The organism is Escherichia sp. E2748, assembly GCF_005781125.1.
Lineage (GTDB): Bacteria > Pseudomonadota > Gammaproteobacteria > Enterobacterales > Enterobacteriaceae > Escherichia.
In genome coordinates this window covers 1-57223 of record NZ_VATP01000028.1, presented here as the reverse complement: position 1 = coordinate 57223, position 57223 = coordinate 1, and the positions used below count along the sequence as shown (strand labels likewise).

56 protein-coding genes, 2 tRNA genes, 1 pseudogene and 1 other annotated feature (1 of these 60 cut by a window edge) are annotated in these 57223 nt (G+C 52.1%); of the genes and pseudogenes, 20 read left to right on the top strand and 39 right to left on the bottom strand.

Features of this window, described 5'->3' with window-relative positions; translation table 11 throughout:
* The 4 genes in view from lspA to FEK42_RS19555 are tightly spaced (at most 42 nt apart) and all read right to left on the bottom strand, a layout consistent with a single transcriptional unit that may run on beyond the window.
* Positions 1-205, bottom strand: the start of a protein-coding gene (lspA, locus tag FEK42_RS19570) for a signal peptidase II (protein ID WP_000083385.1). It extends 290 nt beyond the left edge of the window; the window shows 205 of its 495 coding nt (coding positions 1-205); its start codon is at positions 203-205; its stop codon lies off the left edge, out of view.
* On the bottom strand, positions 205-3033 hold the full coding sequence (gene ileS, locus FEK42_RS19565; RefSeq protein ID WP_135491893.1) for an isoleucine--tRNA ligase: 2829 nt from the start codon (positions 3031-3033) through the stop codon (positions 205-207). The genes lspA and ileS overlap by 1 nt, the downstream gene beginning before the upstream one ends.
* A 42-nt stretch (positions 3034-3075) precedes the next feature.
* Positions 3076-4017, bottom strand: a complete 942-nt coding sequence (gene ribF / locus FEK42_RS19560; protein WP_130204831.1) for a bifunctional riboflavin kinase/FAD synthetase — start codon at positions 4015-4017, stop codon at positions 3076-3078.
* A 7-nt stretch (positions 4018-4024) separates the two neighbouring features.
* The gene (locus FEK42_RS19555; protein WP_064525381.1) at positions 4025-4243 is read right to left on the bottom strand and encodes a DUF2575 family protein; all 219 of its coding nucleotides are present in this window, start codon (positions 4241-4243) and stop codon (positions 4025-4027) included.
* 102 nt (positions 4244-4345) lie between these two features.
* On the opposite strand from FEK42_RS19555, the gene rpsT reads away from it, so the two are divergent.
* Positions 4346-4609 carry a 30S ribosomal protein S20 gene (gene rpsT / locus FEK42_RS19550; RefSeq protein ID WP_001274019.1) on the top strand — a complete coding sequence of 88 codons (264 nt, stop codon included), beginning with the start codon at positions 4346-4348 and terminating at the stop codon, positions 4607-4609.
* Between the two features lie 96 nt (positions 4610-4705).
* Here the strand turns inward: rpsT and nhaR are convergent, their stop codons facing one another.
* Both nhaR and nhaA read right to left on the bottom strand, forming a co-directional pair.
* Positions 4706-5611, bottom strand: a complete 906-nt coding sequence (nhaR, locus tag FEK42_RS19545) for a transcriptional activator NhaR (RefSeq protein WP_130204829.1) — start codon at positions 5609-5611, stop codon at positions 4706-4708.
* A 59-nt stretch (positions 5612-5670) separates the two neighbouring features.
* Positions 5671-6837 carry a Na+/H+ antiporter NhaA gene (gene nhaA / locus FEK42_RS19540; RefSeq protein WP_135491892.1) on the bottom strand — a complete coding sequence of 389 codons (1167 nt, stop codon included), beginning with the start codon at positions 6835-6837 and terminating at the stop codon, positions 5671-5673.
* A 584-nt stretch (positions 6838-7421) separates the two neighbouring features.
* Here nhaA and mokC point away from each other — a divergent pair.
* The gene (gene mokC, locus FEK42_RS19535) at positions 7422-7574 is read left to right on the top strand and encodes a type I toxin-antitoxin system toxin MokC (RefSeq protein WP_000809168.1); all 153 of its coding nucleotides are present in this window, start codon (positions 7422-7424) and stop codon (positions 7572-7574) included.
* 106 nt (positions 7575-7680) lie between these two features.
* Here the strand turns inward: mokC and dnaJ are convergent, their stop codons facing one another.
* Both dnaJ and dnaK read right to left on the bottom strand, forming a co-directional pair.
* Entirely contained in the window at positions 7681-8811 is a 1131-nt protein-coding gene (gene dnaJ, locus FEK42_RS19530; protein WP_001118464.1) for a molecular chaperone DnaJ, read from the bottom strand.
* A gap of 88 nt (positions 8812-8899) precedes the next feature.
* On the bottom strand, positions 8900-10816 hold the full coding sequence (gene dnaK, locus FEK42_RS19525; protein WP_000516135.1) for a molecular chaperone DnaK: 1917 nt from the start codon (positions 10814-10816) through the stop codon (positions 8900-8902).
* A gap of 374 nt (positions 10817-11190) precedes the next feature.
* Between dnaK and FEK42_RS19520 the strand changes: the two genes are divergently transcribed.
* The 4 genes and pseudogenes from FEK42_RS19520 to FEK42_RS23225 form a co-directional block, all read left to right on the top strand.
* Positions 11191-11595: a DUF2541 family protein gene (locus FEK42_RS19520; protein ID WP_130259604.1), complete on the top strand. Its 405-nt coding sequence runs from the start codon at positions 11191-11193 to the stop codon at positions 11593-11595.
* 25 nt (positions 11596-11620) lie between these two features.
* On the top strand, positions 11621-12334 hold the full coding sequence (msyB, locus tag FEK42_RS19515) for an acidic protein MsyB (protein WP_130217496.1): 714 nt from the start codon (positions 11621-11623) through the stop codon (positions 12332-12334).
* Positions 12335-12482: 148 nt separating this feature from the next.
* A complete protein-coding gene (gene satP, locus FEK42_RS19510; RefSeq protein WP_064530367.1) occupies positions 12483-13049 on the top strand; it encodes an acetate uptake transporter in 567 nt (188 codons plus the stop codon).
* A gap of 58 nt (positions 13050-13107) precedes the next feature.
* Positions 13108-13206, top strand: a pseudogene (locus tag FEK42_RS23225) (hypothetical protein); the annotation flags it as partial.
* 46 nt (positions 13207-13252) lie between these two features.
* Here FEK42_RS23225 and mog read toward each other — a convergent pair.
* Positions 13253-13840, bottom strand: coding sequence for a molybdopterin adenylyltransferase (gene mog, locus FEK42_RS19505; protein WP_130204821.1), 588 nt, complete (start codon positions 13838-13840; stop codon positions 13253-13255).
* Between the two features lie 114 nt (positions 13841-13954).
* Complete coding sequence (tal, locus tag FEK42_RS19500) at positions 13955-14908, bottom strand: transaldolase (RefSeq protein WP_000130187.1); 954 nt, start codon at positions 14906-14908, stop codon at positions 13955-13957.
* Positions 14909-15187: 279 nt separating this feature from the next.
* Here tal and FEK42_RS19495 point away from each other — a divergent pair, with 279 nt between their 5' ends.
* Entirely contained in the window at positions 15188-16618 is a 1431-nt protein-coding gene (locus FEK42_RS19495) for a sodium:alanine symporter family protein (RefSeq protein WP_135491891.1), read from the top strand.
* Positions 16619-16687: 69 nt separating this feature from the next.
* The gene (yaaA, locus tag FEK42_RS19490; protein WP_135491890.1) at positions 16688-17464 is read left to right on the top strand and encodes a peroxide stress protein YaaA; all 777 of its coding nucleotides are present in this window, start codon (positions 16688-16690) and stop codon (positions 17462-17464) included.
* 38 nt (positions 17465-17502) lie between these two features.
* On the opposite strand, the gene FEK42_RS19485 is transcribed toward yaaA, so the two are convergent.
* The 7 genes from FEK42_RS19485 to yjjY form a co-directional block, all read right to left on the bottom strand.
* Positions 17503-17817, bottom strand: coding sequence for a DUF2502 domain-containing protein (locus FEK42_RS19485; protein ID WP_130217502.1), 315 nt, complete (start codon positions 17815-17817; stop codon positions 17503-17505).
* 205 nt (positions 17818-18022) lie between these two features.
* Positions 18023-19309, bottom strand: coding sequence for a threonine synthase (gene thrC, locus FEK42_RS19480; RefSeq protein WP_135491889.1), 1287 nt, complete (start codon positions 19307-19309; stop codon positions 18023-18025).
* Positions 19310-20242, bottom strand: a complete 933-nt coding sequence (gene thrB, locus FEK42_RS19475; RefSeq protein ID WP_135491888.1) for a homoserine kinase — start codon at positions 20240-20242, stop codon at positions 19310-19312.
* 1 nt (position 20243) lies between these two features.
* Positions 20244-22706 (bottom strand): bifunctional aspartate kinase/homoserine dehydrogenase I, encoded by a 2463-nt coding sequence (thrA, locus tag FEK42_RS19470; RefSeq protein WP_130204809.1) that lies wholly within the window; start codon positions 22704-22706, stop codon positions 20244-20246.
* Positions 22707-22731: 25 nt separating this feature from the next.
* Positions 22732-22851 (bottom strand) — a sequence feature (Thr leader region).
* Positions 22787-22852, bottom strand: coding sequence for a thr operon leader peptide (gene thrL / locus FEK42_RS19465; RefSeq protein WP_001386572.1), 66 nt, complete (start codon positions 22850-22852; stop codon positions 22787-22789). (Overlaps the previous feature by 65 nt.)
* Before the next feature lie 213 nt (positions 22853-23065).
* Positions 23066-23752, bottom strand: coding sequence for a tRNA/rRNA methyltransferase (locus tag FEK42_RS19460; RefSeq protein WP_130204806.1), 687 nt, complete (start codon positions 23750-23752; stop codon positions 23066-23068).
* 399 nt (positions 23753-24151) lie between these two features.
* Complete coding sequence (yjjY, locus tag FEK42_RS19455; protein WP_057696375.1) at positions 24152-24292, bottom strand: protein YjjY; 141 nt, start codon at positions 24290-24292, stop codon at positions 24152-24154.
* A 95-nt stretch (positions 24293-24387) separates the two neighbouring features.
* Between yjjY and arcA the strand changes: the two genes are divergently transcribed.
* Positions 24388-25104, top strand: coding sequence for a two-component system response regulator ArcA (gene arcA, locus FEK42_RS19450; RefSeq protein ID WP_001194358.1), 717 nt, complete (start codon positions 24388-24390; stop codon positions 25102-25104).
* Positions 25105-25152: 48 nt separating this feature from the next.
* On the opposite strand, the gene creD is transcribed toward arcA, so the two are convergent.
* Genes creD through creA form a run of 4 tightly spaced genes read right to left on the bottom strand, consistent with a single transcriptional unit; the run spans position 25153 to position 29162 of the window.
* Positions 25153-26505 (bottom strand): cell envelope integrity protein CreD, encoded by a 1353-nt coding sequence (gene creD, locus FEK42_RS19445; RefSeq protein ID WP_130204804.1) that lies wholly within the window; start codon positions 26503-26505, stop codon positions 25153-25155.
* A 57-nt stretch (positions 26506-26562) separates the two neighbouring features.
* Positions 26563-27987, bottom strand: coding sequence for a two-component system sensor histidine kinase CreC (gene creC, locus FEK42_RS19440; RefSeq protein WP_138211931.1), 1425 nt, complete (start codon positions 27985-27987; stop codon positions 26563-26565).
* Positions 27987-28676 (bottom strand): two-component system response regulator CreB, encoded by a 690-nt coding sequence (gene creB, locus FEK42_RS19435; RefSeq protein WP_130259595.1) that lies wholly within the window; start codon positions 28674-28676, stop codon positions 27987-27989. The genes creC and creB overlap by 1 nt, the downstream gene beginning before the upstream one ends.
* A 12-nt stretch (positions 28677-28688) precedes the next feature.
* The gene (creA, locus tag FEK42_RS19430; RefSeq protein ID WP_000875488.1) at positions 28689-29162 is read right to left on the bottom strand and encodes a protein CreA; all 474 of its coding nucleotides are present in this window, start codon (positions 29160-29162) and stop codon (positions 28689-28691) included.
* A gap of 210 nt (positions 29163-29372) precedes the next feature.
* Between creA and robA the strand changes: the two genes are divergently transcribed.
* Entirely contained in the window at positions 29373-30242 is an 870-nt protein-coding gene (robA, locus tag FEK42_RS19425; RefSeq protein WP_130204798.1) for an MDR efflux pump AcrAB transcriptional activator RobA, read from the top strand.
* Here robA and gpmB read toward each other — a convergent pair.
* A complete protein-coding gene (gene gpmB / locus FEK42_RS19420; RefSeq protein ID WP_135491886.1) occupies positions 30239-30886 on the bottom strand; it encodes a 2,3-diphosphoglycerate-dependent phosphoglycerate mutase GpmB in 648 nt (215 codons plus the stop codon). The two genes, robA and gpmB, sit on opposite strands and share 4 nt — an antisense overlap.
* A 50-nt stretch (positions 30887-30936) precedes the next feature.
* Between gpmB and yjjX the strand changes: the two genes are divergently transcribed.
* Positions 30937-31458 (top strand): inosine/xanthosine triphosphatase, encoded by a 522-nt coding sequence (gene yjjX, locus FEK42_RS19415; protein WP_130204796.1) that lies wholly within the window; start codon positions 30937-30939, stop codon positions 31456-31458.
* Between the two features lie 84 nt (positions 31459-31542).
* On the opposite strand, the gene trpR is transcribed toward yjjX, so the two are convergent.
* Entirely contained in the window at positions 31543-31869 is a 327-nt protein-coding gene (gene trpR / locus FEK42_RS19410; RefSeq protein ID WP_064530383.1) for a trp operon repressor, read from the bottom strand.
* An 89-nt stretch (positions 31870-31958) separates the two neighbouring features.
* On the bottom strand, positions 31959-33896 hold the full coding sequence (sltY, locus tag FEK42_RS19405) for a murein transglycosylase (protein ID WP_138211930.1): 1938 nt from the start codon (positions 33894-33896) through the stop codon (positions 31959-31961).
* A 335-nt stretch (positions 33897-34231) separates the two neighbouring features.
* On the opposite strand from sltY, the gene ettA reads away from it, so the two are divergent.
* A complete protein-coding gene (gene ettA, locus FEK42_RS19400; protein WP_000046754.1) occupies positions 34232-35899 on the top strand; it encodes an energy-dependent translational throttle protein EttA in 1668 nt (555 codons plus the stop codon).
* 236 nt (positions 35900-36135) lie between these two features.
* On the opposite strand, the gene nadR is transcribed toward ettA, so the two are convergent.
* From nadR to serB, 3 genes are read right to left on the bottom strand one after another with little or no spacing between them, the layout of a single operon-like run.
* On the bottom strand, positions 36136-37368 hold the full coding sequence (gene nadR / locus FEK42_RS19395; RefSeq protein ID WP_000093812.1) for a multifunctional transcriptional regulator/nicotinamide-nucleotide adenylyltransferase/ribosylnicotinamide kinase NadR: 1233 nt from the start codon (positions 37366-37368) through the stop codon (positions 36136-36138).
* 20 nt (positions 37369-37388) lie between these two features.
* Complete coding sequence (radA, locus tag FEK42_RS19390; RefSeq protein WP_001029698.1) at positions 37389-38771, bottom strand: DNA repair protein RadA; 1383 nt, start codon at positions 38769-38771, stop codon at positions 37389-37391.
* A 48-nt stretch (positions 38772-38819) separates the two neighbouring features.
* Positions 38820-39788 (bottom strand): phosphoserine phosphatase, encoded by a 969-nt coding sequence (serB, locus tag FEK42_RS19385; RefSeq protein ID WP_130204788.1) that lies wholly within the window; start codon positions 39786-39788, stop codon positions 38820-38822.
* A gap of 105 nt (positions 39789-39893) precedes the next feature.
* Here serB and FEK42_RS19380 point away from each other — a divergent pair, with 105 nt between their 5' ends.
* Genes FEK42_RS19380 through FEK42_RS19370 form a run of 3 tightly spaced genes read left to right on the top strand, consistent with a single transcriptional unit; the run spans position 39894 to position 41877 of the window.
* Positions 39894-40538: a YtjB family periplasmic protein gene (locus tag FEK42_RS19380; RefSeq protein ID WP_130204786.1), complete on the top strand. Its 645-nt coding sequence runs from the start codon at positions 39894-39896 to the stop codon at positions 40536-40538.
* 27 nt (positions 40539-40565) lie between these two features.
* Complete coding sequence (gene lplA / locus FEK42_RS19375; protein WP_135385079.1) at positions 40566-41582, top strand: lipoate--protein ligase LplA; 1017 nt, start codon at positions 40566-40568, stop codon at positions 41580-41582.
* Between the two features lie 31 nt (positions 41583-41613).
* Positions 41614-41877, top strand: coding sequence for a helix-turn-helix transcriptional regulator (locus FEK42_RS19370; protein WP_130217528.1), 264 nt, complete (start codon positions 41614-41616; stop codon positions 41875-41877).
* A gap of 160 nt (positions 41878-42037) precedes the next feature.
* On the opposite strand, the gene deoD is transcribed toward FEK42_RS19370, so the two are convergent.
* The 4 genes from deoD to deoC form a co-directional block, all read right to left on the bottom strand.
* A complete protein-coding gene (gene deoD, locus FEK42_RS19365) occupies positions 42038-42757 on the bottom strand; it encodes a purine-nucleoside phosphorylase (RefSeq protein WP_000224878.1) in 720 nt (239 codons plus the stop codon).
* Positions 42758-42813: 56 nt separating this feature from the next.
* Positions 42814-44037, bottom strand: coding sequence for a phosphopentomutase (deoB, locus tag FEK42_RS19360; RefSeq protein ID WP_000816471.1), 1224 nt, complete (start codon positions 44035-44037; stop codon positions 42814-42816).
* A 51-nt stretch (positions 44038-44088) separates the two neighbouring features.
* Positions 44089-45411 carry a thymidine phosphorylase gene (gene deoA, locus FEK42_RS19355; RefSeq protein WP_000477811.1) on the bottom strand — a complete coding sequence of 441 codons (1323 nt, stop codon included), beginning with the start codon at positions 45409-45411 and terminating at the stop codon, positions 44089-44091.
* Between the two features lie 125 nt (positions 45412-45536).
* Positions 45537-46316 (bottom strand): deoxyribose-phosphate aldolase, encoded by a 780-nt coding sequence (gene deoC, locus FEK42_RS19350; RefSeq protein WP_088544469.1) that lies wholly within the window; start codon positions 46314-46316, stop codon positions 45537-45539.
* A 257-nt stretch (positions 46317-46573) separates the two neighbouring features.
* On the opposite strand from deoC, the gene FEK42_RS19345 reads away from it, so the two are divergent.
* Together FEK42_RS19345 and FEK42_RS19340 are read left to right on the top strand one after the other, a co-directional pair.
* Positions 46574-48124, top strand: coding sequence for a YjjI family glycine radical enzyme (locus tag FEK42_RS19345; protein ID WP_138211929.1), 1551 nt, complete (start codon positions 46574-46576; stop codon positions 48122-48124).
* Positions 48096-48959 carry a YjjW family glycine radical enzyme activase gene (locus tag FEK42_RS19340; RefSeq protein WP_135491885.1) on the top strand — a complete coding sequence of 288 codons (864 nt, stop codon included), beginning with the start codon at positions 48096-48098 and terminating at the stop codon, positions 48957-48959. Before FEK42_RS19345 ends, FEK42_RS19340 begins: the two co-directional genes overlap by 29 nt.
* A 127-nt stretch (positions 48960-49086) precedes the next feature.
* On the opposite strand, the gene FEK42_RS19335 is transcribed toward FEK42_RS19340, so the two are convergent.
* From FEK42_RS19335 to holD, 8 genes are all read right to left on the bottom strand, one after another.
* Positions 49087-49869: a metal-dependent hydrolase gene (locus tag FEK42_RS19335; protein ID WP_135491884.1), complete on the bottom strand. Its 783-nt coding sequence runs from the start codon at positions 49867-49869 to the stop codon at positions 49087-49089.
* Positions 49866-50939, bottom strand: coding sequence for a patatin family protein (locus FEK42_RS19330; RefSeq protein ID WP_130204772.1), 1074 nt, complete (start codon positions 50937-50939; stop codon positions 49866-49868). The genes FEK42_RS19335 and FEK42_RS19330 overlap by 4 nt, the downstream gene beginning before the upstream one ends.
* A 121-nt stretch (positions 50940-51060) precedes the next feature.
* Positions 51061-51222, bottom strand: a complete 162-nt coding sequence (locus FEK42_RS19325) for a DUF1328 family protein (protein WP_000490275.1) — start codon at positions 51220-51222, stop codon at positions 51061-51063.
* A 126-nt stretch (positions 51223-51348) separates the two neighbouring features.
* The gene (osmY, locus tag FEK42_RS19320) at positions 51349-51954 is read right to left on the bottom strand and encodes a molecular chaperone OsmY (protein ID WP_112035949.1); all 606 of its coding nucleotides are present in this window, start codon (positions 51952-51954) and stop codon (positions 51349-51351) included.
* Between the two features lie 401 nt (positions 51955-52355).
* Entirely contained in the window at positions 52356-53945 is a 1590-nt protein-coding gene (gene prfC, locus FEK42_RS19315; protein ID WP_130204770.1) for a peptide chain release factor 3, read from the bottom strand.
* Between the two features lie 90 nt (positions 53946-54035).
* The gene (gene yjjG, locus FEK42_RS19310) at positions 54036-54713 is read right to left on the bottom strand and encodes a pyrimidine 5'-nucleotidase (protein WP_000870705.1); all 678 of its coding nucleotides are present in this window, start codon (positions 54711-54713) and stop codon (positions 54036-54038) included.
* A gap of 14 nt (positions 54714-54727) precedes the next feature.
* Entirely contained in the window at positions 54728-55174 is a 447-nt protein-coding gene (gene rimI, locus FEK42_RS19305; protein WP_001092450.1) for a ribosomal protein S18-alanine N-acetyltransferase, read from the bottom strand.
* Positions 55143-55556, bottom strand: coding sequence for a DNA polymerase III subunit psi (gene holD, locus FEK42_RS19300; RefSeq protein ID WP_130204768.1), 414 nt, complete (start codon positions 55554-55556; stop codon positions 55143-55145). Before holD ends, rimI begins: the two co-directional genes overlap by 32 nt.
* Positions 55557-55658: 102 nt before the next feature.
* Between holD and rsmC the strand changes: the two genes are divergently transcribed.
* The 3 genes from rsmC to FEK42_RS19285 all read left to right on the top strand — a co-directional run bounded on the left by rsmC (position 55659) and on the right by FEK42_RS19285 (position 57192).
* The gene (gene rsmC / locus FEK42_RS19295) at positions 55659-56690 is read left to right on the top strand and encodes a 16S rRNA (guanine(1207)-N(2))-methyltransferase RsmC (protein WP_001272323.1); all 1032 of its coding nucleotides are present in this window, start codon (positions 55659-55661) and stop codon (positions 56688-56690) included.
* Positions 56691-56990: 300 nt separating this feature from the next.
* A tRNA-Leu gene (locus FEK42_RS19290) sits at positions 56991-57077 on the top strand.
* Positions 57078-57105: 28 nt separating this feature from the next.
* Positions 57106-57192, top strand: a tRNA-Leu gene (locus FEK42_RS19285).
* Positions 57193-57223: the final 31 nt, after the last annotated feature.

Genomic DNA, 57223 nt, shown 5'->3' with positions numbered 1-57223 from the left:
GCTGCCAGCCGCCGCTATCGGCAAGGAAACTAAACGCCGCGCCATAGTTACGCGCATAATGCAGATTAAGCGACGGGAACAGCGGGACCGTATCCCCCAGAGCAAAGTTCTGGAGGATCAGGTATTTGCTGCCCAGATCGATAATCAGCACGACTACCACCAGCCACAGCCAGCGTAGCCCTGTTGAACAGATCGATTGACTCATCAGGCAAACTTACGTTTTTCACCGTCACCGGCGACGTTGCTGACACAGCGGCCGCAGATTTCTGCGTGTTCCGCCACCTTGCCGACATCCTGGGTGTAGTGCCAGCAGCGTGGGCACTTCTCACCTTCGGCACGAGTTACAACTGCCTGAACGGTTGTATTACCAGGGTTATACTGGATATTTTCATCATTGATACCGCCAGCCTCATCAGAAATGACGAATTGAGACGTAATGAAAATGAATCTCGCCTCTTCGCCCAGACGTTTTAGCTTCGCAATAGTCCCCAGATCATCGTCAGCATATTTCAGCGTAACTTTAGCTTCCAGATTAGACTTGATGCCATTCGCCTTCTGATTTTCCAGTTCTTTGTTTACCTGATCTTTGATGTAACGAACATCGTCCCAGAAGGAATCATTAAATTCCTCATCATCTGCCAGGCCAAACAGACCTTCGTACCACTCGCCGGTGAAGACGTATTTTTCACGCTCGCCCGGCAGGTAGCCCCACACTTCATCAGCGGTGAAGGAGAGGATGGGTGCCATCCAGCGAACCAGCGCTTCTGCGATGTGATACAGCGCAGTCTGGCAGCTACGACGCGCCACACTGTCCGCTTTGGCGGTGTACTGACGGTCTTTGATGATGTCGAGGTAGAAGGAACCCATCTCAACGGAACAGAAGCGCATCAGACGCTGTACCACTTCGTGGAAATCGTATGCTTCGTACGCCTTGAGGATGTCTTCCTGTGCCGCTTTCGCACAACCTACGGCCCAGCGATCCAGTACCACCATCTCTTCCGGTTTCACCATATCTTTTGCCGGATCAAAACCATTGAGGTTTGCCAGCAGGAAGCGTGCGGTGTTACGGATACGACGATAGCTGTCGGCAGCACGTTTCAGGATCTCGTCAGAAACGGCCATTTCACCGGTGTAGTCGGTAGATGCCACCCACAGACGCAGAATATCCGCGCCCAGTTTGTTCATCACATCCTGCGGCGAAACGGTGTTGCCGATGGATTTAGACATCTTGCGACCCTGACCATCCACGGTAAAGCCGTGGGTCAGTACCTGACGATACGGCGCTTTGCCCTTCATCGCGGTAGAGATCATCAGAGAGGACATGAACCAGCCGCGGTGTTGGTCAGAACCTTCCAGATACATATCCGCTGCGTGACCAGCAAATTCAGGACGCACGTCAACAACGGAAGAGTGGGTAGATCCGGAGTCAAACCATACGTCGAGAGTATCCGGCACTTTCACATACTGGTCAGCTTCGTCGCCGAGAATCTCTTTCGCATCGAGATCCCACCACGCCTGGATGCCATCAACTTCAACGCGTTTTGCCACTTCTTCTATCAGTTCAAGGGTACGCGGATGCAGTTCTTCCGTGTCTTTATGCACGAACAGTGACATCGGTACGCCCCAGGTGCGCTGACGGGAGATACACCAGTCAGGACGGTTAGCGACCATCGACTCGATACGCGCCTGGCCCCAATCCGGGATCCACTGCACGCCTTTGATCTCTTTCAGCGACTGCGCGCGCAAACCTTCTTTGTCCATGCTGACGAACCACTGCGGTGTCGCGCGGAAGATGATCGGCGTTTTGTGACGCCAGCAGCACGGATAGCTGTGCTGCATTTTCTCAACGTGCAGCAGCGCGCCTTTTTCCTGCAGCAGCGCAACGACGATGTCGTTCGCTTTGAAGACATTCACGCCATCCAGCGTCGGGTAAGTACCCGGCAGATAAGTGCCGTCCGGGCCAACCGGGTTAGCGGTTTCCAGACCGTATTTCTGGCCAATCACATAGTCGTCCGGACCGTGGCCAGGCGCGGTGTGAACGGCACCGGTACCAGCATCCAGGGTAACGTGATCGCCGAGGATTGCCGGAACGTCGAAACCCATAAACGGATGGGTAAAGCGCAGCAGCTCAAGCTCCGCACCTTTTACCGTGCCGAGAATGGTGTAATCGGTCACGCCGATACGCTGCATTACGCTTTCAACCAGATCTTTCGCCAGAATCACGGCCTGACCGTCGATCTGCACCAGCGCATAGTCGAAATCCGGTGCAATAGAGATTGCGCGGTTTGCAGGCAGAGTCCACGGCGTGGTGGTCCAGATTACCAGCGAGATTGGGCCGTTAACGTTGCTGACGCCAAATTTTGCTTTCAGCGCATCCTGATCGACCGCCTGGAAAGCGACGTCGATGGACGGAGACGTTTTGTCATAATACTCAACTTCCGCTTCTGCCAGTGCAGAACGGCAGTCAACGCACCAGTGCACTGGCTTCGCGCCTTTGTGCAGGTGACCGTTGCCGATGATTTTGCCCAGCGCGCGGATGATGTTGGCTTCAGTTTTGAAGTCCATGGTCAGGTACGGGTGCGACCAGTCGCCCAGCACGCCCAGACGGATAAAGTCTTTGCGCTGACCGTCAACCTGGGTAGCTGCGTATTCGCGGCACTTGGCGCGGAACTCGGCAGCAGTGAATTTCTCACCCGGCTTACCGTATTCTTGCTCTACTTTCAGCTCGATCGGCAGACCGTGGCAGTCCCAGCCAGGCACATACGGCGAGTCATAACCGGAAAGTCCTTTGGACTTCACGATAATGTCTTTCAGAATCTTGTTAACCGAGTGACCAATATGAATGCTGCCATTCGCATAAGGAGGGCCATCATGCAGAATGAAGGTTTTTTTGCCTTTTTTAGCCGCACGAATGATGCCGTACAGGTCATCATCAGTCCAACGCGCCAGCATTCCCGGTTCGCGTTTGGCGAGATCGCCACGCATCGGGAACCCTGTTTCCGGCAAATTCAGGGTTGATTTATAGTCACTCATCAGATTCTCGGTTCCGTATTTCGGTTTGATTACATAACAGGCTTAAGCCGGTTTTGTTAGCCCAAAAAATTCGCGGGCGGTTAATTCATCACGCGCAATCTGCGCTTTCAGTTCGTCCAGCGACGCAAATCGCTGCTCATTGCGTATTTTTTTACGCAGCACTACTTGTATATGGCGACCGTAAAGGTCCATTGCAACATCTAACAAATGCACTTCCAGCTGCTGGCGAATACCGGCAACCGTTGGACGTGTTCCGATGTTTGCCACGCCGGGTAACGGCTTTTCGCCGAGGCCCAGCACTTCCACCGCATAAACCCCTTTCACCGGGGAAACCTGACGGCGTAGCGGTACATTCGCCGTCGGGAAACCTATCGTGCGCCCTAATTCATCACCGTGGACCACACGCCCGGAGATGGCAAACGGGTGCCCCAGTAAACTTTCTGCCAGAGCCAGATTATCGTCTGCCAGCGCCTGACGCACAGCGGTACTGCTGATACGCACGCCACCTTCGCAAAAAGTTTGCGTACTGGTAATGTCAAAGCCGTATTCCACGCCAGCTTTCTGTAATAACAAGAAATCGCCTTCACGACCAGCGCCAAAGCGGAAATCATCACCCACGGCGAGGAATTTTACCCGCAAATGCTTCACCAGCAGATCGCTGATGAAGTTTTGCGCAGTCAGCGCCGCAAAGCGCCTGTCGAAACGCACGCACAGCACGTAATCTACGCCACACTCTGCAAGGTAACGCAGTTTTTCCCGCAGTCGGGTCAGTCTTGCCGGGGCTTTATCGGTAGCAAACAGTTCCAGTGGTTGAGGTTCAAAAAGCATCACCATCACCGGTAAGTTTCGCCTGCGCCCTTCTTCCTGCAAGCCCTGCAACAGCGCGCGATGACCGCGATGCACGCCGTCGAAATTACCAATAGTCAGCACACACCCTTCTTGCGGGGCCTGGCTGAGATTATGTATGCCGCGTATCAGCTTCATGTCTGGCTCAAAACAGTGAAAATCGTCCGAGTATACCTTGTACAGCGGTCAAGGTTAACCGGCGATTGAGTACCGAAATCAGAAAGAAGTGGCTTTTCATTGCCATGGCGCAAATCACGGGCAGAAACTCACGGCCTGATGCAATTTTTATCGCGGAAAAGCTGTATTCACACCCCGCAAGCTGGTAGAATCCTGCGCCATCACTACGTAACGAGCGCCGGCACATTAACGGCGCTTATTTGCACAAATCCATTGACAAAAGAAGGCTAAAAGGGCATATTCCTCGGCCTTTGAATTGTCCATATAGAACACATTTGGGAGTTGGACCTTGGCTAATATCAAATCAGCTAAGAAGCGCGCCATTCAGTCTGAAAAGGCTCGTAAGCACAACGCAAGCCGTCGCTCTATGATGCGTACTTTCATCAAGAAAGTATACGCAGCTATCGAAGCTGGCGACAAAGCTGCTGCACTGAAAGCATTTAACGAAATGCAACCGATCGTGGACCGTCAGGCTGCTAAAGGTCTGATCCACAAAAACAAAGCTGCACGTCATAAGGCTAACCTGACTGCACAGATCAACAAACTGGCTTAATCGCCTTTTGTTGTCAGCTTTGTAAAAAAGCCCGCGCAAGCGGGTTTTTTTATGCCCATCTGCAGGCCAAAACTGCAGCCTGCAGAGTACAAATGGTTATTTTGAAGCTGAAGTAAACAACGCAGAGTAATCTGTGTTGCAAATACGCTGTACCGCAGGATGTTGAATCATCCTTTCGGCGAAAATCGCGTGGTACTCTTCCATCACGTTCTCAACGCGGCCTATCTCCATAACCGAGTCATCGTTATAGAAATCATTAGCGTAAAGCGAAGGTGCAACGAAAATAGCGTTATGCGTCGCTCCAAAAGCTTTCATCAACGCCGCATCATCAAACTCCCCCAGAATTTCAACGTTTAAGCCCTGAGAGTTAAACCAGTTTAATAGCTTGCGTCCCAACATTGAGCGACGCCCCGGAATAAGTAAGCGACGCTCTTCCAGACAGGCAGGAAACGGCTTTTCTGGCAGCGGGTTAGTGCACCAGAAACTGACACCACACTCGCCAATTTTTATGGAAAACAGCCCTTCCTGCTGGGTGGAGTCTATCGGGCAGTCAGAGATGATCATATCCAGCTTATGCTGACTCAGTTGCTCCAACAGCATCTCGTGCGTCGATTCAAAACAGCGTAAATGGATCTGCTCGTCTTCCACCACTGCGGCATTCAAAACACTACTGACCAGGCGTTTGGAAAGAGCATCTGCCACACCAACATCAAACAACAAATTGGACTCTTTGCGATAGTTGACGATATCCAGCATTTCCTGGCTCAAGGTGAACATTTTATCGGCGTAGCGATAGACCAGTTCCCCCAGTTCGCTGGGTTCCAGACCACGTCCTTTACGCTTAAATAGTTTCCCTTGCAGGCGCTCTTCCAGCGCCCGGATCTGCCCGGTAATGGTTTGTGGTGTTAAATAAAGCGCCTCCGCTGCGCCAACCACAGAACCTTCTTTGTAGACATGCCAGAAGTAATACAAGTGGTTGTAATTGATATGAGACATGCTCATTTCTCTCCCTGATAAGAATGAAAAGGGAGCCATTTATGGCTCCCCGGTACATCGCCCTGTCAAACTGATGGACGTAAACGAATGCGTAACCAGCTATATCCAATTACCGCCGAAGAGATTGAGCCAACCAGAATGCCCAATTTCGCCCAGTTAATCAGTTCTGGATCTACGCTACCAAAAGCCAGGCTGGCAATAAAGATAGACATAGTAAAACCGATACCGCACAAGATCCCAACCGCCATAATTTGCTGATAAGTGGTTCCCTCTGGCAAATGAGCCAGTTTCAAACGCAGCGCCAACCAGCAGAACAAACTAATACCCAACGGCTTGCCAATCAGCAAACCGGCGATGATCCCTAATGGCAAGATGGAGGTCAGGCCATCCAACGTCACGCCTTGCAGAGAAACGCCGGCATTGGCAAAAGCAAACAGCGGCAAAATCAGATAAGCCACCCATGGATGCAATACATGCTCCAGGCGCTTCGCCGGAGAACGGCCATGCTTCTCTTTCAATGGAATAAAGAAACCGACAATGACACCTGCCAGCGTTGCGTGGACACCTGATTTCAACACTGCGGTCCACAGCACCACGCCGACCAGAATATAAACTCCCGTACGGCGAACACCACAAATGTTCAGCACCGCGAGCACCGCAATTGCTACAGCTGCAACGCCAAGAGAGGTCATCGACAAATCATTAGTGTAAAACAAGGCAATGATTATGATGGCCCCAAGATCATCGATAATAGCCAGCGCCATCAAAAAGATCTTCAGCGCCAACGGTACACGACTTCCCAATAACGCCAGAACCCCCAGCGCAAAAGCAATGTCAGTTGCAGCTGGGATTGCCCACCCTTCACGAGTAACAGGATCGGCGTAGTTAAAGACCAAATAGAGCAATGCCGGGACAATCATCCCGCCGATTGCGGCAATAACTGGAAATGCCGCCTGGCGCAAACTGGCCAGCGATCCTTGCATCAGCTCGCGTTTAACTTCCAGACCAACCAACAGGAAAAATACCGCCATTAACGCGTCATTTATCCATAACAGCATGTTTTTATTGATTTCAAGAGAACCAACCCGGAGCTGAACCGGCGTCTCAAGAAAGTCGTGATACCATCCACTGGTTGCGCCGCTGTTGGCCATAATCATCGCCAGAACAGCGGCAATGATGAGAATAATGCCTCCCGAGGCATCACTGCTAAAGAATCGATGCAGATGTTTCACTTTTTATTTCTCTTTCAGGTGAATAGATCGTTTTTACTATTTTACTCTGCACGAATCATCGTTAAAATCAGATTATAGTGTAGGAATAATTCGTTTTTTACGATCTATAAAGAAGATTAAGTCACCAGCAGAGGAAGTGTTTTTGGCGCTCGAAAGCGGTGGCTGATGACCTCAAGCCCTGATAATCATAGCTTAAGGTCTGGATTTCTGAGGGATTAATTCGGAAAAGTAATAATTAATTTGTTGTCAGTCGACGTCGTTTGTTAGGACAATATTTCAAAAATAATCCAGCTTGTCGTCAATAATTGCGATAAAGAGATAAATTAAAGTTAAAAAATTAAATCCTTAAAAAATTACGCCATAAAAATGCGAGGCGTCTTCAGGATTAGAATCGATAAAACAGAGTGGGTTAAAGAGAGCGGTATAATAGCGGCGGGTGCTTGAGGCTATCTGTCTCAGGCATTAGCTGGATGGCAGATAGAGAAAAGCCCCGAGTGATATTTTACCATCAACCCGAGGCCCCCTATATGCTGAACACATGTAGAGTGCCTCTTACTGACCGTAAGGTCAAGGAGAAGAGAGCAATGAAGCAGCATAAGGCGATGATTGTCGCCCTGATCGTCATCTGTATCACCGCCGTAGTGGCGGCGCTGGTAACGAGAAAAGACCTCTGTGAGGTTCACATCCGAACTGGCCAGACGGAGGTTGCTGTTTTCACGGCTTACGAATCCGAGTAAGAGCAACGGCGGGGAGCGATCCCCGCCACTTTACAGGTGCTCGCATATCTTCAACGCACCCTATTTTTTTTACCCAGGCCTGCCCACGGGCAGGCTTTTGGGGAGGTTAGCGAGTCAGGTCGTCGAAAAACTTCTTCACGCCATCAAAGAAGCTCTTCGAACGCGGACTGTTGTGCTCGCCGGTTGGGCCACCGAAGCTTTCCTGCAGCTCTTGCAGTAGTTGTTTCTGCTTCTCGTTCAGACCTACCGGTGTTTCGACCACTACGCGGCACAGCAAGTCACCTTGCGCACCGCCGCGGACAGACTTGACACCTTTACCGCGCATACGGAACAGCTTACCGGTCTGGGTTTCGCCAGGCACTTTCAGTTTGACGCGACCATCAAGGGTCGGTACTTCGATTTCGCCACCCAACGCCGCCATAGCGAAGTTGATCGGCACTTCGCAATACAGGTTGTTGCCTTCACGCTCGAAAATCGGGTGCTGTTTAACCTGAACCTGAACGTACAGATCGCCTGCCGGTGCGCCGTGTTCGCCCGCTTCACCTTCGCCCGCAAGACGGATGCGGTCCCCGGTGTCTACCCCTGCCGGGATTTTAACGGACAGCGTTTTGCTGCGCTCAACACGACCATGACCATGACATTTGTTGCACGGATCTTTGATCAGCGTACCGCGGCCCTGACAGTGTGGACAGGTCTGTTGTACGGCGAAGAAGCCCTGGCGCATCTGCACCTGACCAGAACCATGACAGGTCGGACAGGTTTGCGGCTGCGTACCTGGTTTTGCACCGCTACCGTGGCAAACGTCACACTCTTCCAGAGTCGGAATGCGGATCTCTTTGGTCACGCCACGTACAGCTTCTTCGAGGGTGAGCTCCATGTTATAGCGTAAATCAGCACCACGCGCCGCACGTTGACGACCACGTCCGCCGCCAAAAATATCGCCGAAAACGTCACCAAAAATATCGCTGAAGTCTGCGCCGCCGCCAAAACCGCCGCCGCCCATGCCGCCTTGCTCAAACGCCGCATGACCATACTGATCGTATGCCGCACGTTTTTGCGAGTCGGTCAGAACTTCATAAGCTTCCTTGATCTCTTTAAATTTCGCCTCGGCCTCTTTGTCACCCTGGTTACGGTCCGGGTGGTATTTCATGGCCAGGCGTTTGTAGGCCTTTTTGATTTCACGCTCTTCCGCTGTTTTGGAAACGCCTAAAATCTCGTAATAATCTTGCTTAGCCATCTTTTTTGATTTGCCCCTAGATGAATGCACGGGCGGAGAGGAAATTCCCCTTCGCCCGTGTCAGTATAATTACCCGTTTATAGGGCGATTATTTTTTGTCTTTGACTTCTTCAAATTCAGCGTCGACAACATCGTCATCTTTCGCGTTGTTTGCAGAAGCATCAGCACCGGCAGTCTGCTGCTGGGCATGTTGTTGCTGGGCGATTTCCATCAGTTTCTGGGAAACCTGTGCCAGCTCCTGCATTTTCGCTTCGATAGCGGCTTTGTCTTCACCTTTCAGAGCAGTTTCCAGTGCAGTCAGCGCAGACTCGATAGCAGTTTTGTCGTCAGCCGGCAGTTTGTCGCCTGCTTCTTCAACCTGCTTACGGGTGCTGTGCAGCAGATGGTCGCCCTGGTTGCGGGTCTGTACCAGCTCTTCAAACTTACGGTCTGCTTCGGCGTTCGCTTCTGCGTCGCGTACCATTTTCTGGATTTCATCTTCGTTCAGACCAGAAGAAGCCTTGATGGTGATCTTCTGCTCTTTACCGCTGTTTTTGTCTTTCGCGGAAACGTGCAGGATACCGTCAGCATCGATATCGAAGGTAACTTCGATCTGCGGCATACCGCGCGGTGCCGGGTTGATACCATCCAGGTTGAACTGACCCAGAGATTTGTTATCAGCCGCACGTTTACGTTCACCCTGCAGCACGTGGATGGTTACCGCAGACTGGTTGTCTTCAGCGGTAGAGAACACCTGGCTGTGCTTGGTGGGGATAGTGGTGTTTTTCGCGATCAGCGTCGTCATCACACCGCCCATGGTTTCGATACCCAGAGACAGCGGGGTAACGTCCAGCAGCAGTACGTCTTTTACGTCACCAGTCAGAACACCACCCTGAACAGCAGCACCGATAGCTACAGCTTCGTCCGGGTTAACGTCTTTACGCGGCTCTTTACCAAAGAATTCAGCAACTTTCTTCTGAACCATTGGCATACGAGTCTGACCACCAACGAGGATAACATCGTCGATATCAGATACGGACAGGCCAGCGTCCTGCAGTGCAACTTTCAGCGGCTCGATGGAACGGTTTACCAGGTCTTCAACCAGGCTTTCCAGTTTCGCACGAGTCACTTTGATGTTCATGTGTTTCGGACCGGTCGCGTCTGCAGTGATGTACGGCAGGTTAACGTCGGTCTGCTGAGCGGAAGACAGCTCGATTTTCGCTTTTTCTGCCGCTTCTTTCAGACGCTGCATTGCCAGCGGGTCGTTGCGCAGGTCAATGCCCTGATCTTTCTTGAATTCTTCAACCAGATAGTTGATCAAACGGCTATCAAAGTCTTCACCACCCAGGTGGGTATCACCGTTGGTAGCCAGAACTTCGAAGGTTTTTTCGCCGTCAACTTCGTCGATTTCGATAATGGAAATATCGAAAGTACCACCACCCAGGTCATAAACCGCGATAGTACGGTTACCAGTACCTTTGTCCAGACCGTAAGCCAGCGCAGCTGCGGTCGGTTCGTTGATGATACGTTTTACTTCCAGACCAGCGATACGGCCTGCGTCTTTGGTTGCCTGACGCTGAGCATCGTTAAAGTATGCCGGTACAGTGATAACAGCTTCAGTTACCGGTTCGCCCAGGTAATCTTCCGCGGTTTTCTTCATTTTTTTCAGCACTTCAGCAGAAATCTGCGGCGGTGCCATTTTCTGGCCTTTAACTTCGACCCATGCGTCGCCGTTATCAGCAGCAATAATTTTGAACGGCATGATGGAAACATCACGCTGTACTTCTTCGTCCTGGAAGCGGCGGCCAATCAGGCGTTTAATCGCAAACAGGGTGTTTTGCGGGTTCGTCACTGCCTGACGTTTAGCCGGCTGACCAACCAGAGTTTCACCATCCTGGGTATAGGCAATGATAGAAGGCGTGGTGCGATCGCCTTCGGCGTTCTCCAGCACACGAGGAGTGGTGCCATCCATAATCGCTACACAAGAGTTGGTAGTACCCAGGTCGATACCAATAATTTTACCCATCTAAACGTCTCCACTATATATTCGGTCATCATGTGGTATGAGTCTGTAATAGGGGCGAAACGTCTGGTTTCAACTGCCCAATTTCATTTTTTTGCAGACTCACTCACTGCGGTTGACTACTAAATGGGGTCGTAACCCACGTCATCAAGGGGGAGATGCAAAAATTTTTTGTGCTTTTGCGCAGAAATTTCGTGATATGCCAGAAGAAGACATGAAACAGACGGCAATTTCATTCATATAAAGAATGAATCCAACACAAGTTATTCACCAAAAAACTGTAATAAAAAGAAAAGATTACATACCTGAATCTTCTTTTCGCCAGCAGTAAACTAGTGGCTATTCATCCCCTACTGCTCCCCGCTAAGAGAATCTTTATGAAATCCGTTTTTACGATTTCGGCCAGCCTGGTACTTAGCCTTATGCTGTGCTGCACGGCGCAAGCTAACGACCATAAAATCCTCGGCGTCATTGCGATGCCGCGTAACGAAACCAACGATCTGGCACTGAAACTCCCCGTTTGCCGCATCGTAAAACGTATCCAACTCACCGCCGACCACGGCGATTTACAGTTGAGCGGCGCGTCGGTTTATTTCAAAGCCGCCCGTAGCGCCAGTCAAAGCCTGAATGTTCCCGCCGAAATTAAAGAAGGGCAAACCACCAGCTGGATCAACATTAACAGCGATAACGACAACAAACGCTGCGTGTCAAAAATCACCTTTTCCGGTCATACAGTGAACTCGTCCGATATGGCCACGCTGAAAATTATCGGCGACGATTAACGCTTGAACAGAGAAGCCACAATAAATGAATGTTAATTACCTGAATGATTCAGATCTGGATTTTCTCCAGCATTGTAGTGAGGAGCAACTGACCAATTTCGCCCGTTTGCTCACCCATAACGAAAAAGGCAAAACTCGCCTCTCCAGCGTTCTGATGCGTAATGAACTGTTCAAATCGATGGAAGGGCATCCCGAGCAACATCGCCGCAACTGGCAGCTAATTGCCGGAGAATTACAGCATTTTGGCGGCGATAGTATCGCTAACAAACTTCGCGGACACGGTAAACTGTACCGGGCCATTTTGCTCGACGTCTCAAAACGGCTGAAGCTAAAAGCCGACAAAGAGATGTCTACGTTTGAAATTGAGCAACAATTACTGGAACAATTTCTGCGTAATACCTGGAAGAAAATGGACGAGGAACATAAGCAGGAATTTCTCAAGGCGGTCGATGCAAGAGTCAACGAGCTGGAAGAGCTATTACCGCTGCTGATGAAAGACAAATTATTGGCAAAAGGCGTGTCGCATCTGCTTTCCAGCCAGCTTACCCGCATTTTACGTACTCACGCAGCAATGAGCGTTCTCGGGCATGGCCTACTACGTGGTGCGGGGCTTGGTGGCCCGGTGGGCGCGGCATTAAACGGAGTTAAAGCCGTCAGCGGTAGCGCCTATCGCGTTACTATTCCGGCGGTCCTGCAAATTGCCTGCCTGCGTCGAATTGTCAGCGCCACTCAGGCCTAATCCCTCACATCGGGGAAAATTTTCATTTTCCCCTCAAAAGATCATGGACACTACTCCATTGGCTGATTATTATGCCGCGCCCTGAAAACACTACAGTTATTCAGGGAAATTATTTCACCATTCATTCAATGATGATTTTTGAGGAATTATGGGCAACACTAAGTTGGCTAATCCGGCACCGCTGGGCCTGATGGGCTTCGGCATGACCACCATTCTGCTTAACCTGCACAACGTGGGTTATTTCGCTCTGGACGGTATTATTCTCGCTATGGGCATCTTCTACGGCGGTATCGCGCAAATTTTTGCCGGTCTGCTGGAGTATAAAAAAGGCAACACTTTCGGTTTAACTGCCTTCACCTCTTACGGTTCTTTCTGGCTGACGCTGGTTGCGATTCTGCTGATGCCGAAACTGGGCCTGACCGATGCGCCAAATGCGCAGTTCCTTGGTGTCTACCTGGGTCTGTGGGGCGTGTTTACGCTGTTTATGTTCTTCGGCACGCTGAAAGGCGCACGCGTTCTGCAATTCGTATTCTTTAGCCTGACCGTGCTGTTTGCCCTGCTGGCGATCGGTAACATTGCCGGTAACGAAGCAATCATCCACTTCGCAGGCTGGATTGGCCTGATCTGCGGTGCCAGCGCAATTTATCTGGCAATGGGTGAAGTGCTGAACGAGCAGTTTGGTCGCACCGTTCTGCCGATTGGTGAGTCTCACTAATCGTTAAGATCCCCCCGCTCGAAGGGATAAGATTGTTAACAACGTGCGCTTTGTTTATGCCGGATGCGGCGTGAACGCCTTATCCGGCCTAAGAAATCGTGCAAATTCAATATATTGCAGGAAACTCGTAGGCCTGATAAGCGTAGCGCATCAGGCAGTTTTGCGTTTGTCATCAGTCTCATCCCCCGCCTGGGGGGATTTTTTTATTCGCTAACTTCGCGTCTTGCACTCTTCGGTCTGAATGCTGCCACCACTTCCGGTGCAGTTTCAACGTAAGGTCCTTCCAGCAACTGAATGCAGTACGGTACGCTGGCGAAAATGCCATGTACCACGACCTTACCCTCGGCATCCTTCACGCCTTCCAGTGTCTCTTTGATGGACTTCGGCTGACCGGGTAAGTTAAGGATCAGTGCCTGCTTACGAATCACCCCCACCTGGCGCGAAAGGATCGCAGTTGGCACAAAATGCAGGCTAATCTGGCGCATCTGTTCACCAAAGCCTGGCATCTCGCGGTCCGCTACTGCCAGCGTCGCATCGGGCGTTACGTCACGGCGCGCCGGGCCAGTACCGCCGGTTGTCAGCACCAGATGGCAACTCATTTCATCCACCAGCTCACACAACGTTTGCTCAATGATCGCCTGCTCATCGGGGATTAAGCGAGTTTCCAGTTCAAACGGCGTGGTTAGCGCCGATGTCAGCCATTCTTCCAGCGCAGGGATGCCTTTATCCTGATAAACGCCGCTGGACGCGCGATCAGAGATGGAAACTAAGCCGATACGTAAAGTATTCATCAAGATTTTTCCGTTTAAACAGTCTCGTTAAACAGAATGATACACTGCGAAGGGAGTGACAGACAGGCTTCAGAAGAGGTAGCGTGACCGACTTCCCGGTCACGCTAAGAATGATTACAGCAGATCGCCGATCATTTTTTCCAGTTTTTCCTGGTCAACAGCAAACTTACGGATACCTTCCGCCAGTTTATCAACTGCCATTGGGTCCTGGTTGTGCTGCCACAGGAACTCAGACTCGGTGATACGCGCCGGACGCGCTTTCACTTCACCAGTGTAAGACAGTTTACGTTCGATAGCCCCTTCGCTCTCAGCCAGCTCTTTCAACAGTGCCGGTGCGATGGTCAGACGGTCGCAGCCTGCCAGTTCCAGAATTTCGCCGATGTTACGGAAGCTTGCGCCCATAACCACGGTTTCATAACCGTGTTCTTTGTAGTACTGGTAGATTTCAGATACAGAAACGACACCCGGATCTTCTGCCGGAGCGTACTCTTTCTTATCGGTATTGGCTTTGTACCAGTCAAGAATACGGCCAACAAACGGAGAAATCAGGAACACGCCCGCTTCCGCACAAGCACGTGCCTGAGCGAAGGAGAACAGCAGAGTCAGGTTACAGTTGATACCTTCTTTTTCCAGCTGTTCTGCAGCACGGATACCCTGCCAGGTAGAAGCCAGTTTGATCAGAATACGATCGTTGCTAATACCTGCATCGTTGTAGAGCTTAATCAGGCGTTTTGCTTTCGCAATTGACGCTTCGGTGTCATAGGAAAGACGCGCATCAACTTCAGTTGAGATACGGCCCGGAACCAGTTTCAGGATTTCCAGACCAATATTTACTGCCAGTTTGTCGGTCGCGTCCACGATCTGCTGCGCGCGATCGTTGCTCTGCTGTTTCGCCCAGGCGACAGCATCATCAATCAACTTACGGTATTCCGGAATTTGCGCTGCGTTAAGAATGAGAGAAGGGTTGGTTGTGGCATCCTGCGGTTGATACAGCTTCATTGCCGCGATGTCCCCAGTGTCGGCCACTACGGTGGTGTACTGACGAAGGGAGGTCAATTTGTCCGTCATGATAGTATTTCTCTTTAAACAGCTTGTTAGGGGGATGTAACCGGTCTGCCCTGATGATATCACGACGTAACGACAGCGCAACCGCAGACAAAAGGGTTATTACCAGGCAAGACTGTTTCGGATTTCTGACATGGCGTTGATATCACCCGCCATTTTTAAACAAAACCTCATGTATGCTACGCAGACGTTATCAACCAATGCACATCGTATATAATTCTTAATCAATTGGTAACGTTTACACAGGAATGTAACCGCGCGCCGGCGACAAGAGGGATACGAATGCCTGATTTTTTCTCTTTTATTAACAACGTACTATGGGGATCAGTGATGATCTACCTGCTCTTCGGCGCAGGCTGTTGGTTCACTTTTCGTTCTGGGTTCGTTCAATTTCGCTATATTCGTCAGTTTGGCAAAAGTCTTAAAAATAGCATTCATCCGCAACGAGGCGGTTTAACTTCTTTTCAATCATTGTGTACCAGTCTCGCCGCGCGCGTCGGCAGCGGCAACCTGGCAGGCGTTGCGCTGGCTATCACCGCCGGTGGACCGGGTGCTATTTTCTGGATGTGGGTTGCCGCGTTTATTGGCATGGCGACCTCTTTTGCCGAATGTTCCCTTGCCCAGCTTTATAAAGAACGTGACGTCAATGGGCAGTTTCGCGGCGGACCAGCATGGTATATGGCGCGTGGGTTAGGGATGCGCTGGATGGGCGTTCTGTTCGCCGTCTTTTTGCTCATCGCCTACGGACTGATTTTCAGCGGTGTTCAGGCAAATGCCGTCGCTCGCGCGATGAGCTTTGCATTTGATTTCCCTCCGTTAGTAACGGGTGTCATTCTCGCCATTTTTACCTTGTTGGCGATAACTCACGGCATTCATGGCGTCGCCCGGTTAATGCAATGGTTTGTCCCTATTATGGCGTTAATCTGGGTACTCGCCAGCCTGGTCATTTGCGCAATGAATATCGGGCAACTTCCACACGTTATTTGGTCTATTTTTGAAAGCGCCTTTGGCTGGCAGGAAGCGGCAGGCGGCGCGGCGGGTTATACCCTGAGTCAGGCGATTACTAACGGCTTTCAGCGCAGTATGTTTTCCAATGAGGCGGGGATGGGATCAACACCGAACGCAGCGGCGGCGGCGGCATCATGGCCACCGCATCCGGCAGCGCAAGGTATTGTCCAGATGATCGGCATCTTTATCGACACGATGGTGATTTGTACGGCAAGCGCCATGCTGATATTGCTGGCTGGTAACGGCACCACCTATTTGCCACTGGAAGGTATCCAACTCATTCAGAAAGCGATGCGTGTATTAATGGGTTCCTGGGGGGCAGAATTTGTCACGATAGTAGTGATTCTATTTGCCTTCAGCTCGATCGTCGCCAACTACATTTATGCCGAAAATAATCTCTTCTTTTTACGGCTGAACAACCGGAAAGCTATCTGGAGTCTGCGTATCTGTATCTTTGTTACGGTCATTGGCGGTACCCTACTGAGCCTTCCGATGATGTGGCAACTGGCCGATATTATTATGGCCTGCATGGCAATCACCAATTTGACAGCGATTTTGCTGCTTTCCCCCGTGGTGCATATCATTGCCAGCGATTATCTGCGCCAGCGAAAACTCGGCGTACGTCCGGTGTTTGATCCGCTGCGCTACCCGGATATCAGTCAGCAACTTTCCCCTGATGCGTGGGATGATTTGTCGCAGGAGTAATCACAACTATCGATCAACTCATCCACTTTTTTTGCTACAGTCGCAGTAAATTTCCTGCAAGGACTGGATATGTTGATTCTGATTTCACCTGCTAAAACACTTGATTATCAAAGCCCTTTGGCCACCACACGCTACACGCTGCCGGAGCTGTTAGACAACTCCCAACAGCTTATCCATGAAGCGCGAAAACTAACGGCACCGCAGATTGGCAAGCTGATGAAAATCAGTGACAAGCTGGCCGATCTCAACGCTACCCGCTTTCATGACTGGCAGCCAGATTTCACGCCAGAGAATGCCCGGCAGGCAATTCTGGCATTTAAAGGCGATGTCTATACCGGCTTGCAAGCCGAAACCTTTAGTGAAGAAGATTTCTCTTTTGCCCAGCAGCATTTACGTATGCTTTCCGGTTTGTACGGCGTACTGCGCCCGCTCGATTTAATGCAGCCATACCGTCTGGAGATGGGGATCCGTCTTGAGAATGCGCGGGGTAAAGACCTGTACCAGTTCTGGGGGGATGTGATCACCAACAAGCTAAACGAAGCGCTCGAAGCACAAGGCGATCAGGTGGTGATTAACCTGGCGTCAGATGAGTATTTTAAATCAGTGAAACCGAAGAAATTAAATGCCGAGATAATCAAGCCGGTATTCCTCGATGAGAAGAACGGCAAGTTTAAGGTCATCAGCTTCCATGCTAAAAAAGCGCGTGGCCTGATGAGTCGGTTTATCATTAAAAATCGCCTGACCAAGCCAGAGCAACTGACAGGTTTTAACAGTGAAGGTTACTTCTTCGATGAAGCCTCTTCCAGCAATGGCGAACTGGTGTTTAAACGCTACGAACTGCGTTAAGTTTGCGGTGAATGCCGGAGGTCATCCGGCATTTATATTTAGCGATGATGTCTGCCAGGCCCCGGATAATGATCATCCCGGTGATCATGACGATGATCGTCACGATGATCGCGATGATTATTATAGTGCGGCTGCAGTCCGTATGGGTGCCAGCGATTGCCTCGCCATTCATAATTTCTGTGCCACCAGTCGTGGTCACGCCAGTAACCGCCATCCCAGTAGAAACCGCGATAATCACGATCGCCAATCTGTAACTTTACTGATGGCACCAGCATTATTTCCTCAGCCTGCGCTGCCATAGGAGCAACCAGAATCAGGGAAAATGCGAGTAAGAGAGATTGCATCTTTTTCACAGGTGACTCCTTATTATCATTGCCAGTTATGGGCCGATATAAGGAGCTTACGGTAAAAGAATCCTCGTTGTCATTATCCAATCTAAGTTACCGCATTTATTGAAAATTTCTCCTTTTTTTCTGTCGATTTTTCTCATATTTTCTCCACAAAAAAGCCGAGCTGTATAAACACAAGCCCGGCTATTTTTTCGGAATTTAATGGATATTAATTATGATTCATCATGAGTTTGCGCAGCGCAGCAAAATCGGCAGGCAGACTATGTGAAAGTAAGGGTAAATCAGCACGTTCTGCCAGCTCTTTTGGCAATTCCAGCGTTTCACTAAGAATCACTTCCACGCTCTCTTTAAACTTCGCCGGGTGCGCGGTGCCGAGGAACAGGCCATATTCTCCCGGATGAAGTTGGTCACGCAGCGCACGGTAAGCCACGGCAGCATGCGGTTCCGAGGTATAGCCCAGTGCTTTTAACTCACGCATTGTCTGCCGGGTGGTTTCATCATCCACCGCCGCATAACCCAGCTCCTTCAGTTGCCAGATTTTACGGCGGAACAACTCTTCCACTCGCGGCCAGTTGTTTGGCTGGCTGACATCCATCGCATTGGATAATGTCGCCTGGGTAGCTTTAGGCGCCCACTGCCCGTCGTGCAGGAAACGCGGCACCGTATCGTTAACGTTAGTGGCAGCGATAAAACGCTTCACCGGCAGACCGAGTGATTTCGCCAGCAATCCTGCCGTTAAATCGCCGAAATTTCCGCTCGGCACTGAAACAACTAGCTGGTTACGCGCTTCCTGCGGCAACTGCGCCACGGCTTCAAAGTAATAGCAAATCTGCGCCAGCAAACGGCTGATGTTAATAGAGTTAGCAGAGTTCAGTCCCAACGCCACTTTTAGTTCTTCATCATCGAACGCCTGTTTAACAAGAGCCTGGCAGGCATCAAAATCGCCGTCGATGGCGACGGTTTCAATATTGCCACCCAGCGTACAGAACAGTTTTTCTTGCAGTGGACTGATTTTGCCGTGCGGGTAAAGGATGACCACTTTAACGTTCGGTAAACCGTAGAAAGCGTGAGCCACTGCCGCTCCGGTGTCGCCGGAAGTCGCAGTCAGAATAGTCACTGGCTTATCGCCCGCAATATGGGTCAGCATTTGCGCCATAAAGCGACCGCCGAAATCTTTAAATGCCAGCGTTGGCCCGTGGAACAACTCCAGACAACCGACGTCATTTTCAACTTTGGCAACCGGAGCCGGGAAAGCGAATGCCGCGCGCACGCGCTCTTCCAGAACTTCCTGTGGGATCTCATCACCAATAAACGCCGAGAGGATCTTCGCGCTGCGAGTGACGAAATCCAGTTTCAGCATCTCATCAATTTCGGTCAGGCTGAATTCCGGTAGCTCATGAGGGAAAAACAACCCCTGATTTTTGCCCAATCCCTGCGTTACGGCTTGCGCAAAACTGACCTGCTCATTGTGATCTTTCAGATTGTAGAGTTTCATTTAGTTTTCCAGTACTCGTGCGCCCGCCGTATCCAGCCGGCAAATATGAACAAAACCTTCCTGATTTTGCAGGTAATTCTTACCTAACCAGTCGGCAACTCGCTGGGCGGTATCCAGTTTATCGCACAGGGCGAACAAGGTCGGCCCCGAGCCGGAGATACCGCTCGCTACCGCACCGATTTCCGCGACCGCCTGACGTGCTTGCCTGAAGCCTGGCAATAAACGTTCACGATAGGGTTCAGCGATAACATCTTTCATCAGCTTCGCGGCAAGTTCAGGCTGGCGGGAATAGCAGGCGTGAATGAAGCCTGCCAGATGTCGCCCGTGCGCAATGCAATCCTGGCGGCGATACTGCGCCGGTAAAATAGCCCGTGCTTCTGCCGTCGAGACTTTAATCCCCGGATACGCCAACACCCATAACCACTCATCAAATCCTGGTACCTGCTGGCTGATGATGCCGTTTTCTTCGATCATCAACTGCATGCCGCCAAGAAAGCACGGTGCCACGTTGTCGTAATGAATGCTGCCGGAGATACGCCCTTCCAGTTCGCCCATCAAGGCCAGCAGGCGGGTATCATTGAGCGGCTTACCGCAGTGTTCATTCATCGCCACCAGCGCCGCGACCACCGAACAGGCGCTGGAACCTAAGCCAGAACCGATCGGCATATTCTTTTCCAGGGTCATCGCCACCGGAATTTGCTTACCCACTTCCTGGCAAAAACGCTCCCAGCACTGATAAACGATATTTTCCTGCGGTTCTGACGGTAGCTTGCCTGCAAACCGTCCAAGATTGTTGAGACTGAAGCGCTCTGCTGACTCAACCGTCACTACATCTCCCAGCAAGGAACCATCAACAGGCACCACCGCCGCCCCGAGCACATCAAACCCGACGCTCATATTGGCACTGGAAGCCGGAGCATAAACCTTAACCATTTTAGACTCCTAACTTCCATGAGAGGGTGCGCAGCAGATCGGCAAAGACACCGGCAGCTGTAACGTCATTACCCGCACCGTATCCGCGCAGGACCAGCGGCAGTGGCTGATAATAGTGGCTATAGAAGGCCAATGCGTTTTCGCCGTTTTTCACTTTGAACAGCGGATCGTTGCCATCCACTTCAGCAATCTTCACGCGGCAGACGCCATCTTCATCAATATTGCCAACATAGCGCAAAACTTTTCCTTCATCACGGGCCTTCGCCACGCGCGCGGCAAAGAGATCGTCGAGTTGTGACAGGTTCGCCATAAAAGTCGCAACATCGCCTTCCGCGTTAAACTCTGCGGGCAGCACAGATTCGATTTCGATATCCGCCAGTTCCAGTGATCGTCCAGTTTCACGAGCGAGAATCAACAGCTTGCGCGCCACATCCATACCAGAAAGATCATCTCGCGGGTCCGGTTCGGTATAGCCCATTTCTCTTGCCAGCGTGGTGGCCTCGGAGAAGCTCATCCCTTCGTCTAACTTACCGAAGATGAAAGAAAGCGAACCAGAAAGAATGCCAGAGAATTTCATCAATTCATCACCCGCGTTGAGCAGGTTTTGTAAGTTCTCAATGACCGGCAACCCCGCACCGACGTTGGTGTCATAAAGGAATTTACGCCGTGATTTTTCCGCCGCGTAACGCAGCTGATGGTAGTAATCCATCGACGAGGTGTTGGCCTTTTTGTTCGGAGTCACCACGTGGAAACCTTCGCGCAGGAAGTCGGCATATTGATCCGCCACCGCCTGGCTGGAAGTGCAATCGACAATCACCGGATTCAGCAAATGATATTCTTTCACCAGGCGAATTAAGCGCCCAAGGTTGAACGGCTCTTTGGCTTGCGCCAGTTCTTCCTGCCAGTTATCCAGGTTAAGGCCATGCACATTAGTCAGCAGCGCCTTCGAGTTAGCAACGCCGCAAACGCGTAAATCGATGTGTTTGTTCTTCAGCCAGCTTTGCTGACGCTTCAGTTGCTCCAGCAGCGCGCCGCCAACGCCACCGACGCCAATCACAAACACTTCGATAACCTGATCGGTATTGAACAGCATCTGGTGGGTAACGCGTACGCCAGTGGTCGCATCATCGTTATTTACCACGACAGAGATTGAGCGTTCAGAAGACCCTTGAGCAATGGCGACAATGTTGATATTGGCGCGGGCCAGTGCGGCAAAGAATTTCGCCGAGATCCCACGCAAGGTGCGCATACCATCGCCCACCACCGAAATAATGGCCAGCCGTTCAGTGACCGCCAGCGGCTCCAGCAAACCTTCTTTCAGTTCCAGGTAGAACTCTTCCTGCATCGCGCGTTCAGCACGCGCACAGTCGCTTTGTGGTACGCAGAAACTGATACTGTATTCGGAAGATGATTGCGTAATCAGCACCACTGAAATGCGGGCACGTGACATTGCCGCAAAGACGCGCGCCGCCATGCCGACCATCCCTTTCATCCCCGGACCAGAAACGCTGAACATTGCCATGTTATTCAGATTGGAAATGCCCTTGACCGGTAATTCATCTTCATCACGGCTGGCGCCAATGAGCGTACCTGGTGCTTGAGGATTTCCGGTATTTTTAATCAGGCAAGGGATCTGGAACTGAGCGATAGGGGTAATGGTGCGAGGGTGAAGAACTTTAGCGCCGAAGTAGGAAAGCTCCATCGCTTCCTGGTACGACATCGACTTCAACAGCCTCGCATCGGGTACCTGACGTGGGTCGCAAGTATAGACACCGTCGACATCCGTCCAGATCTCGCAACAATCGGCGCGTAAACAGGCGGCCAGTACCGCGGCGGAGTAGTCAGAACCGTTACGTCCCAGCACCACCAGCTCACCTTTTTCGTTACCCGCAGTGAAACCAGCCATCAGCACCATATGGTCAGCCGGAATGCGGCTTGCCGCAATACGGCGGGTGGACTCAGCAATATCGACCGTAGATTCGAGGTAATGACCGATTGCCAGCAGCTTTTCGACCGGATCGATAACGGTAACGTTGTGGCCACGCGCTTCCAGTACCCCGGCCATAATGGCGATCGACATTTTTTCACCACGGCAAATCAGCGCGGCGTTGATGCTGTCCGGGCATTGCCCCAACAAGCTAATGCCATGCAGGACATGTTTGATTTGGGCAAATTCTTGATCAACGAACGCTTTCAATTGCGCCAGCGGAAATCCCGGCTGGGCGGCGGCGAGTCCCGTCAGAAGTTCGGCAAAAATACGTTCGGCATCGCTGATATTGGGTAAAGCATCCTGACCGCTAATGGTTTTTTCAATCATTGCGACCAGATGGTTGGTAATTTTGGCGGGGGCAGAGAGGACGGTGGCCACCTGCCCCTGCCTGGCATTGCTCTCCAGAATATCGGCAACCCGCAGAAAACGTTCTGCATTTGCCACTGATGTACCGCCGAACTTCAACACTCGCATGGTTGTTACCTCGTTACCTTTGGTCGAAAAAAAAGCCCGCACTGTCAGGTGCGGGCTTTTTTCTGTGTTTCCTGTACGCGTCAGCCCGCACCGTTACCTGTGGTAATGGTGATGGTGGTGGTAATGGTGGTGCTGATGCGTTTCATGGATGTTGTGTACTCTGTAATTTTTATCTGTCTGTGCGCTATGCCTATATTGGTTAAAGTATTTAGTGACCTAAGTCAATAAAATTTTAATTTGCTCACGGCAGGTTACCAGTTCATAGAGTGCTGGTAGATGCTCTTTTTTTAATCCACACAGAGACATATTGCCCATTGCAGTCAGAATAAAAATCTGAAAACGCCCTTCCTTATCGTTTTTTATTTGGTGATATTTTTTTCAATATCATGCAATAAACGATGCAACATGGCCGTGTCTCGTTGCTCCAACAGCCCGATGCGTTGTTGTAACCAGTCGACCAGTTTGGTGTCATCTGCCACCGCCAGAGTCGTTAACAATGACATGGCACGTTCACGTAAAGCCTGCAGTTGAAATGGGTCCGCCGTTGCGGCAGATTCCACCGGTTGTTGTATTAATGTTGCTAATTGATAGCAATAGACCATCACCGCCTGTCCCAAATTCAGTGATGGATAATCCGCCACCATTGGCACGCCGGTGAGGACATCAGCAAGCGCCAACTCTTCGTTAGTCAAGCCAGAATCTTCGCGACCAAAGACCAGCGCCGCGTGGTTCATCCATGTCGATTTTTCCTCCAGTAGCGGCACCAGTTCTATCGGCGTGGCGTAGTAATGGTATTTCGCCCGACTGCGCGCAGTGGTGGCAACGGTAAAATCAACGTCGTGTAGCGATTCAGCCAGCGTTGGAAAAACTTTAATATTATCAATAATATCACCAGAACCATGTGCCACCCAGCGGGTAGCTGGTTCCAGGTGTGCCAGGCTATCGACAATGCGCAGCTCGCTAAATCCCATTGTTTTCATCGCCCGGGCCGCTGCACCAATATTTTCAGCTCTGGCAGGTGCTACCAGAATGATCGTTATACGCATGTTGCCACTCTTCTTGATCAAATAACCGCGCACAGGGTGATGAATGTCAACTTATTACGCGGAGAGAATTTACAAATTCGTAACGTAAGTCGCAGAAAAAGCCCTTCACTTAACTTAAAAAAAGCTAAACTATTTCTTGACTATACTAACGGTGCAATTGTTAAAAATTGCTACATATCTTTCTGTTTACTTAGGATAATTTTATAAAAAATAAATCTCGACAATTGGATTCACCACGTTTATTAGTTGTATAAGGCAACTAGTTGTATTATTAAAATAATGTGACGAAAGCTAGCATTTAGATACGATGATTTCATCAAACTGTTAACGTGCTACAATTGAACTTGATATATGTCAACGAAGCGTAGTTTTATTGGGTGTCCGGCACGTCTTAGCCTGTTATGTTGCTGTTAAAATGGTTAGGATGGCAGCCGTTTTTGACACTGTCGGGTCCTGAGGGAAAGTACCCACGACCAAGCTAATGATGTTGTTGACGTTGATGGAAAGTGCATCAAGAACGCAATTACGTACTTTAGTCATGTTACGCCGATCATGTTAATTTGCAGCATGCATCAGGCAGGTCAGGGACTTTTGTACTTCCTGTTTCGATTTAGTTGGCAATTTAGGTAGCAAACATGCAGACCCCGCACATTCTTATCGTTGAAGACGAGTTGGTAACACGCAACACGTTGAAAAGTATTTTCGAAGCGGAAGGCTATGATGTTTTCGAAGCGACAGATGGCGCGGAAATGCATCAGATCCTCTCTGAATATGACATCAACCTGGTGATCATGGATATCAATCTGCCGGGTAAGAACGGTCTTCTGTTAGCGCGTGAACTGCGTGAGCAGGCAAATGTTGCGTTGATGTTCCTGACTGGCCGTGACAACGAAGTCGATAAAATTCTCGGCCTCGAAATTGGCGCAGATGACTACATCACCAAACCGTTCAACCCGCGTGAACTGACTATCCGTGCGCGCAACCTGCTGTCTCGTACCATGAATCTGGGTACTGTCAGCGAAGAACGTCGTAGCGTTGAAAGCTACAAGTTCAATGGTTGGGAACTGGACATCAACAGCCGTTCATTGATCGGCCCTGATGGCGAGCAGTACAAACTGCCGCGTAGCGAATTCCGCGCCATGCTTCACTTCTGTGAAAACCCAGGCAAAATTCAGTCTCGTGCTGAACTGCTGAAGAAAATGACCGGCCGTGAGCTGAAACCGCACGACCGTACTGTAGACGTGACGATCCGTCGTATTCGTAAACACTTCGAATCTACGCCGGATACGCCGGAAATCATCGCCACCATTCACGGTGAAGGTTATCGCTTCTGCGGTGATCTGGAAGATTAATCGGCTTTACCACCGTCCAAAAAAACGGCGCTTTTTAGCGCCGTTTTTTTATTTCCAGATACGTAACTCATCGTCCGTTGTGACTTCTTTACTGGTTTTCATTTTTGGCAGTGAAAATGCATACCAGTCGATATTCCGCGTCACAAACATCATGCCTGCCAGCGCCACCACCAGCACACTGGTTCCCAACAACAGTGCGCTATCGGCAGAGTTGAGCAGTCCCCACATCACACCATCCAGCAACAACAGCGCGAGGGTAAACAACATGCTATTGCGCCAACCTTTTAATACCGCCTGCAAGTAAATACCGTTCATTAATGCCCCTATCAAGCTGGCAATTACCCATGCCACGGTAAAACCGGTGTGTTCAGAAAGCGCCAGCAAGAGCAAATAAAACATCACCAATGACAGCCCCACCAGCAAATATTGCATCGGGTGCAAACGTTGCGCGGTGAGCGTTTCAAAAACAAAGAAGGCCATAAAAGTCAGGGCAATCAGCAAAATAGCGTACTTAGTCGCCCGGTCCGTTAATTGATACTGATCGGCAGGCGTAGTGACTGCGACGCTAAACGCCGGGAAGTTTTCCCAGCCGGTATCATTGCCTGAAGCAAAACGCTCACCGAGATTATTGGCAAACCAGCTACTTTGCCATTGCGCCTGAAAACCGGATGCACTTATTTCTCGTTTCGCTGGCAAAAAATCACCTAAAAAACTGGGATGGGGCCAGTTGCTGGTTAAGACAAGCTCACTATTACGTCCCGTCGGCACCACGGACAAATCACCAGTACCGCTTAAATTCAGTGCCATATTCAGCTTCAGGTTCTTCTTCCGCCAGTCCCCTTCGGGTAAAGGGATATGCACGCCCTGCCCGCCTTGCTCCAACCCGGTACCGGGTTCAATGGTCAGCGCTGTTCCGTTAACTTCAGGCGCTTTCACCACGCCAATACCACGCGCATCCCCGACGCTAATCACAATAAATGGCTTGCCTAAGGTGATATTTGGTGCGTCGAGTTCGTTAAGACGCGAAACATCGAAATCGGCTTTTAGCGTTAAATCACTGTGCCAGACCTGACCGGTATAAATACCAATCTTGCGTTCTTCCACATTCTGATTACCATCAACCATCAACGACTCAGGTAACCAGAAATGGATAAAACTTCGTTTCCGCTCCACGGTTTTATCCTCTTCCTGCACCGTATAAAGCTCGGTCACAGGAATAGCGATGAGCGGCCCAACGAGTTTTTGCGGCCCGCTGGTACTTTGGCGAATCGCATCTTCCACATCGCTACGGTAATCGGCACGTTCGACAATCACCTGCCGAATCAGCATTATCGGAATCAACAACAGCAATACTGCACCAAACAGGGTGGTCATTTTCCAGAACAGGGGGGATTTCAACATAGTCTTCTCCTTTGCAATGGCGACAGGATATGAAGGCTATGTGGGAAGAATTTGAAGTTATGTGAAGTGACGGTGAAGTCGAAGCGAGGCCAATACGCCGCCTTCCGGCACGTTGCGCAGCGTGACTTCGCCGTTAAACAAACGGGCAACTTCACTGACAAACGCCAGCCCCAGACCACTGCTTTTTTGCCCATTCGCACGCGGCAAAGAGTAGAAACGCTCAAAAATACGTGACAGCGCGTAGTCAGGAATACCGCTACCGGTATCCTGCACGTTAAGCGTAACGTGTTCCTGCTCCACCCCAGCACTAAGCGTTATGCAGCCATTCTCGGGAGTAAAATCGATAGCATTATCCAGTAAATTCCCCAGCGCCTGTTCCAGCAACGCAGGTTCAGCAGCAACGTTAACCTCGGTGGACATAACATGCAGAGTGATATTTTTTTCTGCCAACTGCACGGTGCGCGCTTCGCTGACGCGGCGAAATAAAGCCGCCACAGCAACCGCAGAAAGAACGACCTCCTGGCGATTCTCCAGTCTTGCCTGGCGTAATAGCGTTTCCACCAGCGCCTGCATTCGCGCATTTTGCGTCAGAATATTGTCGGTAAAACGGGCTACCACTTCCGGTGGCGGACCTTCGCGTAAAATTTCCGCCGCGCCACGAATTGCCGCCAGCGGACTTTTCAACTCATGAGTTAACGCGTAGACATACTGCTCAATATAGTTTTTCCCTTCCAGCTTCACGCGCATACTTTCCAGCGCCTGCGCTAACTTACGCAACTCGCTACTGCCGAGTTCAGGAAGCGGAACGGGCTTATTGTCGGTAACGGAATCAGCATAACGAGTGAGTCGGGCAATGGAGTGGTTGATCCACCAAACCATTCCTGCGCCGATTACCAGCGCAATTCCCAGCAAAATGGCGCTCGCCCATAAAATTCGCCGCTCGCTGCGTTTAATCACCGGCGCCATCGCCGCGTTCGGTTTGCCTACGCTCAAAACGCCAACCAGCCGCGTGCCGTCCATAATAGGTGCAGCAACATACATCACAGAACTTTCGGGATCGGCAGGATTTTGCAACGTACTGCGCGCACCATACTGACCACGCAACGTTAGCCATACGTCATTCCAGCGCGAATAATCCTGCCCGACGGCTTTATTGGCCGAATCAAACAATACTTTGCCCTGCGCATCAGTCATATAGACATGATATTCATTGCGCACTTTGTTGATGCCGCTGATATTGGCGCGAAACGGGCGATTTTGTAGCTGGTTAAATGCCTGCGCCAACTGCCCATGCGTTGGGTCACCAGAGAGCAAATCGGCACGCGCCAGCTCCGCCAGCAACGTTGCCGTATCGATCAACGTCCCTTCCGTCGCCCTTCGCACGCCCGGTTTAACTTCTTTGACAAAAATAGCCAGTACGAACCAGGCGGCTACCGCCACCAGTAAAAAATACCCCAGCAACAGCCGCATGCCAATACGCATTACAGGCTCCTCAGGCTGTATCCCATGCCGCGATGGGTATTGATCGGCGAAAGCTCGGGATTAATAGCGCGCAGTTTGGCACGCAGCGTTTTAATGTGAGTATCGACAGTGCGATCGTAGGTGTCCTGCGCATCTTCCCAGACGCTATCCATCAGTTGCTGACGGGACCAGACGCGGCCCGGCGACTTGAGTAACGTTTTCAGCAACAAAAACTCATACCGTGTTAGCGTTAACGGCGTGTCAAACCAGCTGATCTGCGCCGCGGGTTCATTCAATTCAAAATGACCAATACGGATGACGGGAGACGGCGTTGAGAACTTCTTCACCCGACGCAGTAAAGTGCGCACTCTGGCGCACACTTCGCGGGGTGAAAACGGTTTAGCCACGTAGTCGTCAGCGCCAATTTCCAGTCCAAGCAGGCGATCCACCTCTTCACTACGGGCTGTCAGGAACAGTACAGGTAGCGCCGGATGGATCACCAGCAACTGACGGCACAATTCAAAGCCGCTGATATCCGGCAGACCTACATCGAGAATAATGACGTCGGGAATCTGCTGGCGTGCTTTATCCAGCACCGGCAAGCCTCGCTCAAAGACCTCGACGGCAAAACCTTCCTGCTGCAACATGTAGACCAGCGTGTCGGCTATCCCTTGCTCGTCTTCCACTAACCAGACCGTTTCCCGTTGCATATATCGCCTCTGTTATTGCCGCCACGGCATGACAGGCACCGCGCTAATCGCGTTTTTCGGCGACCCATCTACAACTTTGTCGGAGTAAGCCAGGTAAGCGAGCGCGTTGCGTTTGGCGTCATAGAAGCGTACGACCTGTAACGACTTAAAGACCAGCGACGTACGTTTTTTGAATACCACTTCGCCCTGAGCTTTGCCGTTTTTAATGCGCTCTGACAATTCAATCGGCCCGACTTGCTGACAAGAAATAGCCGCATCGGAAGTATCTTCCGCCAGGCCCAATCCCCCTTTAATACCGCCGGTTTTTGCCCGACTCACATAACAGGTGACATTTTTCACATCGGGATCGTCAAAGGCTTCTACGACAATTTTGTGATCCGGGCCGATCATTTTAAATACGGTATCGACCGAACCAATTTCTTCCGCATGTGCCAATGGCCCCAGCATTATCAGGCTTAAAGACAGGATCAAATGCTTGTATTTCATATTGTTACCATTTTTATAAGTTACACAGAGCAATTAGTTCGTCACGGTAAATAACATATTGATTAAGAACAAAATCTCAACACTTTTATTTCCGTCAAGACCTAAAACATACTCTGCTAAGAAAAAAACACTGAATGCTAAAACAGCAAAAAATGCTATTATCCAATTACCTGATGTCAGGTGCTCGTTGTGAAAGGATGAGGATATTTTATGGATCAGGCCGGCATTATTCGCGACCTTTTAATCTGGTTGGAAGGTCATCTGGATCAGCCACTGTCGCTCGACAATGTAGCGGCGAAAGCAGGTTATTCCAAGTGGCACTTACAGAGAATGTTTAAAGATGTCACTGGCCATGCTATTGGCGCGTATATTCGTGCTCGTCGTTTGTCGAAATCGGCGGTTGCACTACGCCTGACCGCGCGCCCAATTCTGGATATTGCGCTGCAATACCGCTTCGACTCTCAACAGACATTTACTCGTGCATTCAAGAAGCAGTTTGCCCAGACTCCCGCACTTTACCGCCGTTCTCCTGAATGGAGCGCCTTTGGTATTCGCCCACCGCTGCGTCTGGGTGAATTCACCATGCCAGAGCACAAATTTGTCACGCTGGAAGACACGCCGCTGATTGGCGTAACTCAGAGTTACTCCTGTTCACTGGAGCAAATCTCTGATTTCCGCCATGAAATGCGTTATCAGTTCTGGCACGATTTTCTCGGTAATGCGCCGACTATTCCGCCAGTACTTTACGGCCTGAATGAAACGCGTCCAAGCCAGGATAAAGACGACGAGCAAGAGGTGTTCTACACAACTGCGTTGGCTCAGGAGCAAGCAGACGGCTATGTACTGACGGGGCATCCGGTGCTGTTGCAGGGCGGCGAATATGTGATGTTTACCTATGAAGGGCTGGGGACAGGCGTGCAGGAATTTATCCTGACGGTGTACGGAACCTGTATGCCGATGCTGAACCTGACGCGCCGTAAAGGTCAGGATATTGAGCGATACTATCCGGCAGAAGATGCCAAAGCGGGAGATCGCCCAATTAATCTGCGCTGCGAACTGCTGATTCCAGTACGTCGTTAACGCTGCAGCTCGTCTAATGCAGGGGCGTCCAGATGCGAGATATCCCCTGCGGTTTCAACGACCCAACCAGACGCCAGCCACAGGCTTTCCTGATAATCCACGCGCGAAATAGAACAGTTACGCAGACGTAAGCGGCGTTCTGCCCGTGCAGGTAGGCCCAGAATAGTACTCACCAGGCATCCCAGCGCGATACCGTGGCTCACCAGTAGCGGTCGACTTCCCTGTGGCAAATCCCGACAAGATTCCAGTGCAGCATGGACGCGCTCGCTCAGTTCCTGCATTGACTCGCCTTCAGGAATACGCCCGTCAACAGTGCCATTTACCAGTTGGCGACGCCAGTTCTCTTCTTCTTCGGTCAGAGAGTCGATATGTCTTTTTTCCAGCACGCCCATATTTAATTCACGCAGGCGGGAATCAAAGATTATGTCACAGCCGCAAGCCTGAGCGATGATTTCCGCCGTGCGCCGGGTGCGACCTAAATCGCTACTGATGATATGTGTGATTCCAAGCTCTTTGGAACGTGCCGCCACCTGCATTGCTTGTTGCTCACCTTTGGCAGTCAGTGGGCTATCAGACTGACCCTGAATACGTCGCTCGGCGTTCCACTGCGTTTCACCGTGGCGGACTAGGTATACCTGTAACATGCTTTTTTTCCGTATACTGCTGTAACGTTAATTTTTGAGTAATCCTGATTATGCACCATGTTGTCTGTGCGACCACCAATCCCGCTAAAATTCAGGCCATTCTGCAGGCATTTCACGAGATCTTCGGCGAAGGATCCTGCCACATTGAGTCCGTTGCCGTCGAGAGCGGCGTACCGGAACAACCCTTTGGCAGTGAGGAAACGCGCGCTGGCGCACGAAATCGGGTAGAAAATGCCCGCCGTTTACATCCAGAGGCCGATTTTTGGGTGGCGATTGAAGCGGGCATTGATGGTGACAGTACCTTCAGTTGGGTGGTCATTGAAAACGCCAGCCAGCGCGGCGAGGCGCGTTCGGCTACTTTGCCGTTACCTGCGGTGATTCTGCAGAAAGTGCGTGAAGGCGAGGCGCTCGGCCCCGTGATGTCGCGTTATACCGGTATTGATGAGATTGGTCGTAAGGAAGGAGCCATCGGCGTGTTTACCGCCGGGAAACTCACTCGCGCCAGCGTCTATCATCAGGCGGTGATTCTGGCGCTGAGTCCGTTTCATAATGCCGTGTATCAGCCATTGTAAACCGGATAAGGCGTTCACGCCGCATCCGGCATTCGGTGCACAATGCCTGATGCGACGCTGCCGCGTCTTATCAGGCCTACAAAATCAATCGCTTTTCAGCAACACGTCTTCCAGCCACTGGCGCAGCTCAACGGGGGCGGCTTTCAGACTGTTAGATCCACGCGTAATGGTCGCGATGCCCGCGCCGAGTTCATTTTTTAACTCGCGCTGGCTCATTTCACCACGCAGCAACTCTTCGACGATACGCACGCGAGTCCCCAATGCTTCGCGCTCATCTGGCGTCAGCATCAGATTTAACAACGGTAAATGGAGATCGTTTTCGTAGGCATTCTTAAGCAGGTCGACAAAACGTAACCACTCCTGGTGACGCTGTTCTGCCATCGCTGCTGAATAGGGTGATTGTTGGGCCATAGTGTGTCGCCATTGTTAGCGGGGGAAGCAAAATGCCTCCCCCGATTGTACTCGCTAAAGAGTACGATAGCATATCATAAAGGTTCAAATCAGTAACGACGTCCCCATTCCGTAGCGCTCAAAAGCGTGGGCTTATCGCCCATGAAATAGCGATAGTACGCGTCATAAGCCAGCACATTTTTCACATAACCGCGCGTCTCGGAGAACGGAATGCTCTCGACAAACGCCACTGCGTCGATACGCCCGGCGCTGTTACCAAGCCACGTGCGCACCCGCCCTGGACCGGCGTTATAAGCTGCCGAGGAGAAAATGCGGTTATTGCCAAATTGCTGATAAACATATTGCAGGTAACTGGTGCCAATGTTGATGTTCGTTTCCGGATCCAGCAATTGCCCAGGGCTGCTATAACCAGGAATAGAGAACATCTTCACCGTCTGAGTCGCCGTACCGGGCATAATCTGCATCAGGCCGCTGGCTCCTACCGGTGATTTCACTTTCGGATTCCAGGCGCTCTCCTGACGGGCAATCGCCATTGCATAGCTTTGTGGGATATCTTTGCCGTTGGTGTAACGTTCGAAGAGATCGTTGTAGGCCAGGGGGAATCGTTCTTCCAGATGATCCCACAATTTCCCGGCGATCGTCGCCTGAACACTGAGATCCCACCAGTGATTATTAAAGGCATAGCGTGCCAATTGCGCCTGCTCTGTTTTTGACTTGCTCTTCACCAGATTGGCCCACTCGCTACGTGCGGTGTTATCCATATTCCAGTACATCAACTCGCGCACGCGCGCCATCTCCGGCCCCTGGATCAGGGCGCTGTCAACGTTCTGCGGCGCTTTATCAATCTTTAGTTGATACTCTTCGCCAATACGTTGCGCAGCGACCATCGGGTAAAATCCACGCTGTTGCATGAGTTGATGCAAAATCTCTTTTGCTTCAGCTTCACGCCCGCGTTCCAGCAGTAGATCCGCCTGCCAGTAACGCCATTCATCTTTATCTTTCGCCTCTATTGGCAGACGCGCCAGCCAGGTATTCAGACCACGACGATCGCCAGTGCCAAGCGCCATCCGCACGCGGCGTTCAATTAACGACGTGGATTGCGAACGCATAATCGCGTCATCACGCCATTTCGCCTGTTCGTCGGTAACATCGTTGCCCATCAGACGCCAGGCGACGATATCACGCAGCTCCTGAATCTGATCCTCATTAAGCTGCTGTGCCTGGGCAAGTGAAGGGATCATCAGTCGTGCGTTTTCAGCATCCTGACGCGCCACGCTGGCAAATGCCACCGCCGCCATCTGACGGGTAAAATCGGTCGCGCCGGTGGAACGCGCGAAGGTCAGCACAGTATTAGGATCATTCGCCAGCGAAATGATTGCCGAAGCAATAGTCTGGTAATCGGCAGGCATTTGCCCTGCCAGCACCGTCACCAGCCCGGTATTGCCTGCTTTCATCGCAAGGCTGATACGCTCTAAATAAGCCAGGGGTTCTTGTTTGCCGGACGCTCGCCAGACGCTAAATAACTTGTCACAAGCGTTAGGCTGGCTCTTTCCGGTTAGCCACAGCTCTTTCGCCCCCTGCCAGGCTTCTTCACTCTGCCCGGTGTTCCATTTTGCATAGTAGTAATTACACTGGGCTTCGGTTGTGCCTGGCTTTTCCGAGCTAAAGGCTAACAAGCCACGCCAGTCTTCACGCCGCGCCAGTTCATTGACGAAACGAGATTGCAGCGTGCGAGCGGGAGGAAGCGTGGGGTTAGCGCGAACAAAGTTAGTGACCGTCACCGCCGGTTGATTCATCAGATCATCGGTGATCTGGCGATATTCCAGGTAGGGGTATAACGGGTAATCCTTCAGGGATGGCATCATTTGTTCGACCACATCCATTTGTCGGTTATCCCAGGCCTGCTTGATTTGCGCGTAACGGCTACGCTGCTCATCCAGTGAGTCGGCTCGCGCCACGCTGCTGACCGTCAGCAGACAGACACCGGCAGCCAACAGCCGCCAGGTAACTTGTTTGGCTTTTTCCACAAGCGCACCCTCTAAGTGTAAATACATCAATGCAGCATCATGCCGCGTAATAGATTTATGCTAACCAGTCATTGCCGTTTACGCCACGTTACGGACACTTTTTTACTTTTATACTCTAAATAATTCGAGTTGCAGGAAGGCGATAAGTGAGTGAGTCCCCAGGAGCTTACAGAAGTAAGTGACTGGGGTGAGCGAGCGTAAGCGCAGCACATGCAACTTGAAGTATGACGAGTATACTGCGAAGGTGATCGACCAACTGGGATTAGGCGGGGAAAAAGGCTACACTTCGCCTTTGAAAACTCATCATCACGATAAACATAGAGGCGAAGTCCAACGTGGCTCAATTCGTTTATACCATGCATCGTGTCGGCAAAGTTGTTCCGCCGAAACGTCATATTTTGAAAAACATCTCTCTGAGTTTCTTCCCTGGGGCAAAAATTGGTGTCCTGGGCCTGAACGGCGCCGGTAAGTCCACCCTGCTGCGCATTATGGCGGGCATTGATAAAGACATCGAAGGTGAAGCGCGTCCGCAGCCAGACATCAAGATTGGTTACCTGCCGCAAGAGCCGCAGCTGAACCCGGAACACACCGTGCGTGAATCCATTGAAGAAGCCGTTTCTGAAGTGGTTAACGCCCTGAAACGTCTGGATGAAGTGTACGCGCTGTATGCCGATCCGGATGCCGATTTTGACAAACTGGCCGCTGAACAGGGCCGTCTGGAAGAGATCATTCAGGCTCACGACGGTCATAACCTGAACGTACAGCTGGAGCGTGCGGCGGATGCGCTGCGTCTGCCGGACTGGGACGCGAAAATCGCTAACCTCTCCGGTGGTGAGCGTCGTCGCGTGGCGTTGTGCCGTCTGCTGCTGGAAAAACCAGACATGCTGCTGCTCGACGAACCGACCAACCACCTGGATGCCGAATCCGTGGCCTGGCTGGAACGCTTCCTGCACGACTTCGAAGGCACCGTTGTGGCGATTACCCACGACCGTTACTTCCTCGATAACGTTGCGGGCTGGATCCTCGAACTGGACCGCGGTGAAGGTATTCCGTGGGAAGGCAACTACTCCTCCTGGCTGGAGCAAAAAGATCAGCGTCTGGCGCAGGAAGCTTCTCAAGAAGCGGCGCGTCGTAAGTCGATCGAGAAAGAGCTGGAGTGGGTACGTCAGGGTACTAAAGGCCGTCAGTCGAAAGGTAAAGCACGTCTGGCACGCTTTGAAGAGCTGAACAGCACCGAATATCAGAAACGTAACGAAACCAACGAACTGTTTATTCCACCTGGACCGCGTCTGGGCGATAAAGTGCTGGAAGTCAGCAACCTGCGTAAATCCTACGGCGATCGCCTGCTGATTGACTCCCTGAGCTTCTCGATCCCGAAAGGGGCAATCGTCGGGATCATCGGTCCGAACGGCGCGGGTAAATCGACCCTGTTCCGTATGATCTCCGGTCAGGAACAGCCGGACAGCGGCACCATCACTTTAGGTGAAACGGTGAAACTGGCGTCTGTTGATCAGTTCCGTGACTCAATGGATAACAGCAAAACCGTTTGGGAAGAAGTTTCCGGCGGGCTGGATATCATGAAGATCGGTAACACCGAGATGCCAAGCCGCGCCTACGTTGGCCGCTTTAACTTTAAAGGGGTTGATCAGGGTAAACGCGTTGGCGAACTTTCCGGTGGTGAGCGCGGTCGTCTGCATCTGGCGAAGCTGCTGCAGGTTGGCGGCAACATGCTGCTGCTCGACGAACCAACCAACGACCTGGATATCGAAACCCTGCGCGCGCTGGAAAACGCCCTGCTGGAGTTCCCGGGCTGCGCGATGGTTATCTCGCACGACCGTTGGTTCCTCGACCGTATCGCCACGCACATTCTGGATTACCAGGATGAGGGTAAAGTTGAGTTCTTCGAAGGTAACTTTACCGAGTACGAAGAGTACAAGAAACGCACGCTGGGCGCAGACGCGCTGGAGCCGAAGCGTATCAAGTACAAGCGTATTGCGAAGTAATGCGTAAAATGCCGGATGCGGCGTAAACGCCTTATCCGGCCTACAAAACCAGCGATTCCAATACGTTGCGAAACTCCAGGCCTGATAAGACGCGGTAAGCGTCGCATCAGGCATTGAGCACCGAATGCCGGATGCGGCGTAAACGCCTTTTCCGGCCAACAAACTCAGCGATTTCAATACGTTGCGAAACAGCAGGCCTGATAAGACGCGGTAAGCGTCGCATCAGGCATTGGGTCTTATCCCTGCTCCCCCATCATCTCCCGCACCAGCTCCACGCAGCGCAGGAAACGGCTGTCGTAATCGTCCTCTTCAACCCGCACGAATTCGATATTGTTCTCTTCCAGCATCTCCACCAGCAAGTTCTGGAACTCTTTGCGATCCACCGAACTGCCGAGGCTGCGTAAACCATCCGCCACCCACGGAGTGTTGTTCTCCAGCAAGATCACCAGATCAAAACGGTATTCATCGATCAGCGCCTGCACGAACGGATGCTCACGTCCTTCGTACTTTTTGCAGAACGCCTGAGTTGTCACGAAATCGGTGTCGATAAACGCCACTTTATTGGCATATTTCACTGCAAAATCAATATATTGTGCGTGACCCAGTGCGATTTTATCGTAGTCGGAATACTGTAATGCAATCTCATCGCCGCCGAGGTGTGAAAAGACATAATCACGACCATATTCCCACGCACTGGTGGTATTGAAGATATTGGCGAGTTTGTTTACCAGGGTGGATTTACCGCTCGATTCACCACCGAGGATCGCCACGGTGCGCACAAAAAACGGCTTCACTTCGGTAGGAATATATTCCCAGTAGCGGAACGGGTTTTCGCGGATCTGCGCACCGCTGATACTCATAAAGGTGCGTTTCGGATCGACCAGCACTGTTTCGATCCCCAGATGTTCCATATACTGCGGCGCGTCGGCTTCTTCCGAGGTATAGATCAGATCCGGCTGGATCCCCTTTTCAGCCATAAACTTTTTGATGCCGTTACTCCACACATCCCAGCCGTGCGGATACGGCTCCATGCCCTCTTCGTTAAAGGCATGAATACGAATGTTTTTTTGATACTTAAAGGTTTGCAATAACCAGCGTAGACGATCCGGCACGGTCGGCTGCTGCGACATGGCACTGTCTTCGAACAACGCGCGGTCACGGGTATCGTCAAAGCCCATAATGATATGCAGCTCGTCAACCTGGCTACAGGCGCGCTGGATAAGGTAGATATGTCCGGTATGCAGTGGGTAGAACTTACCGAATACAACGCCGATCGTTTTCTTCTGCCGTGGAAACTCAAGCCCCAAAAAACGGTGCAACGCCTCCAGCTTTTGCGCGCTGGGGCTTTTGATTTTGGCATTCAGTAACTGGCTTAAATACCCTTTGGTCATACCGCTGGCATCAGCTACCTGCTGTAGCGTGCAGCCCTGTTGCTTGATGGCAGTTTTCAGGTAATCAAATGACGACATATCTCCCTCCGTATCTCTCATTATAAGTCGTCGAACACGCTAAGCGCGTCGGAGAGTTTTTTAACGCCAAAAATCTGCATCCCTTCCGGCGCTTTTTTCGGTACGTTAGCCGCCGGAACAATCGCCCGGCGAAAACCGTGTTTCGCCGCTTCTGAGATTCGTTCCTGGCCGCTGGGCACCGGGCGGATCTCCCCTGCCAGCCCGACTTCACCAAACACCACCAGATCCTGCGGTAGCGGTCTGTCACGCAGACTGGAAACCATCGCCAGCAGTAACGCTAAGTCGGCACTGGTTTCGGTTACCTTCACGCCGCCGACCACGTTCACAAACACATCCTGATCGGCCATTTGCAGGCCGCCGTGACGGTGCAGCACCGCCAACAGGATCGCCAGACGGTTTTGCTCCAGACCTACCGCCACGCGGCGTGGATTCGCCATCATCGAGTGATCGACCAGCGCCTGAATCTCCACCAGCAGTGGACGCGTTCCTTCCCATACCACCATCACTGAACTACCAGAGGTCACTTCATCGCCACGGCTTAAAAAGATGGCTGAAGGGTTGCTGACTTCACGCAGCCCCTGTTCGGTCATCGCAAATACGCCCAGCTCATTCACCGCGCCGAAGCGGTTTTTATGGCTGCGCAAGGTGCGAAAACGGGAGTCGGCATCGCCGTCCAGAAGCACCGAACAGTCGATACAGTGTTCCAGCACTTTAGGGCCAGCCAGCGAACCATCTTTGGTTACGTGCCCCACCATGACAATCGCCACACCGCGCGTTTTGGCGAAGCGCGTCAGATAAGCCGCTGTTTCACGCACCTGCGCCACGCTGCCTGGCGATGACTGAACATCCGCCATATGCATCACCTGGATCGAGTCAATTACCATCAGCTTCGGTTGCTCTTCTTCGGCAATCAGGCAGATCTGCTCGATGCTGGTTTCCGACAACATATTGAGATTGTCGGTCGGCAGGCCAAGGCGATGAGCACGCATTGCCACCTGTTGCAGCGACTCTTCGCCGGTGACATACAGCGTTTTCATCTGCTGCGCCAGTTTGCACAGCGTTTGCAGTAGCAGCGTGGATTTCCCGGCACCTGGGTTACCGCCAATCAGAATGGCGCTTCCCGGCACAACGCCGCCGCCTAATACGCGGTCGAACTCTTTAAATCCGGTGGAAAAACGCGGCAGCTCTTCAAGGCTGATATCGGAGAGTTTCTGGACTTTAGCCACTCCGGCGCTACCGGCATAGCCACTCAGACGCTCGTTACGCGCCACCGTTGGCGACGCAGCAAGACGCACCTCGGTGATGGTGTTCCAGGCATGACAGGCACTGCACTGCCCCTGCCAGCGCGGATAATCGGCCCCGCATTCATTACAAACAAAGGCGCGTTTTGGAGCTTTTGCCACGGTGTACCTCGTTAATACTGTGCCGCCCGCAGGATGGCGGGCGAGCAATTACTTCTGATTCAGGCTGCCAGAGAGGATGCAGAATACCCCCATCAAGTCAGCGTGACGGATGGTGACTTCCGTCTTTTCATTCACTTTTGGCTTGGCATGGTAGGCAATCCCCAGCCCTGCCGCTTTGATCATCGGCAGGTCGTTGGCACCATCGCCAATCGCCACGGTTTGCGCCAGCGGAATATCATACTCCTGCGCCAGCCGGGTCAGGGTTTTCGCTTTGTACTGCGCGTCCACAATGTCGCCGATCACATTGCCGGTAAATTTACCGTCCATGATCTCCAGTTCATTGGCTACCACGGCGGTTAATCGCAGCTTGTCGCGCAGGTATTCAGCAAAGAAGGTAAAGCCGCCGGAGGCAATCGCCACTTTCCAGCCCAGCGTTTCTAGCTTCAGCACCAGTTGCGTTAAGCCTGGCATCAGCGGCAGATTTTCACGCACCTGTTGCAGAATATTGGCGTCAGCGCCTTTCAGCGTCGCCACGCGGCTACGCAGGCTAGCGGTAAAATCGAGTTCGCCGCGCATCGCCCGTTCGGTCACTTCCGCCACCATCTCGCCCGTTCCGGCTAGTTTGGCAATTTCATCAATACATTCTATCTGGATGGCGGTGGAGTCCATGTCCATCACCAGCAAACCCGGCGTGCGCAGGTGCGGGATTTTCCCCAGCGGCGCGACATCTAGCTGCGCCTCGTGGGCCAGGCGCGTAGCCCGGGCGGTGAGTGAACCTGCCAGACGAATCACCTGATAATCTTCCACGCACCAGGCGGCAACAATCACCATTGCCGCGCCCAGTTTGCTTTGGTACTGGGTCAGACGTTGTTTATCCAGCCCACGACCATACAGCAGCCAGCCGCTACGACCTGCGTGGTAATCCAGTGGCATCACTTCATCACCACTTAATGAAAGAGGCAGACCCGGCCATAAAGAGACATCTTCAGGCAGGTCGCACCAGGTAATGTTAGGCATTAAGGCTCCTGTAAAATCGTTCGAAGCAGGGAAAATAACGCATGAGGCTACCTTGTATCCATTGCTTCTGGCAACATTAAGTCTCAAATTTTCAACGGGTGGAATATGGCTCGCACAAAACTAAAATTCCGGCTGCATCGGGCAGTGATTGTCCTGTTCTGTCTCGCGTTGTTAGTCGCACTAATGCAGGGAGCATCATGGTTTAGTCAAAACCACCAGCGACAGCGTAATCCACAGCTGGAAGAACTGGCCCGTACCCTGGCGCATCAGGTAACCCTGAACGTTGCGCCGCTGATGCGTACCAACTCACCTGATGAAAAACGCATTCGGGCGATCCTCGATCAGTTGACGGACGAAAGTCGCATCCTCGACGCGGGTGTGTATGACGAACAAGGCGATCTTATCGCCCGCGCAGGCGAAAGCGTCGAGGTGCGCGACCGACTGGCGCTCGACGGTAAAAAAGCAGGTGGCTATTTTAACCAGCAGATTGTCGAACCGATTAAGGGGAAAAATGGACCGCTCGGCTATCTGCGCCTCACGCTCGATACCCATACGCTCGCCACCGAAGCCAAACAGGTGGATAACACCACCAATATTCTACGCCTGATGCTGCTGCTCTCGCTGGCAATCGGCGTGGTGCTGACTCGCACACTGTTGCAGGGTAAACGTACCCGCTGGCAGCAATCGCCCTTCCTGTTAACCGCCAGCAAACCGGTACCGGAAGAGGAAGAAAGCGAGAAAAAAGAGTGACCCATTACTACAAGAAAGGAAATCGTTATGTCCACATTACGCCTGCTCATCTCTGACTCTTACGATCCGTGGTTTAACCTGGCGGTGGAAGAGTGTATTTTTCGCCAGATGCCCGCCACGCAGCGCGTTCTGTTTCTCTGGCGCAATGCCGACACGGTAGTGATTGGTCGTGCGCAAAACCCGTGGAAAGAGTGTAATACCCGACGAATGGAAGAAGATAACGTCCGCCTGGCACGGCGCAGCAGCGGTGGCGGCGCGGTGTTCCACGATCTCGGCAATACCTGCTTTACCTTTATGGCTGGCAAGCCGGAGTACGATAAAACCATCTCCACGGAGATTGTGCTTAATGCGCTGAACGCGCTCGGCGTCACCGCAGAAGCTTCCGGGCGCAACGATCTGGTGGTGAAAACCGCCGAAGGTGACCGCAAAGTCTCAGGCTCGGCCTATCGCGAAACCAAGGATCGCGGTTTCCACCATGGCACCTTGCTGCTCAATGCCGACCTCAGCCGCCTGGCAAACTATCTCAATCCGGATAAAAAGAAACTGGCGGCGAAAGGCATTACTTCAGTACGTTCCCGCGTGACCAATCTGACCGAGCTGCTACCGGGAATTACCCATGAGCAGGTTTGCGAGGCCATAACCGAGGCCTTTTTCGCCCATTATGGCGAGCGCGTGGAAGCGGAAATCATCTCCCCGGACAAAACGCCAGACTTGCCGAACTTCGCCGAAACCTTTGCCCGCCAGAGTAGCTGGGAGTGGAACTTCGGTCAGGCTCCGGCGTTCTCGCATCTGCTGGACGAACGCTTTACCTGGGGCGGCGTAGAACTGCATTTCGACGTTGAAAAAGGCCATATCACCCGCGCCCAGGTGTTTACCGACAGCCTTAACCCCGCGCCGCTGGAAGCTCTCGCCGGGCGGCTGCAAGGCTGTCTTTACCGCGCGGATATGCTGCAACAGGAGTGCGAAGCGCTGCTGGTCGACTTCCCTGAACAGGAAAAAGAGCTACGGGAGTTGTCGGCGTGGATAGCGGGGGCGGTACGGTAACTCGCTCATTAAAATATCCAGGGAAGGAAATATGATCGATCTGGAGAACCAGGAACGGGAGATTATCAATTTAATGTTCAGCCAGGGTATATCCTGGCTAGCCGCCGTGCGTATCAGGCATAAATTATCGCTTGCTGAAGTAAGTAAAATGTTAGGTATCTCGATTAATTCTCTAAAACGGATCGAAAAGACGGAACGGCTTAGCTCAAATATCAAAAGCAAAATGGCAGGAATTTATGGTTGTCCGCCAGAGTTGCTGATATGCCCTTACTGGATGACGGTTGAACATAAATGAATAGATTCGTGAATAGATACTTGAATGGATTTGATTTCCTATCCATATGAAAAATAATAGTAAATCTATAAATCAGTTGCTATTGATGAATAGATACTAAAAAGCCGGAGCAGTCTCCCGCTCCGGCTTCACAAGGCAATCGCCTTTCAGCGAAACACAATTACTCTTTATCGCCCAGCAGAACGGATTCCAGTGCGATTTTGATCATGTCGTTGAAGGTGGTCTGACGCTCTTCAGCAGTGGTCTGCTCGTGAGTACGGATGTGGTCAGACACGGTGCAGATAGCCAGTGCTTTGGCACCAAACTCTGCAGCCACGCCGTAGATACCAGCCGCTTCCATTTCCACGCCGAGGATGCCGTATTTTTCCATCACGTCGAACATTTCGCCGTCCGGAGAGTAGAACAGGTCAGCGGAGAACAGGTTACCAACGCGAGCATCAACGCCCAGGGCTTTAGCTGCATCTACTGCGTTACGCACCATGTCGAAGTCAGCGATAGCCGCGAAGTCATGATCTTTAAAACGGATGCGGTTAACTTTGGAATCGGTGCAGGCACCCATACCGATCACCACGTCACGCAGTTTTACGTGCGGCAGAACAGCGCCACAGGAACCTACGCGGATAATTTTCTTCACGCCGAAATCGGTGATCAGTTCTTTGGTGTAGATGGAGCAGGACGGGATACCCATACCGTGACCCATTACGGAAATTTTGCGGCCTTTGTAAGTACCGGTGAAGCCCAGCATACCGCGAACGTTGTTCACTTCACGAGCATCTTCAAGGAAAGTTTCAGCAATATACTTCGCACGCAGCGGGTCGCCAGGCATCAAAACTACGTCAGCGAAATCGCCCATTTCTGCATTAATGTGTGGGGTAGCCATCGTTTTATCCTTTTTGTGACATAACAAAGGCGGAGTCAACGCTCCGCCCAAATCCATCAGAACATGGCTTTGCCATATTCCATATCAGAAGTACCAAAATATTTTGCCAGAGTCTGGCCGATATCCGCGAAGGTTTCGCGGTGACCCAGCGAACCCGGTTTTACTTTCGGGCCGTAAACCAGTACCGGAATGTGTTCACGCGTGTGGTCAGTACCGGTCCAGGTCGGATCACAACCGTGGTCAGCAGTGAGGATCAGGATGTCGTCATCGCGCAGCAGAGACATCAGTTCCGGCAGACGGCGGTCGAACAGTTCCAGACCCGCAGCATAGCCTGCGACATCGCGACGGTGGCCCCAGGAAGAGTCGAAGTCTACGAAGTTGGTGAAGACGATGGTGTTATCACCCGCTTCCTTCATCTCTTTGATAGTGGCGTCAAACAGCGCGTCCAGACCAGTCGCTTTCACTTTCTTAGTGATACCGCAGTTAGCGTAGATGTCCGCAATCTTACCGACAGAAACCACCTGGCCGTGTTTTTCATCAACCAGTTTTTGCAATACGGTCGGTGCTGGCGGTTCAACGGCCAGGTCGTGACGGTTACCGGTACGCTGGAAGTTACCGGCTTTGTCGCCGATAAACGGACGAGCGATAACACGACCGATGTTGTAGCCGCCGTTGGTCAGCTCTTCACGGGCGATTTCACACAGTTCGTAGAGTTTATCCAGACCGAAAGTTTCTTCATGGCAGGCAATCTGGAACACGGAGTCAGCGGAGGTATAGAAAATCGGCTTGCCGGTTTTCATGTGCTCTTCGCCCAGCTGATCCAGAATGACCGTACCGGAAGAGTGGCAGTTACCGAGGTAACCTGGCAGGTTAGCGCGTTCAACCAGTTTATCCAGCAGCTCTTGCGGGAAGCTGTTTTCGTGATCGGAGAAGTATCCCCACTCAAACAGAACCGGGACACCGGCGATTTCCCAGTGACCGGACGGGGTATCTTTACCGGATGACATTTCGTGCGCCCATGCGTACGCGCCGATAACTTCAGCGTTGCCGTCCATTCCTGCCGGAATGAAACCGGTAGAACCTTCATGTGCTTTCGCCAGCCCCAGACGGGTCAGATTTGGCAGATTCAACGGGCCTTTACGACCGTTATCAGCTTCGCCTTTGGCACAGGCTTCTGCGATATGACCCAGGGTGTCAGCCCCGACGTCACCAAAGCGTTCTGCATCTTCTGTAGCGCCGATGCCGAATGAGTCCAGCACCATAATAAATGCACGTTTCATATGTTCTCCGTACTCAGTGCTTCAAATTTAAATGATCAGATCAGTATACCGTTATTCGCTGATACGACGATAGACAGTTGGTGTGCTTTCCGGTGCTTTATCGGCAAGTTTAATTGCCGCTTTCACCGCTTTCGCCGCTTCCTGCCAGCTGTTTTCGTCTTTCGCGTGGATAACCGCCAGCGGACGCTGACCGTCTACCTGGTCGCCCAGACGCGCCATATCAGTAAAGCCGACGCTGTAATCGATGGTGTCAGATGCCTGACGGCGACCGCCGCCCATCGCAACCACTGCCATTCCCAGCGCACGGGTATCCATTTCACTGACAAAACCTTCGGTATCAGCATAGACTGCTTTCGTCAGCATCGCTGTCGGCAGATACTTCGCGTAGTTCTCAACGAAGTCGGTCGGGCCTTTTTGTGCTGCCACCATACGACCAAAGACTTCTGCCGCTTTACCGTTGTCCAGCACCGCCTGCAATTTTGCGCGCGCTTCGGCGTCATCTTTCGCCAGTTTACCGGAGATAAGCATCTCCACGCACAGCGCCATCGTGACATCAAACAGACGCGGGTTACGATACTCACCCGTCAGGAACTGCACCGCTTCACGTACTTCAACCGCGTTACCTGCACTGGAGGCCAGCACCTGATTCATATCGGTGAGCAGCGCGGTGGTGCGCACGCCAGCGCCGTTAGCCACGCCAACAATCGCTTCGGCAAGGGCTTCAGAGAGTTCGTAGGTCGGCATAAACGCGCCGCTACCCACTTTCACGTCCATCACCAGCGCATCCAGACCTTCCGCCAGTTTCTTCGCCAGGATCGAGGCAGTGATCAGCGGGATGGAGTCCACGGTTGCGGTAATATCACGGGTCGCGTAGAAACGTTTATCCGCCGGAGCCAGTGAGCTGGTCTGGCCGATAATCGCCACGCCGACGTCTTTAATAATTTCGCGGAAACGGTTGTCATCCGGGAAGATGTCGAAACCAGGGATGGATTCCAGTTTGTCGAGCGTACCGCCAGTATGACCGAGGCCGCGACCGGAGATCATCGGAATATAGCCGCCACAGGCAGCGACCATCGGCCCCAACATCAGCGAAGTCACATCGCCGACGCCACCGGTGGAGTGTTTATCAACAATCGGGCCATTCAGATGCAGGCTTTTCCAGTCGAGAACGGTTCCTGAATCTCGCATCGCCATGGTCAGCGAGACACGCTCCGGCATCGTCATATCGTGGAAGAAAATGGTCATCGCGAGAGCGGCAATCTGCCCTTCGGAGATAGTGTTGTCGCGAATGCCGTTGATAAAGAAACGAATTTCTTCATCACTCAGCGCATGACCATCACGTTTTTTACGAATAATTTCTTGTGCGAGAAACAAGGTAACCTCCCGTGGAAAAGAGTATGAGGCGGCTTTTGCCGGATGCGTCTACGCCTTATCCGGCCTACGGATGATACGTCTCGTAGGCCGGATAAGTGCAGCGCATCAGGCGCAAAGCATCTTACTTAGTAGCTGCTGGCGCTCTTACCGTCGCCGTGGCCCAGCGCTTTTAGCAGGCTTGCCAGCAGGCTGGAAGCGCCAAAGCGGTAGTGACGCGCATCTGCCCAGTCAGCACCGAACAGTTCATCTGCGATGGCGAGATATTTCTGCGCATCTTCCGCAGTACGCACGCCGCCCGCCGGTTTGAAACCAACGGTTTTTTCTACGCCCATGTCGCGGATCACTTCCATCATGATGCGCGCGCTTTCCGGCGTCGCGTTCACAGCCACTTTACCGGTAGAGGTTTTGATGAAGTCAGCGCCGGCTTTGATGGAGATTTCAGACGCTTTACGGATCAGCGCTTCGTCTTTCAGTTCGCCAGTTTCGATGATCACTTTCAGCAGTACGTTCGCCGCCGCGCAAGCCTCTTTACAGGCTTTCACCAGATCAAAACCAACTTGCTCGTTGCCCGCCATCAGCGCACGGTACGGGAACACCACGTCAACTTCATCAGCACCGTAGGCGATTGCCGCACGGGTTTCTGCCAGCGCAATTTCAATGTCATCATTACCGTGTGGGAAGTTGGTTACCGTAGCAATACGGATTTCCGGGGTGCCCTGCTCTTTCAGCGTTTTGCGAGCAATCGGGATAAAGCGAGGATAGATACAGATAGCAGCGGTATTGCCGACCGGAGTTTTGGCCTGATGACACAGGGCGATCACTTTCTCGTCGGTGTCGTCGTCATTCAGGGTAGTCAGGTCCATCAATTTCAGTGCACGCAGGCTGCTTGTTTTCAGATCAGTCATTTCATTCTCCTGGCTTGTCGCCAATAAAATTCACCTTGCGAGTTTGTTAGTATTCTAACATCGACTCCGCAACACACTTCGATATACATCACAATTAAGAAAATCTACTTACAAATTTGCATTACGGTAATGCGATCTGGTTCAAATAATTCACTTTCAAATGAATGCACCGGTGGTGACAAACGCATCAGGATCAAAGTGAACATCACGAAACTTCTTACAATGGCGCATCACCTTTGGCATAAAAGGAAAAGAAGATGCCCACTTCTCACGAGATTGCACTGCAACAACGTTGCCAGCAAATTGTCACAAGCCCGGTGCTTAGTCCGGAGCAGAAACGCCATTTTCTGGCGCTTGAAGCAGAAAACAATCTGCCTTATCCGCAGCTGCCTGCCGAAGCCTGCCGCGCGCTGGATGAAGGCGTAATCTGCGATATGTTTGAAGGTCATGCGCCGTACAAACCGCGCTATGTCTTACCCGATTACGCCCGTTTTCTGGCGAACGGTTCCGAATGGCTGGAGCTGGAAGGCGCGAAAGATCTTGATGACGCGCTCTCTCTGTTGACCATTCTTTATCATCATGTCCCTTCGGTCACATCGATGCCGGTCTACCTGGGGCAGCTGGATGCGTTGTTGCAGCCGTATGTTAGAATTCTAACACAAGACGAGATCGACATTCGAATAAAACGTTTCTGGCGTTACCTCGACAGAACCCTGCCAGACGCCTTTATGCACGCCAATATCGGCCCGTCTGACTCGCCTATTACCCGAGCGATTTTACGCGCAGACGCAGAGCTGAAGCAGGTTTCACCGAACCTGACCTTTATCTACGATCCTGAAATTACCCCTGATGACCTGCTGCTGGAAGTGGCGAAAAACATCTGTGAATGTAGCAAACCGCACATCGCCAACGGTCCGGTGCATGATAAAATTTTCACAAAAGGGGGCTACGGGATTGTGAGCTGTTACAACTCACTGCCGCTGGCGGGGGGTGGCAGCACGCTGGTGCGCCTTAACCTGAAAGCCATTGCCGAGCGCAGTGAATCGCTGGAAGACTTCTTTACGCGCACTCTACCGCACTACTGCCAACAGCAGATCGCCATCATCGATGCGCGGTGTGAATTCCTCTATCAACAATCACACTTCTTTGAGAATAGCTTCCTGGTGAAAGAAGGGCTGATTAACCCTGAACGTTTTGTGCCAATGTTTGGCATGTATGGGCTGGCGGAAGCGGTTAACTTGCTGTGCGAGAAAGAAGGGATTGCCGCGCGCTACGGTAAAGAAACCGCTGCAAATGAAGTGGGTTATCGCATCAGCGCGCAACTGGCGGAGTTTGTCGCCAATACCCCTGTGAAATATGGCTGGCAAAAACGCGCCATGTTGCACGCACAGTCGGGGATCAGTTCTGATATCGGCACCACGCCGGGCGCACGCTTGCCGTATGGCGATGAGCCAGATCCGATCACCCATCTGCAAACTGTCGCCCCGCATCATGCTTATTATTATTCCGGCATCAGCGACATTCTGACGCTCGATGAAACCATCAAACGTAATCCGCAGGCGCTGGTACAGCTTTGCCTCGGTGCCTTTAAAGCCGGAATGCGTGAGTTTACCGCCAATGTCAGCGGTAACGATCTGGTTCGCGTTACCGGTTATATGGTGCGTTTGTCGGATTTAGAAAAATATCGCGCCGAAGGTTCACGCACCAACACCACCTGGCTGGGCGAAGAGGCCGCACGTAACACTCGTATTCTGGAACGCCAGCCGCGCGTGATAAGCCATGAACAGCAGATGCGCTTTAGTCAGTAAGATTATCCCCTTCTCCTGCGTTGACGGGCCAGGCAGTCGTCTGGCTCTGTTTTTGCAGGGCTGCAATCTGCGCTGCAAAAATTGTCACAATCCGTGGACGATGGGGCGCTGTAATGATTGCGGAGAGTGCGTGCCACAGTGTCCGCATCAGGCGTTGCAGATTGTTGACGGCAAAGTGCTGTGGAACGCTATGGTCTGCGAGCAATGTGATACCTGCCTGAAGATGTGTCCGCAGCATGCCACGCCAATGGCGCAATCCATGAGCGTGGATGAGGTGCTTAGCCATGTCCGCAAAGCGGTGCTGTTTATTGAAGGGATAACGGTGAGCGGCGGCGAAGCCACGACCCAGCTGCCGTTTGTGGTGGCGCTGTTTACTGCTATCAAAAATGATCCGCAACTGCGCCACCTCACCTGTCTGGTGGACAGTAACGGTATGTTGAGCGAAACCGGCTGGGAAAAATTACTCCCGGTTTGCGACGGCGCGATGCTCGATCTCAAAGCGTGGGGGAGCGCGTGCCATCAACAGCTAACCGGACGCGATAATCAGCAGATTAAGCGCAGCATCTGTTTGCTGGCAGAGCGCGGCAAGCTGGCGGAACTGCGTTTGCTGGTAATCCCTGGCCAGGTGGATTATTTGCAACACATCAATGAGCTGGCGGCGTTTATCAAGGGACTTGGCGATGTTCCGGTTCGCCTGAACGCGTTTCATGCCCACGGCGTGTATGGCGAGGCGCAAAGCTGGGCGAGCGCCACGCCGGAAGACGTTGAGCCGTTGGCTGATGCGTTACGGGAGCGCGGGGTGAGCCGGTTGATATTTCCGGCGCTGTATTTGTGACATGCCGGATGCGGCCTACGGATCGGCACAGGCCTCCAGGCATGATAAGACGCGTCAGCGTCGCATCTGGCATTATGCACCGACTGCCGGATGCGGCGTGAACGCCTTATCCGACACGAAAGACAAACTACCCACATACGTTAAACACCGCATACGTGTTATTAAGCAACACTTCGGCAATCTCATCCGCAGGTTCCGGACGCAACTCGCAAAGCACAGCAAACACACGGGCAGCCTGCTCCGGGCGGTTAGGCTGCCCCTGAAAACCGTTGAGCGGCATATCCGGCGCGTCGGTTTCCAGCAACAACGATGCCAGCGGTAATTTTGCGATGACATCGCGGGTTTTACTGGCGCGTGGATAGGTGATAGTACCGCCTACGCCAATTTTGTAGCCCAGCTGTACAAACCGTTCGGCCTGCTGCAAGCTGCCGGAAAAACCGTGAACCACGCCAGTGCACGGCAAATCGTGACGCTTAAGATGCATCGCCAGTTTGTCGTGCGTGCGCCGTGAATGAAGGATCACCGGCAGAGCGTAGCGTTTCGCCAGTTTCAGTTGTTCGTCGAGCAACCACTGCTGCCTCTCAAATTGCGGATCATCGCCGAAGAGATCCAGACCGATCTCCCCCACCGCCACCACCTTCGCCGGACGCCTTTCCAGCGCCTGCTGTAACTGATCCAGCGATGCATCGTTATGTTTTTCCAACATACCCGGATGCAAGCCCAATGCGGCATACAGTGGCTGATAATTTTCCGCCAGTGCCAGCACGCGGGCAAAATTTGCCGCCTCGGTTGCCGGAACAATGATCTTGCCTACGCCCGCTTGTGCCGCGCGTTGCAGGCTGGCCTCTTTATCGCCGCTAAACGGCGGGAAATCAAAATGGCAGTGGGTGTCGATAAAACGGCAAATCAAGCCAGATCCTCATTGTTAAATGTCGGGTCGTTCGCCTGCGGAGCGTCGCTCACTTCGGCAACCAGCGTATCGTTGGCGACTGGCGCAGGCGGAATGACTATCGATTCCGGTGTCACCACTGGCACCAGATGGCGGGTAAGCGGCGCTTTTTCAGTTAATAGCTTGCCAACCGTGGCGAGGAAATAACGACCGCATAAACGCCCAAGTTTATAGTCTTCGCGCAGTGCCGGAAGCCGACTACCGAGCGCAATACTATGCAATGGCTTCGGCGGATAAATTTCGAATATCCGCAGCTTGCCCGGTGGTTTCTCAATAAACTGCTGAATGTCACGATAGCTGGTTTCATGATGCTGCACCAGATTGACCAGCGGCTGCAGGCTACTGTCACCCAGCCAGCGTTCCATACGCTTGAACCACTGCGGCGTGTAGTACATTTGTGACGGCACGGTGCGGATGACGACCAACGTTTTTGCTCCCTGCCTTGCCGCCTCTTTAACCGGAATCGCATCACTGATCCCACCATCCAGGTAGTTAATGCCTTCCAGCGACACTCCGCTACGATAAAAACCAGGTATCGCACTGGAGGCGCGAATCACATCCAGCCAGTTTTGTTTGGTTGGTAAAAAGTAATTCGGCGCGTAGTCATCCTGACGACAGGCACACATATAAAAGGATTTACCGCTGTCAAACAGCCGCGCGGCGGTGTCCATTTGCAACGGCATCTGGCTTGCGGTGGCCTCCACCAGCCAGTCGAGATCGATAAGATTTCCTCCACGTACAAAGCGCACTGGATCGAAAAATTCGCGTTTTGTGGTATAGCGCATGATGACTTTGCGCGCGTAACCGGGCTGATTGCAGATATATGCCGAAAGGTTCTGCGCCCCGGCAGATGTGCCGAGATAAAGATCGAAAGGATTAAACTGCGCGCGCATAAACTCATCCAGCACACCAGCCGTGAAAATTCCACGCTGCCCGCCGCCTTCGCACACCAGAGCAATTCGTCCAGGCTGGAACGGCCTTAGCGACAACGGCGCAATATTACCAAGCGTTACAGGTATTCGCTGCCCCACCTCTGCCTTCCTGTTTTTGTTGTGAAAGACTGACAAAGTAACGCAATTTATTATTCACTAAAACCGCAAAAGCCAGTCCGCTGGACTGGCCTTGTATAAAATTTTCTTAATAGTTTGAAATCTAGGGTCGTTTTCGGCCCATAAACAAACTCACCAGGAACAGAATAATCCCGACGACAAAGACAATTTTAGCTGCGCCTGCAGCGGTACCGGCCAGACCACCAAACCCAAGTGCGGCGGCGATTAACGCGATAACCAGAAATATGATGCCCCAACGAAACATAAGCGTCTCCTTTACCATAGTTAATGTCACCGCTTGATATGAGCGTGAAAATCACTCAATGCGATATTTTTAGTGTGGTGCACATCGCGCCTCCCGACAAAGTTCGGGAGAACGAATTACGACGAATTACTTAGTTTTCAGATCATTTTTAACGCTTTTCACACCATCTACCGCTTTGGCGATACTTTCAGCACGGTCGCTTTGTGCCTGGGAATCGACGGTACCGGAGAGCTGAACCACGCCGTCGGTGGTTTCAACTTTCACATGACGGGAAGGGACGATGTCATCCGCCAGCAGTTTGGCTTTGATTTCACTGGTGGTGGCGGTGTCACCCGCATAGCCCTTCACAGAACCTTCTTTAGCGTCGCGAACGTGCAGTTTGTCGCTGACAGAGGTCACGCCTTCAACGCCTTTCGCCACTTTCACAGCCTCTTCGGCCTGGGCCTGGCTTTCAACGAAACCACTCAGGGTCACCACTTTTTGATCGGTTTTGACAGAGATATCAGTGCTCTTGATGTTGTCATGATCCACCAGGGCCGCCTTCACTTTCGCGGTGATGGCGCTGTCATCCATGAAATTACCGACTTTATTCATAGAGCTATCGACTTTTTGCCCTGCGCTTTCATTGGTTGTCTGCGCGCTGTTTTCTGCGTAGGCAGAGCCGGTCGCGACGGCAGAGGTCAACATTACAGCCAGCAGAGTTTTCGAAATCTTCAGTCTTGTCATAGTCATCGATTTATTCCTGTATGTTTGCTCGTAATTTGAGCCAGGCAACACGAGGTTGCATTGCTGAAAGGGAGAGACTTCACCCTGTACAGAAGTCAATGGTCGCCATCACAAAAGCGATGAGTGATGAATAACGACCATTACAGCCTCTGAATCAGTTATTAATATCAATCGGATGACAGTTAACGGTTTTAAATACTGATATCTACGTATTGATCGGTATTTAAAGCCGTCAAAAATGTCATCACTTTGTTAAATATAGATCACAATTTTGAAACCGCTCGCCGTATCGACTAAAAAACGCGCAAACATAAGCAAAAGCTAATGTTTTAAGAACCTTCCGCAAGCGGCTAATAAGGAAGGGAAATTGACAGGGCGCGGCGGATACCGCGCCCTGGAGGCAAGAATTAATGCTCGCGGGTCTGGTGGAACTGAACGTCCGGGTAACGCTCCTGCGCCAGGCGCAGGTTGACCATGCTGGTAGCGATGTAAGCGAGGTTGTCGCCGCCATCCAGCGCCAGTTGGCTTTCGTTCTTACGCTTGAACTCTTCGAATTTCTTCGCGTCCGCGCATTCTACCCAGCGAGCGGTGGCGACGTTGACTGACTCATACACCGCTTCGACGTTGTATTCGCTCTTCAGGCGCGATACCACCACATCAAACTGCAGCACACCAACCGCACCAACGATCAGATCGTTGTTGGAGATCGGACGGAACACCTGCACCGCGCCCTCTTCGGAAAGCTGTACCAGCCCTTTGAGCAGCTGTTTTTGCTTCAGCGGATCTTTCAGCCGGATACGACGGAACAGTTCTGGCGCGAAGTTCGGAATACCGGTGAACTTCATCATCTCACCCTGGGTAAAGGTGTCGCCGATCTGAATAGTGCCATGGTTGTGCAGACCAAGGATGTCGCCCGGATACGCTTCTTCAACATGCGAACGGTCGCCCGCCATAAAGGTCAGCGCGTCGGAGATCACCACATCTTTCGCGGTGCGCACCTGGCGCAGTTTCATGCCTTTTTCATATTTACCGGACACCACACGCATAAACGCCACGCGATCGCGGTGTTTCGGGTCCATGTTGGCCTGAATTTTAAATACGAAGCCGGTAAATTTATCTTCGCTCGCTTCTACGGTACGGGTATCGGTCTGACGCGGCATCGGCGCAGGCGCCCACTCCACCAGGCCATCCAGCATATGATCGACGCCGAAGTTACCCAGCGCAGTACCGAAGAATACCGGGGTGATTTCGCCCGCAAGGAACAGCTCTTTGTCGAACTCGTTAGACGCGCCTTTCACCAGTTCCAGTTCGTCACGCAGTTGTTGTGCCAGATCTTCACCGACTGCTGCGTCGAGATCCGGGTTATTCAGCCCTTTAACAATGCGGACTTCCTGAATGGTGTGGCCTTTACCGCTCTGATAGAGATAGGTTTCATCTTTATAAAGGTGGTACACGCCTTTAAACAGCTTGCCGCAGCCGATCGGCCAGGTGATCGGCGCACAGCCGATTTTCAGCTCGTTCTCAACTTCATCGAGCAGTTCCATCGGGTCGCGGATATCACGGTCAAGTTTGTTCATGAAGGTGAGGATCGGTGTATCGCGCAGACGGGTAACTTCCATCAGCTTACGGGTACGATCTTCAACACCTTTTGCGGCGTCGATAACCATCAGGCAGCAGTCCACCGCCGTCAGGGTACGATAGGTATCTTCCGAGAAGTCTTCGTGCCCCGGGGTGTCGAGCAGGTTAACCAGGCAATCCTTATAAGGGAACTGCATCACAGAAGTGGTAATAGAGATACCACGCTGCTTTTCCATTTCCATCCAGTCCGACTTGGCGTGCTGGTTAGAACCACGGCCTTTTACCGTACCGGCGGTCTGAATGGCCTGTCCGAACAGCAGCACCTTCTCGGTGATGGTAGTCTTACCGGCGTCCGGGTGAGAAATAATGGCAAAAGTGCGGCGCTTCGCCACCTCTTGCAAATAAGGAGACAACGTCATAATTCTTTCTTCTTGAGTAAGCGGCATCGCGCCGCGCTTGTTGAAAACGAAAAATTGCGGCTATTTTACCCATCAACGGGGGGGAGGCAATCAGTGTTTACACAGGAGCTGCTCCAGTTCGTGCAACGAAGAGACGGTCCAGGTGGGCGCGATGCCTTCTGGTTGCTCGCGATTGTGCGCATTCAGCCAGCAGGTCGCAAGCCCGGCGTTGATGCCACCGAGAATATCGGACTCGGCAGTGTCGCCAACCATCAGCACGCGTGAACGGTCAGGATTGCCCGCCTGTTCCAGCGCATAATCGAAAATTTTCTTATTCGGTTTGGCAACGCCAACTTCTTCGGAAATCACCAGCAAATCGAAGTAATCACGCAGGCCCGTGCGTTCCAGACGCACTTGCTGCAAGGCGCTAAAACCGTTGGTGATTATGCCGATTTTGGCGTTACCACGAATGGCGTTAAGCAGGGAAACCGCGCCCGGCAGCGGCGTGCAGATTTCTGCCATCGCATTAATAAAGGCATCGTTGAGTTTACCCGGCTCGACGTTCAGCCGTTCGGCCCAACTTTCAAAACGCCCGTGCTGAAGCTGTAATGAAGTGATCGCGCCGTTTTGATAATCCACCCACAGTGGCTTGTTAACGGCCTGATAGTCCTGAAAATCTTCAGCGGTAAAGGTGACGCTGTAGTCAAGAAACATCCGCTGCAAGCCGGTGAATGAGTCAAAGGTAAACAGCGTTTCATCGGCATCAAAGAAAATCCAGTCCCACTTCATTATTCCACCTTGTCTTACATACTGATTGGCAACGCCATGATGATGGCGTCTTCGCGACCGTCCGTGGTGGGGTAGTAATTGCGGCGAATCGTCGCCTCGTTAAAGCCTAAACTTTCGTACAGGGCAATGGCGGCAGCGTTTGAAGCACGGACTTCCAGCCATAGCGTCGCCACGCCGCGTTTTTCCAGTTCGTCGATCAGATGTTCCAGCAGCGCCCTTCCCAGCCCCTGACGCTGATAGTCGGGATCGACCGCAATATTGAACAATGTAGCTTCATCCAGCACCACTTGCGTAATCGCAAACGCCGCCATTTTGCCGTTTTGCGTTAACTGAAAGTTGAGATAGCGCTCGCCCTGATTGCTGGCAAACGTTTTTTCACTCCACGGAAAGGCGTGGGCGCGTTGTTCAATGTGGAAAGCCGCTGGTAAATCAGTCGTTTCGAGGGAAGAAATCGTGTTCATATGTGCAAATTTGTTGCCATAACGCGGCGCGTGCCGTTGGGTTTGCCCGTAATTCGGTGAGCGCCGGTGATGCCACCTGAGCGCCTTCCAGTGATAGCGGTTCGTCAGTACCTAACCGCCAGCTGTTGCAGCGACTGCCTTGCGGCAGCATCGCGATCCTATCTGGCGTCAGTTGCAGCACTTGATCGGGGCTGACGGTTAATGCACGCAGAACGTCGCTCACCAGGGGATCGGTCAGGGCGGGAAGATCGTTTGCCACCATCACCAGACGGACGTGTGCCGGGATCGCAATGGCAATCTCCCCCTGCAACGCGCCAGGGCGACGCAGCGACCACTGGGTAATGCCCAGTTGCTGTAACTGCCAGTCTCGTCGGGATGTCATAGCGAATCGCTCCTGTTGTCAGGGGCGCAAATATAGCAAATTCGTCGATACCGCGCCAACATATGGCTATAATCGCCGCCAGTATCAATTGAGGAGCATTCCATGTCTGCATTTACCCCGGCAAGTGAAGTCTTGCTGCGTCACAGTGATGATTTCGAACAAAGCCGTATTCTGTTTGCCGGAGACTTACAGGATGACCTGCCCGCGCGTTTAGATACCGCGGCCAGCCGTGCTCATACCCAGCAATTCCACCACTGGCAGGTGTTAAGCCGCCAGATGGGGGATAACGCCCGTTTTAGTCTGGTCGCCACAGCGGATGATGTCGCAGATTGCGATACGCTGATTTACTACTGGCCGAAGAATAAACCAGAAGCCCAGTTCCAGTTGATGAATTTACTTTCTCTGCTGCCGGTGGGGACGGATATTTTTGTCGTTGGCGAGAACCGCAGCGGCGTACGCAGCGCCGAGCAGATGCTGGCCGATTATGCGCCGCTGAATAAGGTAGACAGCGCCCGTCGCTGTGGCCTCTATTTTGGTCGTCTGGAAAAACAGCCGGTATTTGATGCCGATAAATTCTGGGGCGAATACAGCGTCGATGGCCTGACGGTCAAAACGCTGCCTGGCGTGTTTAGCCGCGACGGTCTGGATGTCGGTAGCCAGTTGCTGCTCTCGACGTTAACTCCGCACACCAAAGGTAAAGTGCTGGATGTCGGCTGTGGCGCGGGCGTGCTTTCGGTTGCCTTTGCGCGCCACTCACCGAAGATTCGTCTCACTCTGTGCGATGTCTCTGCGCCAGCGGTAGAAGCCAGCCGTGCGACGCTTGCTGCCAACGGTGTTGAAGGTGAAGTCTTTGCCAGCAACGTCTTTTCCGAAGTGAAAGGTCGTTTTGATATGATCATCTCCAACCCGCCGTTCCACGATGGGATGCAAACCAGCCTGGATGCGGCGCAAACGCTGATTCGCGGCGCGGTGCGTCATCTTAACAGCGGCGGCGAGCTGCGAATTGTAGCGAACGCCTTCCTGCCTTATCCGGATGTGCTGGATGAGACATTTGGCTTCCATGAAGTTATCGCGCAAACCGGGCGCTTCAAGGTGTATCGCGCCATTATGACCCGCCAGGCGAAGAAAGGTTAAGTATCTTGCACCTGTCGCCGCATGTCGTGTTGGATGCGGCCTGAACGCTTTATCCAACCAATGTACGTTACCCGTAGGCCAGATAAGACGCGTCAGCGTCGCATCTGGCATCTGTACCTGCATGTCGTGGCGGGTACGGCCTGAACGCTTTATCCGACCGACAAACGAATTATCCACAATCCGCTGATGGCCATTTTTCCAGCAATTACACATCAGGCGATAATTAACTATTGACGAAAAGCTGAAAACCACTAGAATGCGCCTCCGTGGTAGCAATTCTTTTTTAAGAATTGATGGTATGCGAAGGTGGCGGAATTGGTAGACGCGCTAGCTTCAGGTGTTAGTGTCCTTTCGGACGTGGGGGTTCAAGTCCCCCCCCTCGCACCAAAAACCACGTTGATATTGCTCGCACTGGGCGAAGGTGGCGGAATTGGTAGACGCGCTAGCTTCAGGTGTTAGTGTCCTTACGGACGTGGGGGTTCAAGTCCCCCCCCTCGCACCAAACGAGGCGATATCAAAAAAGTAAGATGACT

Bases quoted from the DNA above. Each gene is read 5' to 3' on its own strand.
- deoB (WP_000816471.1), bottom strand. From the start codon at position 44,037: ATGAAACGTGCATTTATTATGGTGCTGGACTCATTCGGCATCGGCGCT.
- FEK42_RS19370 (WP_130217528.1), top strand. From the start codon at position 41,614: ATGATCGATCTGGAGAACCAGGAACGGGAGATTATCAATTTAATGTTC.
- yaaA (WP_135491890.1), top strand. From the start codon at position 16,688: ATGTTGATTCTGATTTCACCTGCTAAAACACTTGATTATCAAAGCCCT.
- arcA (WP_001194358.1), top strand. From the start codon at position 24,388: ATGCAGACCCCGCACATTCTTATCGTTGAAGACGAGTTGGTAACACGC.
- osmY (WP_112035949.1), bottom strand. From the start codon at position 51,954: ATGACTATGACAAGACTGAAGATTTCGAAAACTCTGCTGGCTGTAATG.
- robA (WP_130204798.1), top strand. From the start codon at position 29,373: ATGGATCAGGCCGGCATTATTCGCGACCTTTTAATCTGGTTGGAAGGT.
- creD (WP_130204804.1), bottom strand. From the start codon at position 26,505: ATGTTGAAATCCCCCCTGTTCTGGAAAATGACCACCCTGTTTGGTGCA.
- holD (WP_130204768.1), bottom strand. From the start codon at position 55,556: ATGACATCCCGACGAGACTGGCAGTTACAGCAACTGGGCATTACCCAG.
- mog (WP_130204821.1), bottom strand. From the start codon at position 13,840: ATGAATACTTTACGTATCGGCTTAGTTTCCATCTCTGATCGCGCGTCC.
- rsmC (WP_001272323.1), top strand. From the start codon at position 55,659: ATGTCTGCATTTACCCCGGCAAGTGAAGTCTTGCTGCGTCACAGTGAT.
- ribF (WP_130204831.1), bottom strand. From the start codon at position 4,017: ATGAAGCTGATACGCGGCATACATAATCTCAGCCAGGCCCCGCAAGAA.
- satP (WP_064530367.1), top strand. From the start codon at position 12,483: ATGGGCAACACTAAGTTGGCTAATCCGGCACCGCTGGGCCTGATGGGC.
- prfC (WP_130204770.1), bottom strand. From the start codon at position 53,945: ATGACGTTGTCTCCTTATTTGCAAGAGGTGGCGAAGCGCCGCACTTTT.
- FEK42_RS19325 (WP_000490275.1), bottom strand. From the start codon at position 51,222: ATGTTTCGTTGGGGCATCATATTTCTGGTTATCGCGTTAATCGCCGCC.
- yjjG (WP_000870705.1), bottom strand. From the start codon at position 54,713: ATGAAGTGGGACTGGATTTTCTTTGATGCCGATGAAACGCTGTTTACC.
- tal (WP_000130187.1), bottom strand. From the start codon at position 14,908: ATGACGGACAAATTGACCTCCCTTCGTCAGTACACCACCGTAGTGGCC.
- nadR (WP_000093812.1), bottom strand. From the start codon at position 37,368: ATGTCGTCATTTGATTACCTGAAAACTGCCATCAAGCAACAGGGCTGC.
- ileS (WP_135491893.1), bottom strand. From the start codon at position 3,033: ATGAGTGACTATAAATCAACCCTGAATTTGCCGGAAACAGGGTTCCCG.
- dnaJ (WP_001118464.1), bottom strand. From the start codon at position 8,811: ATGGCTAAGCAAGATTATTACGAGATTTTAGGCGTTTCCAAAACAGCG.
- yjjX (WP_130204796.1), top strand. From the start codon at position 30,937: ATGCACCATGTTGTCTGTGCGACCACCAATCCCGCTAAAATTCAGGCC.
- thrB (WP_135491888.1), bottom strand. From the start codon at position 20,242: ATGGTTAAGGTTTATGCTCCGGCTTCCAGTGCCAATATGAGCGTCGGG.
- creB (WP_130259595.1), bottom strand. From the start codon at position 28,676: ATGCAACGGGAAACGGTCTGGTTAGTGGAAGACGAGCAAGGGATAGCC.
- FEK42_RS19460 (WP_130204806.1), bottom strand. From the start codon at position 23,752: ATGCGTATAACGATCATTCTGGTAGCACCTGCCAGAGCTGAAAATATT.
- serB (WP_130204788.1), bottom strand. From the start codon at position 39,788: ATGCCTAACATTACCTGGTGCGACCTGCCTGAAGATGTCTCTTTATGG.
- msyB (WP_130217496.1), top strand. From the start codon at position 11,621: ATGAATGTTAATTACCTGAATGATTCAGATCTGGATTTTCTCCAGCAT.
- thrC (WP_135491889.1), bottom strand. From the start codon at position 19,309: ATGAAACTCTACAATCTGAAAGATCACAATGAGCAGGTCAGTTTTGCG.
- FEK42_RS19555 (WP_064525381.1), bottom strand. From the start codon at position 4,243: ATGTGCCGGCGCTCGTTACGTAGTGATGGCGCAGGATTCTACCAGCTT.
- FEK42_RS19380 (WP_130204786.1), top strand. From the start codon at position 39,894: ATGGCTCGCACAAAACTAAAATTCCGGCTGCATCGGGCAGTGATTGTC.
- FEK42_RS19495 (WP_135491891.1), top strand. From the start codon at position 15,188: ATGCCTGATTTTTTCTCTTTTATTAACAACGTACTATGGGGATCAGTG.
- creC (WP_138211931.1), bottom strand. From the start codon at position 27,987: ATGCGTATTGGCATGCGGCTGTTGCTGGGGTATTTTTTACTGGTGGCG.
- gpmB (WP_135491886.1), bottom strand. From the start codon at position 30,886: ATGTTACAGGTATACCTAGTCCGCCACGGTGAAACGCAGTGGAACGCC.
- yjjY (WP_057696375.1), bottom strand. From the start codon at position 24,292: ATGACTAAAGTACGTAATTGCGTTCTTGATGCACTTTCCATCAACGTC.
- thrA (WP_130204809.1), bottom strand. From the start codon at position 22,706: ATGCGAGTGTTGAAGTTCGGCGGTACATCAGTGGCAAATGCAGAACGT.
- creA (WP_000875488.1), bottom strand. From the start codon at position 29,162: ATGAAATACAAGCATTTGATCCTGTCTTTAAGCCTGATAATGCTGGGG.
- FEK42_RS19340 (WP_135491885.1), top strand. From the start codon at position 48,096: ATGAACAGCAGATGCGCTTTAGTCAGTAAGATTATCCCCTTCTCCTGC.
- trpR (WP_064530383.1), bottom strand. From the start codon at position 31,869: ATGGCCCAACAATCACCCTATTCAGCAGCGATGGCAGAACAGCGTCAC.
- mokC (WP_000809168.1), top strand. From the start codon at position 7,422: ATGAAGCAGCATAAGGCGATGATTGTCGCCCTGATCGTCATCTGTATC.
- deoC (WP_088544469.1), bottom strand. From the start codon at position 46,316: ATGACTGATCTGAAAACAAGCAGCCTGCGTGCACTGAAATTGATGGAC.
- FEK42_RS19520 (WP_130259604.1), top strand. From the start codon at position 11,191: ATGAAATCCGTTTTTACGATTTCGGCCAGCCTGGTACTTAGCCTTATG.
- deoD (WP_000224878.1), bottom strand. From the start codon at position 42,757: ATGGCTACCCCACACATTAATGCAGAAATGGGCGATTTCGCTGACGTA.
- lplA (WP_135385079.1), top strand. From the start codon at position 40,566: ATGTCCACATTACGCCTGCTCATCTCTGACTCTTACGATCCGTGGTTT.
- FEK42_RS19345 (WP_138211929.1), top strand. From the start codon at position 46,574: ATGCCCACTTCTCACGAGATTGCACTGCAACAACGTTGCCAGCAAATT.
- rimI (WP_001092450.1), bottom strand. From the start codon at position 55,174: ATGAACACGATTTCTTCCCTCGAAACGACTGATTTACCAGCGGCTTTC.
- dnaK (WP_000516135.1), bottom strand. From the start codon at position 10,816: ATGGGTAAAATTATTGGTATCGACCTGGGTACTACCAACTCTTGTGTA.
- nhaR (WP_130204829.1), bottom strand. From the start codon at position 5,611: ATGAGCATGTCTCATATCAATTACAACCACTTGTATTACTTCTGGCAT.